The sequence below is a fragment of the Haloarcula sp. H-GB5 genome (assembly GCF_054850705.1).
The window spans coordinates 1,380,894-1,434,983 of record NZ_JBTWBG010000001.1 but is presented as its reverse complement, the minus strand read 5'-3'; the positions used below and the strand labels follow the sequence as shown (position 1 = coordinate 1,434,983).

The 54,090-nt window shown below is 64.7% G+C and carries 60 protein-coding genes (2 of these 60 running past the window's edge); 29 read left to right on the top strand and 31 right to left on the bottom strand.

Features of this window, described 5'->3' with window-relative positions; genetic code table 11:
- A protein-coding gene (locus ACYJ11_RS07595) for a S9 family peptidase (RefSeq protein WP_461647312.1) crosses the window boundary here: on the bottom strand, positions 1-235 show its start. It extends 1,892 nt beyond the left edge of the window; only the first 235 of its 2,127 coding nucleotides appear in the window; the start codon lies at positions 233-235; its stop codon lies beyond the left edge, outside the window.
- Positions 236-381: 146 nt separating this feature from the next.
- Positions 382-2,109, bottom strand: a complete 1,728-nt coding sequence (locus ACYJ11_RS07590; RefSeq protein ID WP_461647311.1) for a helicase C-terminal domain-containing protein — start codon at positions 2,107-2,109, stop codon at positions 382-384.
- Between the two features lie 160 nt (positions 2,110-2,269).
- On the opposite strand from ACYJ11_RS07590, the gene ACYJ11_RS07585 reads away from it, so the two are divergent.
- Positions 2,270-2,464, top strand: a complete 195-nt coding sequence (locus tag ACYJ11_RS07585) for a cold-shock protein (protein ID WP_004516469.1) — start codon at positions 2,270-2,272, stop codon at positions 2,462-2,464.
- A gap of 109 nt (positions 2,465-2,573) precedes the next feature.
- Here the strand turns inward: ACYJ11_RS07585 and ACYJ11_RS07580 are convergent, their stop codons facing one another.
- A complete protein-coding gene (locus ACYJ11_RS07580; protein ID WP_461647310.1) occupies positions 2,574-2,795 on the bottom strand; it encodes a DUF7561 family protein in 222 nt (73 codons plus the stop codon).
- Positions 2,796-2,905: 110 nt separating this feature from the next.
- On the opposite strand from ACYJ11_RS07580, the gene ACYJ11_RS07575 reads away from it, so the two are divergent.
- Genes ACYJ11_RS07575 through ACYJ11_RS07565 form a run of 3 tightly spaced genes read left to right on the top strand, consistent with a single transcriptional unit; the run spans position 2,906 to position 5,616 of the window.
- Positions 2,906-3,892: an NAD-dependent epimerase/dehydratase family protein gene (locus ACYJ11_RS07575; protein WP_461647309.1), complete on the top strand. Its 987-nt coding sequence runs from the start codon at positions 2,906-2,908 to the stop codon at positions 3,890-3,892.
- Positions 3,893-3,946: 54 nt separating this feature from the next.
- Entirely contained in the window at positions 3,947-4,885 is a 939-nt protein-coding gene (locus tag ACYJ11_RS07570; protein WP_461647308.1) for an NAD(P)H-binding protein, read from the top strand.
- Positions 4,882-5,616 carry a DUF7530 family protein gene (locus ACYJ11_RS07565; protein ID WP_461647307.1) on the top strand — a complete coding sequence of 245 codons (735 nt, stop codon included), beginning with the start codon at positions 4,882-4,884 and terminating at the stop codon, positions 5,614-5,616. The genes ACYJ11_RS07570 and ACYJ11_RS07565 overlap by 4 nt, the downstream gene beginning before the upstream one ends.
- Here ACYJ11_RS07565 and ACYJ11_RS07560 read toward each other — a convergent pair.
- Complete coding sequence (locus ACYJ11_RS07560) at positions 5,603-5,776, bottom strand: DUF5786 family protein (protein WP_004960301.1); 174 nt, start codon at positions 5,774-5,776, stop codon at positions 5,603-5,605. The genes ACYJ11_RS07565 and ACYJ11_RS07560 overlap by 14 nt on opposite strands.
- 154 nt (positions 5,777-5,930) lie before the next feature.
- Here ACYJ11_RS07560 and ACYJ11_RS07555 point away from each other — a divergent pair, with 154 nt between their 5' ends.
- The 4 genes from ACYJ11_RS07555 to ACYJ11_RS07540 all read left to right on the top strand — a co-directional run bounded on the left by ACYJ11_RS07555 (position 5,931) and on the right by ACYJ11_RS07540 (position 10,400).
- Positions 5,931-6,905: a DUF5784 family protein gene (locus ACYJ11_RS07555; protein WP_461647306.1), complete on the top strand. Its 975-nt coding sequence runs from the start codon at positions 5,931-5,933 to the stop codon at positions 6,903-6,905.
- 141 nt (positions 6,906-7,046) lie between these two features.
- Positions 7,047-8,042, top strand: a complete 996-nt coding sequence (locus ACYJ11_RS07550; RefSeq protein ID WP_461647382.1) for an AAA family ATPase — start codon at positions 7,047-7,049, stop codon at positions 8,040-8,042.
- Positions 8,043-8,188: 146 nt separating this feature from the next.
- On the top strand, positions 8,189-9,871 hold the full coding sequence (thsA, locus tag ACYJ11_RS07545; protein ID WP_005536589.1) for a thermosome subunit alpha: 1,683 nt from the start codon (positions 8,189-8,191) through the stop codon (positions 9,869-9,871).
- A 304-nt stretch (positions 9,872-10,175) separates the two neighbouring features.
- Positions 10,176-10,400: a hypothetical protein gene (locus ACYJ11_RS07540; protein ID WP_188975980.1), complete on the top strand. Its 225-nt coding sequence runs from the start codon at positions 10,176-10,178 to the stop codon at positions 10,398-10,400.
- 8 nt (positions 10,401-10,408) lie between these two features.
- On the opposite strand, the gene ACYJ11_RS07535 is transcribed toward ACYJ11_RS07540, so the two are convergent.
- Genes ACYJ11_RS07535 through ACYJ11_RS07515 form a run of 5 tightly spaced genes read right to left on the bottom strand, consistent with a single transcriptional unit; the run spans position 10,409 to position 13,798 of the window.
- The gene (locus tag ACYJ11_RS07535) at positions 10,409-10,870 is read right to left on the bottom strand and encodes a TIGR00725 family protein (protein ID WP_461647305.1); all 462 of its coding nucleotides are present in this window, start codon (positions 10,868-10,870) and stop codon (positions 10,409-10,411) included.
- Between the two features lie 39 nt (positions 10,871-10,909).
- The gene (gene phaC / locus ACYJ11_RS07530; protein WP_461647304.1) at positions 10,910-12,343 is read right to left on the bottom strand and encodes a poly(3-hydroxyalkanoate) polymerase subunit PhaC; all 1,434 of its coding nucleotides are present in this window, start codon (positions 12,341-12,343) and stop codon (positions 10,910-10,912) included.
- Between the two features lie 2 nt (positions 12,344-12,345).
- Positions 12,346-12,891 (bottom strand): poly(R)-hydroxyalkanoic acid synthase subunit PhaE, encoded by a 546-nt coding sequence (locus ACYJ11_RS07525; protein WP_005536593.1) that lies wholly within the window; start codon positions 12,889-12,891, stop codon positions 12,346-12,348.
- A gap of 45 nt (positions 12,892-12,936) precedes the next feature.
- On the bottom strand, positions 12,937-13,494 hold the full coding sequence (locus tag ACYJ11_RS07520; RefSeq protein ID WP_005536594.1) for a hypothetical protein: 558 nt from the start codon (positions 13,492-13,494) through the stop codon (positions 12,937-12,939).
- Positions 13,495-13,501: 7 nt separating this feature from the next.
- Complete coding sequence (locus ACYJ11_RS07515) at positions 13,502-13,798, bottom strand: AbrB/MazE/SpoVT family DNA-binding domain-containing protein (protein ID WP_188975973.1); 297 nt, start codon at positions 13,796-13,798, stop codon at positions 13,502-13,504.
- Between the two features lie 300 nt (positions 13,799-14,098).
- Between ACYJ11_RS07515 and ACYJ11_RS07510 the strand changes: the two genes are divergently transcribed.
- Positions 14,099-14,644, top strand: a complete 546-nt coding sequence (locus ACYJ11_RS07510; protein WP_170097393.1) for a MaoC family dehydratase — start codon at positions 14,099-14,101, stop codon at positions 14,642-14,644.
- Between the two features lies 1 nt (position 14,645).
- Here the strand turns inward: ACYJ11_RS07510 and ACYJ11_RS07505 are convergent, their stop codons facing one another.
- From ACYJ11_RS07505 to ACYJ11_RS07485, 5 genes are all read right to left on the bottom strand, one after another.
- Positions 14,646-15,488, bottom strand: a complete 843-nt coding sequence (locus ACYJ11_RS07505) for an alpha/beta fold hydrolase (protein ID WP_461647303.1) — start codon at positions 15,486-15,488, stop codon at positions 14,646-14,648.
- A gap of 76 nt (positions 15,489-15,564) precedes the next feature.
- Positions 15,565-16,869, bottom strand: coding sequence for an oxidoreductase (locus ACYJ11_RS07500; RefSeq protein ID WP_461647302.1), 1,305 nt, complete (start codon positions 16,867-16,869; stop codon positions 15,565-15,567).
- Positions 16,866-17,153 carry a hypothetical protein gene (locus ACYJ11_RS07495; RefSeq protein ID WP_461647301.1) on the bottom strand — a complete coding sequence of 96 codons (288 nt, stop codon included), beginning with the start codon at positions 17,151-17,153 and terminating at the stop codon, positions 16,866-16,868. Before ACYJ11_RS07495 ends, ACYJ11_RS07500 begins: the two co-directional genes overlap by 4 nt.
- A 38-nt stretch (positions 17,154-17,191) precedes the next feature.
- The gene (gene cgi121 / locus ACYJ11_RS07490) at positions 17,192-17,719 is read right to left on the bottom strand and encodes a KEOPS complex subunit Cgi121 (RefSeq protein ID WP_461647300.1); all 528 of its coding nucleotides are present in this window, start codon (positions 17,717-17,719) and stop codon (positions 17,192-17,194) included.
- A complete protein-coding gene (locus tag ACYJ11_RS07485) occupies positions 17,719-20,121 on the bottom strand; it encodes an ATP-dependent DNA helicase (protein ID WP_461647299.1) in 2,403 nt (800 codons plus the stop codon). Before ACYJ11_RS07485 ends, cgi121 begins: the two co-directional genes overlap by 1 nt.
- 115 nt (positions 20,122-20,236) lie before the next feature.
- Between ACYJ11_RS07485 and ACYJ11_RS07480 the strand changes: the two genes are divergently transcribed.
- Positions 20,237-20,482, top strand: coding sequence for a ferredoxin (locus ACYJ11_RS07480; RefSeq protein WP_005536607.1), 246 nt, complete (start codon positions 20,237-20,239; stop codon positions 20,480-20,482).
- Here the strand turns inward: ACYJ11_RS07480 and ACYJ11_RS07475 are convergent.
- Positions 20,472-20,918, bottom strand: a complete 447-nt coding sequence (locus tag ACYJ11_RS07475) for a hotdog family protein (RefSeq protein WP_461647298.1) — start codon at positions 20,916-20,918, stop codon at positions 20,472-20,474. The two genes, ACYJ11_RS07480 and ACYJ11_RS07475, sit on opposite strands and share 11 nt — an antisense overlap.
- 84 nt (positions 20,919-21,002) lie before the next feature.
- Here ACYJ11_RS07475 and ACYJ11_RS07470 point away from each other — a divergent pair, with 84 nt between their 5' ends.
- On the top strand, positions 21,003-22,472 hold the full coding sequence (locus tag ACYJ11_RS07470; protein WP_461647297.1) for an MATE family efflux transporter: 1,470 nt from the start codon (positions 21,003-21,005) through the stop codon (positions 22,470-22,472).
- A 41-nt stretch (positions 22,473-22,513) separates the two neighbouring features.
- Here ACYJ11_RS07470 and ACYJ11_RS07465 read toward each other — a convergent pair whose 3' ends face one another.
- The gene (locus ACYJ11_RS07465; protein ID WP_461647296.1) at positions 22,514-22,900 is read right to left on the bottom strand and encodes a RidA family protein; all 387 of its coding nucleotides are present in this window, start codon (positions 22,898-22,900) and stop codon (positions 22,514-22,516) included.
- Between the two features lie 71 nt (positions 22,901-22,971).
- Here ACYJ11_RS07465 and ACYJ11_RS07460 point away from each other — a divergent pair, with 71 nt between their 5' ends.
- Entirely contained in the window at positions 22,972-23,067 is a 96-nt protein-coding gene (locus tag ACYJ11_RS07460) for a hypothetical protein (protein WP_004960365.1), read from the top strand.
- Positions 23,068-23,853 carry a DUF7089 family protein gene (locus ACYJ11_RS07455; protein ID WP_461647295.1) on the top strand — a complete coding sequence of 262 codons (786 nt, stop codon included), beginning with the start codon at positions 23,068-23,070 and terminating at the stop codon, positions 23,851-23,853. It abuts the gene before it with no gap.
- Positions 23,854-23,900: 47 nt separating this feature from the next.
- On the opposite strand, the gene ACYJ11_RS07450 is transcribed toward ACYJ11_RS07455, so the two are convergent.
- Positions 23,901-25,028 carry an ORC1-type DNA replication protein gene (locus ACYJ11_RS07450; protein ID WP_058993328.1) on the bottom strand — a complete coding sequence of 376 codons (1,128 nt, stop codon included), beginning with the start codon at positions 25,026-25,028 and terminating at the stop codon, positions 23,901-23,903.
- An 83-nt stretch (positions 25,029-25,111) separates the two neighbouring features.
- Positions 25,112-27,190, bottom strand: coding sequence for a helix-hairpin-helix domain-containing protein (locus ACYJ11_RS07445; RefSeq protein ID WP_461647294.1), 2,079 nt, complete (start codon positions 27,188-27,190; stop codon positions 25,112-25,114).
- Between the two features lie 140 nt (positions 27,191-27,330).
- Between ACYJ11_RS07445 and larE the strand changes: the two genes are divergently transcribed.
- Positions 27,331-28,212 (top strand): ATP-dependent sacrificial sulfur transferase LarE, encoded by an 882-nt coding sequence (gene larE, locus ACYJ11_RS07440; RefSeq protein ID WP_461647293.1) that lies wholly within the window; start codon positions 27,331-27,333, stop codon positions 28,210-28,212.
- A 48-nt stretch (positions 28,213-28,260) separates the two neighbouring features.
- Here the strand turns inward: larE and ACYJ11_RS07435 are convergent, their stop codons facing one another.
- Together ACYJ11_RS07435 and tatC are read right to left on the bottom strand one after the other, a co-directional pair.
- Positions 28,261-28,890: a histidine phosphatase family protein gene (locus ACYJ11_RS07435; RefSeq protein WP_461647292.1), complete on the bottom strand. Its 630-nt coding sequence runs from the start codon at positions 28,888-28,890 to the stop codon at positions 28,261-28,263.
- A gap of 1 nt (position 28,891) precedes the next feature.
- On the bottom strand, positions 28,892-30,511 hold the full coding sequence (gene tatC, locus ACYJ11_RS07430) for a twin-arginine translocase subunit TatC (RefSeq protein WP_461647291.1): 1,620 nt from the start codon (positions 30,509-30,511) through the stop codon (positions 28,892-28,894).
- Positions 30,512-30,615: 104 nt separating this feature from the next.
- Between tatC and ACYJ11_RS07425 the strand changes: the two genes are divergently transcribed.
- From ACYJ11_RS07425 to ACYJ11_RS07415, 3 genes are all read left to right on the top strand, one after another.
- Positions 30,616-32,814 (top strand): twin-arginine translocase subunit TatC, encoded by a 2,199-nt coding sequence (locus ACYJ11_RS07425; RefSeq protein ID WP_461647290.1) that lies wholly within the window; start codon positions 30,616-30,618, stop codon positions 32,812-32,814.
- 271 nt (positions 32,815-33,085) lie between these two features.
- Positions 33,086-33,262, top strand: a complete 177-nt coding sequence (locus ACYJ11_RS07420) for a ribbon-helix-helix domain-containing protein (protein WP_004516031.1) — start codon at positions 33,086-33,088, stop codon at positions 33,260-33,262.
- A complete protein-coding gene (locus ACYJ11_RS07415) occupies positions 33,252-33,953 on the top strand; it encodes a queuosine precursor transporter (RefSeq protein ID WP_188975943.1) in 702 nt (233 codons plus the stop codon). The genes ACYJ11_RS07420 and ACYJ11_RS07415 overlap by 11 nt, the downstream gene beginning before the upstream one ends.
- A 17-nt stretch (positions 33,954-33,970) precedes the next feature.
- Here ACYJ11_RS07415 and ACYJ11_RS07410 read toward each other — a convergent pair whose 3' ends face one another.
- Positions 33,971-34,762 (bottom strand): 23S rRNA (uridine(2552)-2'-O)-methyltransferase, encoded by a 792-nt coding sequence (locus ACYJ11_RS07410; RefSeq protein ID WP_421640603.1) that lies wholly within the window; start codon positions 34,760-34,762, stop codon positions 33,971-33,973.
- Positions 34,763-35,060: 298 nt separating this feature from the next.
- Here ACYJ11_RS07410 and nirK point away from each other — a divergent pair, with 298 nt between their 5' ends.
- The 4 genes from nirK (at position 35,061) to ACYJ11_RS07390 (ending at position 38,600) form a co-directional block, all read left to right on the top strand.
- Complete coding sequence (gene nirK / locus ACYJ11_RS07405; RefSeq protein WP_461647289.1) at positions 35,061-36,146, top strand: copper-containing nitrite reductase; 1,086 nt, start codon at positions 35,061-35,063, stop codon at positions 36,144-36,146.
- 159 nt (positions 36,147-36,305) lie between these two features.
- Positions 36,306-37,049, top strand: coding sequence for a DNA polymerase sliding clamp (locus tag ACYJ11_RS07400; RefSeq protein WP_004516027.1), 744 nt, complete (start codon positions 36,306-36,308; stop codon positions 37,047-37,049).
- 6 nt (positions 37,050-37,055) lie between these two features.
- Positions 37,056-37,952, top strand: coding sequence for an alpha/beta fold hydrolase (locus tag ACYJ11_RS07395; protein WP_461647288.1), 897 nt, complete (start codon positions 37,056-37,058; stop codon positions 37,950-37,952).
- A gap of 36 nt (positions 37,953-37,988) precedes the next feature.
- A complete protein-coding gene (locus ACYJ11_RS07390; RefSeq protein ID WP_461647287.1) occupies positions 37,989-38,600 on the top strand; it encodes a DUF7139 domain-containing protein in 612 nt (203 codons plus the stop codon).
- Between the two features lie 3 nt (positions 38,601-38,603).
- On the opposite strand, the gene ACYJ11_RS07385 is transcribed toward ACYJ11_RS07390, so the two are convergent.
- The gene (locus ACYJ11_RS07385) at positions 38,604-39,542 is read right to left on the bottom strand and encodes a DUF4382 domain-containing protein (RefSeq protein ID WP_461647286.1); all 939 of its coding nucleotides are present in this window, start codon (positions 39,540-39,542) and stop codon (positions 38,604-38,606) included.
- 192 nt (positions 39,543-39,734) lie between these two features.
- Between ACYJ11_RS07385 and hjc the strand changes: the two genes are divergently transcribed.
- Entirely contained in the window at positions 39,735-40,253 is a 519-nt protein-coding gene (hjc, locus tag ACYJ11_RS07380) for a Holliday junction resolvase Hjc (RefSeq protein WP_151101239.1), read from the top strand.
- Between the two features lie 21 nt (positions 40,254-40,274).
- On the opposite strand, the gene ACYJ11_RS07375 is transcribed toward hjc, so the two are convergent.
- Positions 40,275-40,919 carry an SWIM zinc finger family protein gene (locus ACYJ11_RS07375; RefSeq protein WP_461647285.1) on the bottom strand — a complete coding sequence of 215 codons (645 nt, stop codon included), beginning with the start codon at positions 40,917-40,919 and terminating at the stop codon, positions 40,275-40,277.
- Between the two features lie 129 nt (positions 40,920-41,048).
- Between ACYJ11_RS07375 and ACYJ11_RS07370 the strand changes: the two genes are divergently transcribed.
- Positions 41,049-41,258 (top strand): DUF7472 family protein, encoded by a 210-nt coding sequence (locus ACYJ11_RS07370; protein ID WP_004590143.1) that lies wholly within the window; start codon positions 41,049-41,051, stop codon positions 41,256-41,258.
- Here the strand turns inward: ACYJ11_RS07370 and priL are convergent.
- Positions 41,255-42,331, bottom strand: coding sequence for a DNA primase regulatory subunit PriL (priL, locus tag ACYJ11_RS07365; RefSeq protein WP_461647284.1), 1,077 nt, complete (start codon positions 42,329-42,331; stop codon positions 41,255-41,257). The genes ACYJ11_RS07370 and priL overlap by 4 nt on opposite strands.
- Positions 42,332-42,612: 281 nt before the next feature.
- Between priL and ACYJ11_RS07360 the strand changes: the two genes are divergently transcribed.
- Positions 42,613-42,765: a hypothetical protein gene (locus ACYJ11_RS07360; RefSeq protein WP_461647283.1), complete on the top strand. Its 153-nt coding sequence runs from the start codon at positions 42,613-42,615 to the stop codon at positions 42,763-42,765.
- A 170-nt stretch (positions 42,766-42,935) separates the two neighbouring features.
- A complete protein-coding gene (locus ACYJ11_RS07355) occupies positions 42,936-44,462 on the top strand; it encodes an MATE family efflux transporter (RefSeq protein ID WP_461647282.1) in 1,527 nt (508 codons plus the stop codon).
- 71 nt (positions 44,463-44,533) lie between these two features.
- Here the strand turns inward: ACYJ11_RS07355 and ACYJ11_RS07350 are convergent, their stop codons facing one another.
- From ACYJ11_RS07350 to ACYJ11_RS07335, 4 genes are all read right to left on the bottom strand, one after another.
- Entirely contained in the window at positions 44,534-44,989 is a 456-nt protein-coding gene (locus ACYJ11_RS07350; protein WP_461647281.1) for an acyltransferase, read from the bottom strand.
- Between the two features lie 350 nt (positions 44,990-45,339).
- On the bottom strand, positions 45,340-46,617 hold the full coding sequence (locus ACYJ11_RS07345) for an adenosylhomocysteinase (protein ID WP_461647280.1): 1,278 nt from the start codon (positions 46,615-46,617) through the stop codon (positions 45,340-45,342).
- Between the two features lie 44 nt (positions 46,618-46,661).
- On the bottom strand, positions 46,662-47,669 hold the full coding sequence (locus ACYJ11_RS07340; protein ID WP_461647279.1) for a hypothetical protein: 1,008 nt from the start codon (positions 47,667-47,669) through the stop codon (positions 46,662-46,664).
- A 138-nt stretch (positions 47,670-47,807) separates the two neighbouring features.
- Positions 47,808-49,106: an amidohydrolase gene (locus tag ACYJ11_RS07335; protein ID WP_461647278.1), complete on the bottom strand. Its 1,299-nt coding sequence runs from the start codon at positions 49,104-49,106 to the stop codon at positions 47,808-47,810.
- Between the two features lie 213 nt (positions 49,107-49,319).
- Here ACYJ11_RS07335 and ACYJ11_RS07330 point away from each other — a divergent pair, with 213 nt between their 5' ends.
- The gene (locus ACYJ11_RS07330; protein WP_461647277.1) at positions 49,320-50,462 is read left to right on the top strand and encodes an MFS transporter; all 1,143 of its coding nucleotides are present in this window, start codon (positions 49,320-49,322) and stop codon (positions 50,460-50,462) included.
- 68 nt (positions 50,463-50,530) lie between these two features.
- Complete coding sequence (hisG, locus tag ACYJ11_RS07325) at positions 50,531-51,379, top strand: ATP phosphoribosyltransferase (protein ID WP_461647276.1); 849 nt, start codon at positions 50,531-50,533, stop codon at positions 51,377-51,379.
- A 209-nt stretch (positions 51,380-51,588) separates the two neighbouring features.
- On the opposite strand, the gene ACYJ11_RS07320 is transcribed toward hisG, so the two are convergent.
- The gene (locus ACYJ11_RS07320; protein WP_461647275.1) at positions 51,589-51,978 is read right to left on the bottom strand and encodes a DUF7473 family protein; all 390 of its coding nucleotides are present in this window, start codon (positions 51,976-51,978) and stop codon (positions 51,589-51,591) included.
- An 87-nt stretch (positions 51,979-52,065) separates the two neighbouring features.
- Here ACYJ11_RS07320 and ACYJ11_RS07315 point away from each other — a divergent pair, with 87 nt between their 5' ends.
- Together ACYJ11_RS07315 and ACYJ11_RS07310 are read left to right on the top strand one after the other, a co-directional pair.
- Entirely contained in the window at positions 52,066-53,097 is a 1,032-nt protein-coding gene (locus ACYJ11_RS07315; RefSeq protein ID WP_461647274.1) for a TIGR01177 family methyltransferase, read from the top strand.
- 89 nt (positions 53,098-53,186) lie between these two features.
- Entirely contained in the window at positions 53,187-53,342 is a 156-nt protein-coding gene (locus ACYJ11_RS07310; protein ID WP_004960444.1) for a rubrerythrin-like domain-containing protein, read from the top strand.
- 23 nt (positions 53,343-53,365) lie between these two features.
- On the opposite strand, the gene ACYJ11_RS07305 is transcribed toward ACYJ11_RS07310, so the two are convergent.
- Positions 53,366-53,905, bottom strand: a complete 540-nt coding sequence (locus ACYJ11_RS07305) for a GTP-dependent dephospho-CoA kinase family protein (protein WP_461647273.1) — start codon at positions 53,903-53,905, stop codon at positions 53,366-53,368.
- Between the two features lies 1 nt (position 53,906).
- Positions 53,907-54,090 carry the 3' portion of a transcription elongation factor subunit Spt4 gene (gene spt4, locus ACYJ11_RS07300; RefSeq protein ID WP_004516008.1) on the bottom strand. The gene runs 14 nt beyond the window's last position, so only the last 184 of its 198 coding nucleotides appear in the window; its start codon lies off the right edge, out of view — the gene reads right to left on this strand; its stop codon occupies positions 53,907-53,909.

The window sequence follows — 54,090 nt, the reverse complement described above, 5'->3', positions numbered from 1 at the left end:
TACCCAGTTGTGACCCGTCAGGCGACCATTCGACGTTCCAGGCACCTGAGGCACGGCTCAACCGATGTGGGTCGCGACTGCCGTCGGTAGGCACGACGAAGACAGACTGGAGGAATTCGTCTTCTGCAGGGGCGGCCTCGGAGACGACGATGGCAACGTACTCGCCGTCCGGAGAGACCGCGACGTCCGTGGGACGCCGAAAGTCATAGACCGCATCCGCGGGGAGTTCATCCATGCCGTTTGGTCTAGTGGATGTCATTAAAAAATTATGTTTAGTCGAAACATCCGGATTCGAGGGTCACACCGGCCACGATGAACAGTTCCGCCAGCGAACACGTGATAGACATCGGTCGTGTCTACTGGGCGTCGGCGGCGTGGCCGTTAGTCCCACACGTCCGAAAGTGGGTGGTTTCCGTCCCCGGACCGCGACCGTGATCGGTCGTGCCGGCGTTTGGTCCCCGAACTGAGCGCCGAAAGCGCCTGATCCGGCGCAAACCGCGGCAGGTCAGGCTGTGAGAGGCGGTCGACCTGGGCGCGGAACCAGTCTGGCATGTCGTGTTCGGCGCGGTCAAACAGGTCCAGCAGCGACGAGTCCGCGAGGTAGGTCGCGCCGTAGTCGTCGGGCGCACGGACGACACGGCCACAGGCCTGAATGACCGTTCGTAGTGCCGTCCGGTAGTACCAGCTCCACTGGTCGTCTTCGAGCCGTCGGGCGACGCGGGAGTCGCGGGTGTTGGGGTAGGGAGCCTTGCACAGCACCTGCCAGCGACAGAGGTCGCCTTCGAGGTCGAGGGCTTCCTCCATCTTCACCGAGAGGAAGACGTCAGGGTTGTCGCTGCGTTTCCATGCGGACAGCGCTCCGTCTCGGCCTTCTTTGTCGTGTGTCCGGACACGAGCGCCGACGCCGAAGTCGTCGAGGAGGGCTTTCAGTTGCTCCTGAATGGCGTAGGAGTGGCAGTGAATCAGTCCCTTCTCGTCCGTGTGCCGGGCCATGATACGCACGATAGTGCGAGCGATGTCCGGTAGCGTGTCGTCGCGGTGCTCGTAGGTCATTTTTCCCTGAGCTACGTCGTACAGCGGCCGGTTCTCCACGGGGAACGTGTGGCCGACTTCCACGAGTGCGACGTTGCTGGGGTCGAGGCCGACGTTGGCACAGAACGCCTCCTTGTTGAGGATAGTCGCCGAGAGCAGGGCAAAGCGGTTGCCACGGTCCCAGACGGTGTGTTTGAGGTAGCGCTCCGGATTCATCGGCTTGATCGTCACTGGTGCGTGCTCGCCGTCGGCCTGGTCGACGACCCACGTGGTCGCGCTCTCGGTGTCGGTGTAGTCCTCGCGGAACCACCCGAGGTCCTGCCGGAGCGTGTTCAGCGAGTCCCGCTCGGCGACTTCTTCGCCGGTGAGTTCCGCTTTGTTCCGCAGTTCCTTCACCCGGCGCTCGGCGAGGTGTTCGACGCGCTCGGTGAATGCGACAGCCTCGTCCAGCCCGTCGATGTCCGGCACGTCGATGTCGTGCCACATCGGGATTGACTGCGGGGAGAGGTCGATAGTGGCGTACATTTCCGCCCACTCGCCCAGGCCGTGGGCCTCGTCGATGACGACCACGTCGCGCTTGCCGAACACGTCGCTGCCGGCGGTCTGCATGAAATACGCCAGCGTCATCGCGGCGATGCGCCGGTTCGAGGCGATGGCGCGGTCCGAGAAGTACGGACAGCGGTGTTTGACCTGACAGTCGAATTTCCGTTCGCGCACGCACGGGGCCTGATTCACCGGCGTGTCCGTCTCACCGGGGAGGATGCAGTCGTAGTTGTTCTTTCCGCGGATGACACAGAGGTCCTCAAGTAGAGCGTCCTCGGCCACGTCGTCCAGTTGCGAGACCTGTGGCGTTGTGTAGTAGGCATCGATGACCTGCTCTGCGGCGGCCTCGCCGGCAGTTCGGGCACACCCGGCGATTGCCCGGGCGAGTAGCGACTTGCCGCTGCCGGTCGGCGCACGAACGAGGACCACGTCCTTACCACGCTCGAAGGCCGCACGGATGTCAGCCAGAGCCTGCTTCTGGTTGCCCCGGTAGGATGGGGCCGGAAACTCGTCGGTAATCCGTGCGGGGTACACGCGAGAAGGCAACGGACGAGGCGGCCTAAACCTTTCCTGTCGTCGGATGTGCGTCAGTAGTCAGTCGAGGTGTCGGAGTGAGTCGTGTTCACATGCACGCGGTCGTGGTACTTGCACCCTCGGAACGCTTATACATATACCCCCTGTACGTATATTTGCAATGGCAAACGGTAAGGTTGATTTCTTCAACGACACAGGCGGTTACGGTTTCATCTCGACTGAGGACGCGGACGATGACGTTTTCTTCCACATGGAAGACGTTGGCGGCCCTGACCTCGAAGAAGGCGAGGAGATCGAATTCGACATCGAACAGGCCGACAAAGGCCCCCGCGCGACGAACGTCGTCCGCAACTAAGGCAGATTTCCGGTCGTCTTCGGGCGACCACATCTGACACTTTGTTTTATCAGACTACTCGAATAGCGACAGCGTCCGGTTCGTAGTAACTCGGAGAAGAAAACAACGATCAGTCGTCAGACTGTCCGGAGAGTGCAGCCACGTCGGCCGCCGTCACGTCCCGGTCGTCGGGCAGCTGGTCGATGCAGTCATAACAGAGGAAATGCTCCGTGTCGTCGGCGAGTTCGAGGACAATACCTTCGGTCGGTCTGGACTCCTGCGACCAGATGTTAGCGATGCCGCCGGCTATCGAAACGTTCGTATCGCACCCGTCGCAGGCTCTGGAGGCCATTACCCGAGATTTATACGCTGTATACACTTCAAGGTAGCTGGCCCCTTCGAACAGGTCAGCGTGATTAACTCTCGACATACTTTTGTCGTCCGGTGGGCACCATCCAGATAATGCAAATACTGGTCACAGGGGGTGCCGGGTTCATCGGCGGTCACCTGGCACAGCGGTTCGCCGCCGACAGCCACGATGTCGTCGTGCTCGACAACCGCGACCCGTTCTACGATCTGGATATCAAGCATCATAACGTCGAAGCGGGGCGGGAGGCCGCCCGGAACAGCGACGGAAGCTACGAGTTCGTCGAGGGCGACGTGCGTGACGCAGAGCTGGTGACGGACCTCGTCGCCGACGCCGACTACGTCTATCATCAGGCCGCCCAGGCTGGCGTCCGACCGAGCGTCAAGAACCCGCGCAAGTATGACGAGGTCAACGTCGACGGCACGCTGAACCTCCTCGACGCCTGCCGCGACGAAGGTATCGAGCGGTTTGTGATGGCATCCTCTTCCTCTGTCTACGGGAAGCCACAGTACCTGCCCTACGACGAGCAACATCCCACGACGCCCGTTTCGCCCTACGGCGCGTCGAAGCTCGCCGCCGAGCGGTACGCCTGCGCTTACAGCGAGGTGTACGACCTCTCTACCGTAGCTCTTCGCTATTTCACCGTCTACGGCCCCCGGATGCGCCCGAACATGGCCATCTCGAACTTCGTCTCCCGGTGTCACAACGGCGAGCCGCCGGTCATCTACGGCGACGGGACGCAGACACGCGATTTCACCTACATCGAGGACGTCATCGACGCGAACATGACGCTGCTGCACGAGGACGCCGCCGACGGGCAGGCGATCAACATCGGGTCGACAGACAACATCGAGATCAAGACGCTCGCGACGGAGATCCGCGACCAGATCAACCCGGACCTCGATCTAGTCTACGAGGAACGCCACGACGCCGACGCCGAACACACCCACGCCGCGACCGACCGGGCCGAGGAACTGCTCGGCTACGACCCGGACCACACTATCCGGGAGGGTGTCTCGAAGTTCATCGACTGGTACCGCGACAACCGCGACTGGTACGAGCCGCTCGTTCGACAGTCCTGAGAGGCGACACGAACAGACCACGGTTTTAACCTCGTCCCGTCCTGCAGGAAGGGTATGCACGTGCTCGTGACCGGTGCGACAGGGTTTGTCGGGAGCCATCTCGTCCCGGCGCTCCTCGCGGCCGGTCACAGCGTTCGCGCCCTTGTTCGCGACCCGAGCGGGTACGACTCACCCGACGGCGTCGACGTGGTGACAGGTGACCTGCTCGATGCAGGCAGTTTCGACGCCGGTCTCGACGGCGTCGACGCCGCGTACTATCTGGTCCATTCGATGCGTGCCGGAAGCGACTACGCCGAGCGGGACCGGCGGGCGGCGCGGAACTTCCGTCGAGCCGCTGACGAGGCCGGCGTCGACCGGGTCGTCTACCTCGGCGGCCTCGGCGAGGACGACGAGACGCTGTCGGAACACCTCCGGTCGCGCCGTGAGGTCGAATTCATTCTCCGGGACGGCGAATACGACCTGACGACGTTCCGGGCGGCTATCATCATCGGCGCGGGTTCGGCGAGCTTCCGGATGATACGCGAGCTAACAACGCGATTGCCCGTGATGCTGACGCCGCGCTGGGTGCGGACAGACTGTCATCCGATCGCGATTGACGACGTCATCTCGTATCTGGTCGATGTGCTCGATAAGCCGGAAACGGCCGGCGAAACCTACGAGATCGGCGGGCCAGAGGTACTGACATACGCTGAGATCCTGAAACGGACGGGCCGACTCATGGGGACCGGTGAGCCGACAATCGTGCCGATACCGGTGTTGACACCGAAGCTGTCGGCGTACTGGGTCGCCCTCATGACCGACGTGCCCTCGAGCGTCGCCCGCCCGCTCATCCACGGCCTGAAGACGCCGGTGGTCGCAGACACCGAGGCGGCTCAGACAGAGTTCACCGTTGACCCGACATCGTTCGCAGATGCGGTCAGGCTGGCCCTCAGCGAACCGCGGAGTCGAGATGCGGCACAGGCGGCCGCGGCCACGGGTGGTGCCGGCAGATGAGCGGTGATAGCGCTCGACCCGAGTACGGCGAGACGTGGGTGTACGAGAGTATTATCGGCGCATTGCCGGGGATTCGGCTCCCGACGTGGGCCGCGATGGCGATTCAACTACTCGTCTTCGAGGTTGCCATCGTCGCCCTGTCGTGGTACTACGAGGTCTGGAGCGCCGCAATCGCCGGAACGGTCGTCGTGTTCGTCGCGACCATCGGAAGCGCGGAGATGCTCCGTATCAGCACGCTCATCCGCCGTATCGACGTGCCACCGACTTACCGTGCGCTGCTGTTCGCCTCGAACGTGGAAGTCGTGTTGTCCGTCCTCGCGTACATCGCCCTGCTCACACATCTGTTCGTGTTCGACCCGCAGGTCAGCTCGATGCCACTGCTCAACCGACTGTTCGGGTCGGAGCCGCCGGTACTGGTCGTATACCTGACGCTACTCATCCTCTGGGACGTGAGTTACCGCATCGGGACGGGCTGGTGGGCCAGCGTCACGGGCCTGTGGCGGTCGGCTCGCTACCGGTTCGATCCCGAGACAGCGCGGGTGTTCATGCGGGCCGATCTAGAGATATGGGGCTTTGGCGTCCTCCAGCTCGTGCTCGTGCCGTTCGTGCTCGACCAGCCGGTGCTGCTCGCGGCGCTGGTCGGCCATGTGATAGCCGTGACTGCCGTGACAGCCGTCTCTGTCGGACTATTGCGCTACCGGTCGAGAACGACCGCAGTCAGTCGGAGTTAATCTGCTTGAACTGGTCGAGCAACTCTTCTGTCGACTCGTCACCGTCGTAGTCGACGCTCCCGTGGTATGTACTCCGGTCGTCGTCTTCCGACAGTTCGACCTCGCTGTTCTTGCGTTCACGGCGTTCGTGTTCGTCGTCGTCGTACGCTCCCATCGACATAGGTTACCACGGTGAAAATTGGCTGGTAGTGACTATCAATGTAACGGTGGTCACAGAAACCGTACCACACGGGCAACAGAGCAGCCGAACGGTCCAAAAGAGGGTGTTTCGACAGGGCGGAACGCCCAAGACCACTGACCATCTACACAACGCTGTGGCTGGTCCCTTACGTCTGCGACAGTCGAACGAGCGATGGAGCGAAAAGCGGGTCCGGACGGACCTGCTGACACCGCTGCAGAACACATTCGGTGCGACGATGAACGGCCCGTGGTTCGCTCCGCCGGAGGGCTGGGCCGCCCGCCGACTGGAGATGGACAACGGCGATCTGGCGCTGTTTTGCTGGAACGGCCAGCGGGCGTACTGGGTCGGAAATACGGAGACACCGGAGACACTGTGGCGGACGGAGAAGTACACGTTCGACGAGGTGCCCGACGAGATTAGCGAGTGGGTCCAGCGCGAACTGTTCGCCCAGCTAGAGGTGGAAGACCCGTGGCTCACCGAGTACGAGGCGCTGGCGCACTTTTTCTTGCCCGTGTTTCTCTCCAAGGACGGCCGGGAGTCGACACGGAGGTTCTTCCGGGAGCACGCCGGCGGCTTTCCCGACGCCGATCGAGCGAACGGGCTGGCGTTCTACGACGACTTCCTGGCGACCGGCGCACTGGATGACTATCGCTACACGATGGCGAGCAAACTCGGGACCAGCGAGGGCTTTGACCTCTCGCGGATGCGGGCGACGATGGGCGAGTTCAACGTCGCCAAACTGCTCGTCGACGCGGGCAACGACATCACCCCCGAAGTCGAACTGGACTCGGGCCACTCCGTCGACTTCCGGGTCGAAGACACACTCGTCGAGGTCACGCGCCCCCGGCCGCCGTCCCGACGGCAGGTCGACACTGCCGTCGGCGCGGTGAAGGCGTCCGGCGACGCGAAGACACGCGACCAGCTAGCAGCCCACCCCGGTGCGGTCCTCGTGGTCGACTGCAGTTCTTTCCCGGACGACGACTGGCGGCGAGTCTACGGCGAACAGCCGGATGTGGGGTACTCGCCGACTATCGTGTTCCGTGCTCGCCCGGACGGCAGCATGGAAGGGTACGCCTACGGCTCGGTTCCGTTCCCGCTCCCGTTCTAACACAGTAAGTCGCGTTATCTTCCCCGAAATTCGGGGCGTAACATATAACGCGCCGGACCGGCAAGGCTGAGAGAGATAGCCGTGGTGGACGACACAGAGCAACCGAAGACCAGCGGTTCGGGGCAGTCGGTCTCGGAGGTGATGGACCGGCTCGAATCGCTCCGGTCCGAAGAGGAGGACCGTGCCGAGAGCGCCACTGCTGGCGTCCTGCTGGACCAGTTGGAAGAGGTCGAACAGCGGCTGCTGGCCTTCGGCGAGGCGCTGGGCGGCACTGCCGACACCGTGACAGACCTCCCGTTTACCGAGGAAGCCGGGCTGGACCACATGCCCGAGCCGCTGTACGTCCGCCACGACACCGAGATGCTGAATCAGGTCACGTCGTGGCTCCTCCAAGACCAGCACATCGGGTTAGTGAGTCCCTACGGCACGGGAAAGACGGCGTTCCGTGAAATCGTGCTGCGGGACCTCTCGAAGCACGAGGGCTTTGTCATCACGCACCTCGATAACCCCCGTGAGACGACGCCCCGAAAACTGTACCAGACGGTGCTGACAGCCGCCTACGCCGCGGGCTACTCCATCGACCAGCGCAACTACTCACAGGTCCGTGACGGAATTCCGTGGGCGACTGCAGAGGCGAAAGACGCCGTCCACGAGATCGTCCGTCGCGTGCGCGAGGACGAGAAAACGCTCCTGCTGGTCGTCGACGAGATCGAGGTGCTTGAGGCGGACCTGCTGTCGCCGCTGCAGGTGGCCGGCGACGCCGGCGTTCGGCTGTTCCTCACCGGGACACCGGAGGGGAAACGGCGCGTCGCCGAGATCCGCGGAACGCTCGACTCCCGACTGCGGTACTACGAGGGCATCGACCCGTTCTCGCCGGACGACGTGGCCGAGTACGCCGCCCGCTCGCTGGCGTACTTCCGAGACGAACCGTACGAGGGGCAGGCCCCGGATCTGTTCACCCGGGCCGCAATCGAAGATATCCACGAGCGGACGGAGGGCAATCCCCGGGAAGTCCGCATCGAGTGTCGCGAACTGTTCACAAGGGCGGCGTTCGTCTGGTACCGGACCGGACAGGACATCTCCCGCATCCAGATTACGCCGGAGTTGCGCCACCGGCGGTTCGGAATGGGCCGCTGAGCGTTCCTGAGTGGGTATATAAACCACCCACGTTAGGTAGTATCACACCGTCGAGTGTGGCATGCAGTAAGGCGATATGGCGGCTGTGACCACAGCATTTATATAGAATCACATTCAATCATCGTTTGACTATGGCTCAACAGCAGATGGGCAACCAGCCCATGATTGTACTTTCCGAGGAGTCCCAGCGGACATCCGGAAAGGACGCGCAGTCGATGAACATCACGGCCGGGACGGCCGTCGCCGAGGCCGTTCGGACGACACTGGGTCCGAAGGGCATGGACAAGATGCTCGTCGACAACTCGGGCTCGGTCGTCGTCACGAACGACGGCGTCACCATCCTCGACGAGATGGACATCGAGCACCCCGCCGCCAACATGATCGTCGAGGTCGCCCAGACCCAGGAAGACGAAGTGGGCGACGGCACGACCACGGCGGTCGTCATGGCCGGCGAGCTCCTCTCGAAGGCCGAGGAACTCCTCGACCAGGACATCCACGCTAGCATCCTGGCTCAGGGGTACCGCCAGGCCGCCGAGAAGGCCAAGGAAATCCTCGAAGACAACGCCATCGACGTCGACGCCGACGACACGGAGACCCTCGAAAAGGTCGCCGCGACCGCGATGACCGGCAAGGGCGCGGAGTCCTCCAAGGACGTCCTCGCCGAGCTCGTCGTCCGCGCCGCACAGTCCGTCGTCGACGACGACGGCAGCGTCGACACCGACAACATCCAGATCGAAACCGTCGTCGGCGGCGCAACCGACGAGTCCGAACTCGTCGAAGGCGTCATCGTCGACAAGGAACGCGTCCACGACAACATGCCGTTCGCCGTCGAGGACGCCGACGTTGCCCTGCTCGACACGGCCATCGAAGTTCCGGAAACGGAGCTCGACACCGAAGTCAACGTCACTGACCCCGACCAGCTCCAGCAGTTCCTCGACCAGGAAGAGGAACAGCTCAAGGAGATGGTCGACAAGCTCAAAGAAGCCGGTGCTGACGTCGTCTTCTGCCAGAAGGGCATCGACGACATGGCCCAGCACTACCTCGCCCAGGAAGGTATTCTCGCTGTTCGCCGCGCCAAGAAGTCCGACATCGAGGCCCTTTCGCGCTCGACCGGCGCGCGCATCATCTCGAACATCGACGACATCGAAGCCGACGACCTCGGCTTCGCCGGCTCCGTTGCCCAGAAGGACATCGCTGGCGACGAGCGCATCTTCGTCGAGGACGTCGAGGACGCCCGCGCTGTCACGATGATCCTCCGCGGCGGCACCGAACACGTCGTCGACGAAGTCGAGCGCGCCATCGAGGACTCGCTCGGCGTCGTCGCCGCCACGCTGGAGGACGGCAAGGTCCTGCCCGGCGGCGGTGCCCCCGAGACGCAGCTCGCACTCGGCCTGCGCGACCACGCCGACTCCGTCGGTGGCCGCGAACAGCTCGCCGTCGAAGCGTTCGCCGACGCCATCGACGTCATCCCGCGCACCCTCGCCGAGAACGCCGGTCTCGACCCGATCGACTCGCTGGTCGACCTCCGCAGCAAGCACGACGGTGGCGCAGTCACCTCCGGGCTTGATGCCTACACTGGCGAGGTCGTCGACATGGAAGAGGACGGCGTCGTCGAGCCTCTCCGTGTCAAGACCCAGGCCGTCGAAAGCGCAACCGAAGCAGCCGTCATGATCCTCCGCATCGATGACGTCATTGCTGCTGGCGACCTCAAGGGTGGCCAGGGCGACGACGACGAGGACGAAGGCGGACCTGGCGGCCCAGGCGGCGCGCCCGGCGGCATGGGCGGCGGCATGGGCGGTATGGGCGGCGGTATGGGCGGCATGATGTAAGCCACCTTTTTGTGCAGGGGCCTCGGGCGCTTCGCGCCCTCAACCCCCGCGCAAAAACGTGGGCGAAAAAGGCGGAATCGCCGCAAAGCGGCGATTCCGAGAACCGCGGCCTTCGGCCGCGGATGCCTGCCTCGCCCGTCGACCTCGTGAAGAATCGGTGCGATTCTCTATTTTTGTTTTCAGTATAGGTGGATAACGACACTATGCCGATAGCGTGGCCGCGGTGAACGCCGTCTCGCCCCCAAGAATCCTACTATCACGAAGTAGACGCCACGGTCAAACCGACGCACTCCCTTGAGTCGGTATGGACCTGACGCGGACCGAACGGCGGCTGCTATGGACTGGAACGGCGTTGGCTGGCGTGCTTCATCTGCTTGTTCCGGGGCTGTTACTGTCGCTGGCACGGCTGGGCTATCGCTGGGCACTGTCGGTGGAGTTCACGCCGCAGGACGGGGCCCGTCGCCGGGTCAGGCTGCTTGGCGTTGGGAACCTCGTTGTTGCAGCGGTGCTGAGACGGCTACTCGACTGAAACGGCGGCTACTGCACGGCTGACTCGACGTGTTCGACGGCCTCAGCAGGGGTGTCGACGTGTTCGATGGCGTCGCCGCCGGCCACGCTATCGAGGCGGTGGGTTCCGAGCCCGGCGACCGGTCGGTCTATGTCGAGGGCGTGGCCGAGTTCCGAGAGCGTCCCGGTGCCGCCGTCGATAGCGATGACGGCCGCGCCGTTCATCACGACGAGGACGTTGCGAGCGTTTCCGAGTCCCGTCGCAATAGCAGTCTCGACGTAGTCGTTTGCAGCGGCCCGGCGCTCACCAGGGAGGATACCGACAGTGTGACCGCCGGCCTCGCTCGCACCCCGACAGGCCGCCTCCATCACGCCAGTGAGGCCGCCACAGACGACATCGTGGCCATGCTCACCGAGTCGCCGCCCGACCTCCCGTGCCTGCTGGTACTGTTCGTCGGTAACTGTCGAGCCGCCGATGACGGAAACGCGCATAGCTACTCGTGCAGCGGGAAACAGAAAAACAGCGCCGGATTACAGCTGGTCGAGCCAGTCCTGCGCGCGGGATTCGGTGGTCTCGGCGATGTCAGCCAGTTCAGCCGCGTCGTAGTCAGCCAGGTCCGCAACGCTGTGGATGCCGGCGTCGTGCAGACGGTCGGCGTAGGTCGGGCCGATACCGGAGACGCTATCCACATCGGCAGGTCCGTCAGTCGCGTCGTCTTCGTTCTCAGTAGCGTCGGCATCGACATCGTCAGTCGCGTCGACGTCGATCTCGGTGGGTTCCGACTGGTCTACCGCGTCGTCTGCAGCCGCTTCGGGGGATTCGACCTCGATGTCGACTTCCTCGCCCCCTTTGCTGCGCTCCGAGTACCACTCGGCGACCTCGGGCCAGAGGTCGGCGTGAGTCGACGACGAGACGGAGAGTCCGATGTGGCCCGTCGAGAACTCGATGGTACGCGTGTCGTTGCTGGCGATGACGTCGTTGAACGGCTTGGAGGCCTCCGGCGGAATGAGGTGGTCGTATTCACCCATGAGCTGGAGGACAGGCATGTCGATGTTGTCCAGGTCGACGTGCTTGCCGTCGAGTTCCAGTTCGTTCCGATAGAGCTTGTTGTCCTGGTACACGTCTTCGAGGAACTGAACGTAAGCCTCGCCGGCTACGTCGATACCATCGCCGAGCCACTTCTCCATCCGGCCGAAGTTCTCGACGAAGCCTTCGTTCTCCATGTTCTCCGAGAACCGGATGTACTTCGTGACGTAGTTCTCGACAGGGTCCATCAGCGCGAAGCCGATGTCAAGCATATCGGAGGGGACGTTGCCGAACGTGTCGACGACGTCCTGCGGGGAGTAGTACTCCTCGGAGCCCCACTCTTCGAGGACGCCGCCGGTGTGGTCGAAGCACAGCCCAGCGGCCATCAGGCCCAGAGTATTGACCTTCTCTTTGTGGAGCGCGGTGTACATTACCGACATCGTCCCGCCCATACAGTAGCCGAGGATGTTGATCGCGTCCTGCCCGGAGCGCTCGCGGACCACGTCGACGCAGTTGTCCATATAGCGGTTGACGTAGTCGTCGAGGGTGAGATGCTGGTCAAGCCGCGAGGGCTCGTTCCAGTCGATGAGGTACACGTCGTGGCCCGCCTCAAGCAGGCGTCGGACGACCGACCGCTCCTCTTGCAGGTCAAGGATGTACGGCCGGTTGATGAGGGCGTAGACGATGAGGATCGGCACGTCCTCCTTCTCCTCTTCGGGTACCTCGATGCCGGCAGCCTCGGCGTCGTAATGGAGGAGTTCGAGCTTGTTCTCCTCGTACACGACGTTACTCGGCGTCTGGCCGACTTCGACGGACTCCAGCAGTTCCAGTCGCTCGTCGGCGATCTGACTGGTCTCGGCAGCGTCAGTCATGTTCTCCAGTGTCTTGCGCTGCCAGTTGAGCGCGGCCTCGAACGGATTGAAGGGATTGCTTGACATGATTACTCTTCTAAGTGTTCGAGGACGCGGTCGAGCTTCTGTTCGACCGCGTGCTGGCGGCGCTCAAGCTCGATGAGTCGCTCGCCGATCTCGTCGACATCGTCCCGCGTCGGGAAGCCGAGCTGTTCCAGCGTGTCCTGGCTCAGGTCGTCTGCTTCCTGTTGCATCTCCATCATCGACTCGACGAGCTGGCCGTTCGCGGCCGCGAAGGCCGAGGTGCCCATAACGTGTTTGAACGCCTCGTTGGCGGACTGCAGCCAGATGTCACGGAATTCGGCGGGGTCGACGTCTTCGCCCCGAGCGGCGTCGGTCGAGCGTTCGACCATCTGCTCGGCGGCGTCCATCCACTCCTCGTAGGCGCGGTTGTACCCGTCCATCCCGTCGGCAAGGTCCTCCTGCTCCGGGATCGTATCTTCGACGGCATCGGCCCACGACTCCACGAAGGCTGCCTGAGCCTTCATGTTCTGCTCCATCGAGTCAGCGACCGCGTTGTTCATCTCCTCAACCATCTCCGTCCATTCCTCCTGAATGTCGTTTGTGTTACTCATAATAGTACCTCGGCGGCGGGCGCACAAAAAAACCGACTGTCGTTCTTACGCTTCGACGTCGACAGCGTCGGCAGCTTCGGCCTGCACTTCCTCGACCTGCTCCTGGATTTCCTCGACCTGCTCCTGCACTTCTTCGAGCTGCTCGCCGAACTGCTCGGCGGCCTCGACGGACTGCGCTTCGAGTTCCTCGTGGGCCTCGACGAGCATGTCGACCTGGTCGTTGACGGCGGCGACGTACTCGTCAGTCATCTCGTCGTAGGTGTCGACGCCCTCTTCGAGCTCCGTTTCCATGTTGTCGAACAGTTCGGCGTGGTTCTCGAGCAGGAAGTCGAACTGCTCGTCGACGGTCTCGCGGATCTGCTCGACAGTTTCGGTCATGCCGGGCATCGTCGACGCCATCGCGTCGAGGTAGCTGTGGAACGCGGTCTGCTGGAGCTCGACACCGCGGCGCTGTGCCGACTCCTGTGTGTCGAGGCTGTCAATAACCGCGTTGTTGACGTTCTGCTGGAAGGAAACGCTCTGTTCGAGCGCCTTCTGGCTCTGCTCGATCGTCGCACGCTGCATCTCGAACGCTGTCGTGACGGGGGTTGTGTAGTCTACCATTGTTGGATTACTCGCTGTTGTTAGTGACCGGGAGGACGACGGCTTGAACGATATCGCCTTCGTCGATGCCCAGCGCCTCTCGCTCCGCATCGGGGATGCTGATCCGACCCCCGCTCTGCACGCGGGTCTTGAACGTCGCCATCTGACTCATGGCACCGAGCTGATTCATATCGAAACTCGGCATGCCACCGTTGGCGAACATCTGTTTCATCAGCTGCTGTTGCTGTTCCATCGCGTTCTCGCTCGCCTGTTGCATCCCCTTGAACATCGGAGGCCACATCAGGCCATCATCCTCGTCGGCCATCGGTCAACTACATGTACTCTCCTCAACAATATAAAGCTTCCGCCAAAAACCATTGAGTACCATTGAATGGTAGAGGATGGTATTAGCGGTTCAGGAGCGTCGAGGAACGTGCTACGCCCTGCAGCATCGGTAACCGGAACCCCAAATACGCGTCTGACGCCCGTTAGACGGCGTTTACCGACAGCTGAGGCGAAACCAACACCAAGGTTTAATACTCCGACCAATAAACTACCAGAACAGATGAGTTCTGAATCGCCACGGAACCCGCTGTTAGACACATGGACTGAAACATCGTCACATATGTTCAACAGCGTCGTCGCAGCTAACCGGGCAGCGTTCGCCGCGTTCGGCGTCCAGCAGGAGGACGAAGACGGCGTAACGCCCGCAGACCGTATCGAACCGGACGAAGACCTCCCCGAATGGCACGTCTCGATCTCCGAAGACCACCCGGGCCGCCTCGGCGTCGGCGACCACGTCGATTTCACGAAGACGATCTCGGAAAACGACGTGCGACAGTTCGCTGCCGCGAGCGGCGACACGAACCCGCTTCACTTGGACGACGAGTTCGCGGAGCAGACACGCTTCCGCGGCCGTATCGCCCATGGGACACTTGTCGGGAGCCTCATCAGCGCGGCGCTGGCACGGCTGCCGGGGCTGACTATCTATCTCTCGCAGGATCTAGAGTTCCACAACCCGGTCCGTATCGGCGACCGGCTCACTGCCGAATGTGAAATCGTCGAGGACCTCGGGGACGAACAGTACCGGCTGACCACACGCGTCCTCGTTGACGACGAAGTCGTCATCGACGGCGAAGCGGTCGTCCTCATCGACGAACTGCCGGAATAACTCAGCAGAACGCTCGCACCGCTCGGTTGAAACGGTCGGGGTGTTCCCGCGGCGGACAGTGCCCGCAGTTCTCGAAGATTTTCAGCGTGCTATCGGTAACCGTTCCAGCCGCCTGCTCGGACCACCGACGGGGGAGCAGTGGGTCGACGGCCCCGTGAATCAGCATCGTCGGCACGTCTATCTCAGCTAACCGGTCGGAGTAATCAGTTCGGAAGCCACACCACCGGAACTCGCTGCGCTGCCAGCGCCGCATCGCCCGGACGGTCTGTCGGTCGACGGCGCTGTCGACATCCTCGACCAGTTGCTGGGGCGGCTCTCCGGGACCCATGCTTCGGAGACTGTTTCTGATCGCCGACTGGGACGATCCGACGCCCTGCCAGAGCATATTGCCGAGTATCGGTGTCTGCAAGACGCTGCTGGCTGCCGTGCGCCAGTAGGCGTCGGCTCCCAGGCCATAACTGTCGACCAATACCAGCCGCTCGACGGGGCCGCCATCGAGCGCGTGGCCGAGTGCGATTGCACCACCCATCGAGAGGCCGGCCAGCGCGGGCTCCTCGATGCCGAGCGCATCGATGAACGCGGACAGCGTCTCAAGGTAGTAGTCGGTCGTGTACGCGCAATCCGGTTTGTCGCTGTCGCCGTGACCCGGCAGATCGAGCGCATACACCGTTCGCTCCGGTGCGAGTGCGGGCAGTGCGTGTCGCCACGAGACGGTCGCGGCGTCAAGCCCGATACCGTGGAGAAACACCATCGGCGGCCCCTCGCCGCCGGTCCGGTAGTGAATATCGACGTCCGCGCCGTCGACTGACAGCTCGACGCGTTCGGACGAAATCCCTGTAGTCATCGGCGTTCGTTCGGGACCGAGCGCGTATGAGCCTTTGTATCCGCTCAGTGACGACGACCGCGGTATCCAAGGGCGGTCACTCGGTTCGCTCGTAGGCACCATCCCGCCGGATTCGGGCCTGCTCGCGGACGACAGCCGGCGTCCGGCAGCGGCCCGGTTCACCGGTGACTTGCGGCACAGTACAGTTGTTACAGCTCTCACACAGCGCGTCCGCACCATCGAGCAGGCGCGCACCGAGCCGCGGCTCCGCGTAGAAGGGGCGGGCCATCCCGACCGCATCGGCGGCGGGCACGGCCCCGGTCGCGCCGAGATACCGGTCGCAATCGGCACGCGTTCGCAGCCCGCCTTCCAGCAGGACCGGTACATCCACGCGCTCACGGACTGCCCGACAGAAGTCGGCGTTCCAGCCCGGGTCGCGGCTGAACCGACGGGCCTGCAGTCGATTGAGCAACCGGACAGCACGCGCTCGTAGTCGGCTACCGAAGACCGCCGCGTAGTCGTCCTGCAGGTCGCTCGCGTCCCAGGCTCGTTCCGGGAACGCGCCGCGGACGATGCTCATGTCCCAGAACGGGGACACCTCGACCGGGACGAGGCCGTCGTAGCCGATGGCCGCCGCCCGCTCAGCGATGGCCAGACCGTCCGCTCGGGAAAGATGCCGTCGAACGAAACTCGGCGCAGCGGTCTCGGCTGGTACCTTCGTGACCAGCGGCACGTCGCCGGCGTGTTCTCGGACGGCGTCGTGGATTGCTTCGAGGAACCGGACGCCGTCGCCGAACTCGTCGTTCCGACGGTTGTAGAACGGCGAGAGGAACTGCTGGATCAGGCTCATGTTCGCCGCCGAGAGGTGGATGCCGTCGTAGCCCGCGTCGACGGCGTAGCCGGCACAGCGCCCGAACTGCTCGGCTATGTCCCACACTTCATCCGTCGAGAGCACATCCGGCTGGAGCGAAATCAGCCCAGCTCGGTCCAGCGCCCGGAGCTGCCACGGCGGACGGCTGACGGCAAGCTGGCGCTGGTCCGGATGGTTCTCGCGGTATCCGGCATGCCACGTCGCCATACTCCGGAGGCCACCGTGGGCCAGTTGGAGAAAGACCCGGCCGCCGTGGTCGTGAATCGCCCCAGTGAGCCGTTCGAGCCGCTCGACGAAGGCCGGGTCGTGAACCCGTGTCATGTTCGGCGCGGCACAGCCGCCGCGGTCAGTGACGATGCTCGCCCCCTGGAAGAGGAGACCGACACCGGAGGCTGCTGTCGGTTCGAGTTCGTCGATGAGTGTGTCGACAGCGGCCTCACCGTTGCCGGCACACTCCAGTACCGGTGCGCGATACAGCCGGTTGGGGACCTCGACACCGCCGATCTGCAGCGGCGTCTCCAGCGCGGTCACGACTGCTCGCGCTCGTCGAACGTTGCCTCAGTACTGGCGCTGTCCTGCGGTGTCACCTGCTGGATGGCCGCCCGGACCTCCGTCGGTGAGTCGAACTCCCCGTCGGTGCTGCGCTCGATTGCGGCGGAGAGGTCCTCGGCGGGCGGGTCAGCGCTGCCGTACTCGTCTGCCAGTTCCTCCACGCGGACCGGGTACGCGGCCCCACCGGTGGTGCGGTCGACCGTCGCCTCAACCCGGCGGGCACGCTCGCTGGCCCGCTGCCGTGCCGTCCGCTGTGGGTCCATGTGTGTTACTAACACAGCCGTCGTCAAAAATACTATCACTACTTTTCGACCGGGAGCAACGCGACGCGCTCCCGGACGGCGTCAGGAAGCCCGCCGGCCGTCGCGGTGAGTTCGGTGTCCGTCACGTCAAAGAACGACCGGACGCGGTCGGCGTCATACTCGCCAAGCGTCGGTTCGGAGTCGAGGTGGTCGCGAACGTCGTCTATGGCTGCCTCGACGCTGGCTTTCCGCTCCGTTCCTGCGTGAGAACCGTCCCCCTCAGTGTCGAGAACGACAGCGACGACAGGGCAGCTCCCTTCGCTGACACCCATCGTCAGCGCGCGGTTGATCTGCCGGCGGCCGGCCGCGTACAGCAGGATTTCGACGCCGAAGTCCTCGGCGATGGCGTCGCCCCGGTCGTGAGCCCGTGTTGCGAGTTCGACGGCCAGTTCGAGATGTGCGCGGTCTACGACGTAGCGGGCGTCGAACGCCTGTACCGTGACGCCGTGGCGGTCGCCGATTGTACTGAGCGTCTCCACGAACGTTCCCACGTCGTCAATTTCAGCAGTGCCTTCGACGACCTGCATTAGAAATCACCCAGACTGGACTGGTCATCGCTGGCTGTCGATTCAGCGGTCGTGTCCTCGTCTGCACCGTCGTCGAGGTCGATAGACACGTCGGGCGCGGGCTCGACACCCTCCATCGATGGGTCCCGGTGGCCGGCATTTTCCAGTACGTTCTCGGCCGTCTTCCGGCGACCCCTGAGCGCCGCCAGCACGACGGCTTTGTCGGCGTCCCGGAGCTGTGCACGGTCGGTGATACCGGCCTGGAACAGCCGCCGGGCGCGCTTGCGGCCGACACCGCGGACGCCGGCCAGGTCGACCAGTTCTTCCCGAACGCCATGTTCGACGCGGATGCGGGCCTCGCTGATGGCCCGGGCGGCATCCAGATCGACCTCGCTGGCCAGCGATTCGGCGGCCCCAAGCAGCCACTGGGCCGTCTCGACCTTTCCGCGGATGTCGCCCGGGCCGACGCCGTACCGCTCCGTGATGGTCGCCTCGTCGACCTCCGTGGCCCAGTCTTCGAGCAGGCGGGCGGTCTTCAGCGCCGAGAGCCAGTCCTCGAAGCGGCCCTCCTCGAACTCCGAGGGGGTGGGTCCGAGCAGTTCGTCTTCGCGCTCGAACAGCTCCATTTCGTACTCCTCGCGGTCGCCCGAGCGGAGATACAGCTGGTACATATCCGGCGTCCGCGAGACGAGATGGTACAGGCCCAGTGCGGAGATGTCGTCCGGGTCCCTGTCAGCGTCGTCGCTCTCGTCAGCGTCCTCAGCGAGTTCGCTGGCGGTTGTGAAGCCGCTGTCAGCCGGCGGTTCCGCGGGCGTCTCAGCCGGCGACCCGCTGGCCGAGGTGCTATCGCTGGCACCCCGTTCCCAGTCCCGCAGGCCGTCGACGATTTCGGCGGCGCTCATCGGGTCCAGATAGAGTCGCGAGACGGTGTGACCGAGCGAGGTAGCGTCGAGTTCACCAGCTTCGATTTCAAGGAAGTCATTGCGCTGGAGGTACGTGAGCACGTCGTCGACGACGCGTTCGAGCTGGCCGCTGTCGTCGGTCTGGCTGGCGTACAGCGTCTGTTCGAGGAACTCAAGCAGTCCCTCGCGCGAGCGGGCGAAGCCAGAAGCGACCGTCGCGAGGATATGGGTCCGCAGGGCCGGTTCAGCCGCGAGTTTCGACCGAACCGGCTCCGGGTCGGCCCAGACGTAGCGCTCAAACAGTTCGTCCACTTCGTCGTGGCTTGAGGCGATGAGGACCGCCTCGCCGTAGGGGTCGAGCCCCGGGCGGCCGGCCCGGCCCATCATCTGATGGACTTCGAGCACCGACAGCGGGGCCATCCCGCCAGCCGAGCCGTCGTAGCGCCGCCAGTCGCGGACAACGACACGCCGGGAGGGCGTGTTGACCCCGGCCGCGAGCGTCGGCGTCGCACAGACGACCTTCACCAGCCGATCCCGGAACGCGTCCTCGACAAGTTCGCGGTGGCCTCGCGAGAGGCCAGCGTGGTGAAACGCCGCGCCGTCGGCGACAGCGTCCGCGAGGTCGTCGCTCGTCTCCGTGTCGCTCACGTCTCGGATCTCCTCGGCGATGTCGGCCAGTTGGTCGCGCTCTTCGGTAGTGAGATGTGGCCGAACCGTGTTCGCCAGTCGGCCCGCCGCCGCCTCGGCGTTGCGCCGAGAGTTGACGAACACCAGCGTCGAGCCGTCGTCCTCCAGCGTGTCGCGGACGATAGCCGCCGTCTGCTTCTCGTTGTTCTGCACCGAGAGGCGTTGCTGGCTCCCGTCTTCGAGATGCAGCGCCTGCCCGTAGTGGACCCCCTTCTGGAGGTCGATGGGCCGCCAGTCGGAGTCGACGAGCCCCGCATCAAGCCACGTCGCCAGCGCTTCGGCGTTGCCGATAGTCGCCGACAGCGCGACAGTCTGCAAGTCAGGATTGAGCCGGCGGAGTTTCGCCAAGGTCACCTCCAGTGTCGGCCCCCGCTCGCCATCGTCGACGAGGTGGACCTCGTCAGTAACGACACAGGTGAGGTCCTCGATCCAGGGCGCGTCGTTCCGGACCAGCGAGTCCACCTTCTCGCTGGTGGCGACGACGATGTCCTTGTCCGCGAGCCATCCCCCCTCGGACTCGTAGTTCCCCGTCGAGACGCCGATGTCGAGGCCGTACTGCTCGAACTCCTCGAAGTCGGCCTGCTTCTCGCTGGCCAGCGCTCGCAGTGGAACGATGTACAGCGCTTTGCCGCCGCGGGCGACCGAGGAGAGCATCGCTAGCTCGGCGATGAGGGTCTTTCCGCTCGCTGTCGGAATCGATGCGACCAGATTCTCCCCCTCGGTGACGCCGGCCTCGACGGCTTCGGCCTGTGGCGGGTACAGCTCCTCGATGCCGTCGTCGCGCAGGTGGTCCGGGAGCCACTCGGGCACGCCCGGCAGGTCCGCAACGTCCATTACACCCCGCTTGGGTCCTGCCCCGATTTAAACTGTCGCACTGCAACCGCTTCCACCCGCAGGCGAATCGAGCACCGAGGGGAACGCCTTTGGACACGAGCGGCCAACACGAGGTATGCGAGTCGAGTACGACTACGACACCTGTATCGGGATGTTCCAGTGTGTCGCGGAGTGGGACGCCTTCGAGCGCGACGAGGACGCCGGCAAAGCAGTGCTGGCGGACAGCGAGGAACAGGAAGAAGACGTGTTTGTTCGGGAGGTTCCCGACGACGCCGAACTGGACGCAAAGTTCGCCGCCCGGTCCTGTCCGGTCGACGCTATCACACTTTACGACGACGACGGCGAACAGCTCATTCCCTGATTAGTCCCTCGACGGTCGCTTCAAGCACGACGGGTCCGGCGGTATCGCCGTCAGCCTGCTTCGCCGCGGCTGTGTCGGCCTGACCGGGGTCATCGCCGCAATTGACGCGCTGGACGGTCACATCACCGACGAGGGCGACGCCGCCATCGGTATCTGGGTCGGCGCTCACAATAGTTAGTTCACAGACCAGCGTCTCGCCGGTGTACACCGGACGCTGGAACTGCAGGTCCATCCGCGAGGCAAGCACTTCTAGATCACCGCCGATGCTGGTCAGCAGTGACGCGGTGAGCAACCCCTGGACCATCCGCCGGCCGTCTCCATCAGGCTCCGTGTGGCGGGGCTGGTCGTCTCCGGAAAGAGCAGCGAACTGGTCGACGTCTTCGGGCTGAAACATCCGGGTTTCGGTGAACGTCTCACCGACTTCGACGGGAGGCATATGCTGGGTTGTCGGCACTTTGGGGCAAAAATCCCCGGCCTCGTCCCGAAACCCACAGGGGGCTGGGCTCCTCAAATCAGAGCGATGTCGAATGGTGGCCCCCTCCGCCGCTTGCTGACTGCGTTCCCCGCATTGCTGGCCAGTGCAGGCCTCGTCGACCGCAAGAAGGCGACGGCCGCGACCGACCTCGCCGCGCCGGTGATGGTGACGGGCGGCCTCCGTATCCTCCTGCGCCTCGCCGACTTTCTAATGGTCGGTCTGGCGCTCGGTGACGCGGCCATCGCCGGCCTCGAACTCGGCTTCCAGTACTACTTCGTCGGATTCGGGCTCTCGCTGGCGGTCTCCTCCGGGACGATCAGCGTCGTCTCGCGGTTGCAGGGGGCCGATCAGCCTGAACGGGCGAACCTCGCGGTCAAGCAGTCGCTGTGGCTCGCGTTGCTCGTCTCCCTACCGCTGTCGGCGCTGTGTTGGCGCTATCCGGAGCTACTGGTAGGGATTCTCACCGACGACGCGGCGACGATCCGGTTCGGCGCGACGTATCTCGCCATCGTGATGCTGTCGCTGGCCCCGCGGTTCTGGAGCATGGTCGCCGCCCGGGCGCTGGCGGGCAGCGCCGATACCCGAACGCCGATGTACGTCCGCCTGCTTACGCTGCCGACGAACGTCGCACTCAACGCCGTCCTCATCTTCGGCGTCGGCCCGTTCCCCGAACTCGGCATCGCCGGTGCGGCGTGGGGGACAGCCATCGCGAACACGCTCGCGGCAGTGATTTTCCTCGGACTGTTGCTGTCCGGGCGCTACGTCGTCACGCTCCGACCCGGCGGGACGCAGTTCAGCGTCGACCTCATGCGCGAAATCGTCCGCGTCGCCCTACCATTGTCCGGAATGCGGCTACTGCAGACGTTCGCCCGCTTCCCGTTCCTGTTCATCCTAGGCGTGCTGGGGACGCCAACGCTCGCGGCCTACGCAATCGGCCGCCGAGTCATGCTACTCGCGCTGATGCCGGCGTGGGGGTACGCCACCGCCGCGTCAACCCTGGTCGGGCAGTCGCTGGGTGCTGGGGACGAAGGAGAGGCGACCGCCTACGGCTGGCAGACGCTTCGCGTCGCGCTCGCCGTCCAGCTCGTCGCGGCGGTCCTGCTCGTGGTGTTTGCCCGCCCCATCGTCGCCCTGTTCGGGACCGCCTACCCCGACCTGGCGGCGGCGTTCGTCCGGGTGTTCGGCCTGCTCGTCGCCGGCTTCTCCATCTCCCGGACGATGCGGGGCAGCCTTCGGGGTGCCGGCGACACCCGCTGGCCGCTGTACGGGACATTCCTGGGCGGTTACTGTTACCGGCTCCCCGTCGCCGCCCTCGCCCTGCCGTCGTCGTTTGTCGTGACGGTTCCGGTCCTCAATATCGCCGTCTCGCCGGGATTGGGACTCGGACTACCGGCGATCTTCGCCGCGCTCGTCGGCGACTTCTACCTGAAAGCCGCGGTCAACGCGGGCCGGTTCTGGTCCGGCGGGTGGCGCGACGTGGCCAGACGATCGGGCGTCGGTACGGCCGACGACTGACGCCGGAGGCTATCAGCCACACCGGCCCGCTGTCGACCGCTTCACTCGACCTGCGCAACGGCTTCGACCTCGACGACGGCCTCGGGTGTTGCCAGCCCGCTCACCTCGACCATCGTCGCAACGGGGCGGACATCCTCGAAGAACTCGCTGTGGGCCTCGCCGACCTGTTCCTGATCGTCGATGTCGGTGACGTACATCCGGGTCTGGACGACATCCTCGGTGGCGGCGTCGAGGGCTGTCAGTGCGTCCGAGACGATGTCGAACGCGTGTTTCGTCTGTTCGTAGGGGTCGCCCGGCGCGACAACCTCGCCATCGTCATCCGTGGCGATGGTGCCGGCGACACGGACGGTATCGCCAGTGCGTATCGCTCGCGAGTAGCCAACCTGCTGTTCCCAGGCAGTCCCCGTCGAAGTGCGTTCGCGACGCATACTCGATACTCGCTTCGGACCCCGAAAATCGTTTCTCAAGTTTTAATGTCCGGCCCGAGATACTCATTGGCATGAGCAAGGCCACAAAAATTGTCCTCGGAACAATCGGCGTGTCGGCACTACTGTCGGTCGGCATCATCATCAACCTCGTCCTGTTCTCGGCGTAGATGTTCACCGAGCGCTCACTGGCCGGCGAGCTGCCGGCCGTACGTGACGCCTACGCCCCAAAGGCGCTCGTATTGAACTGCGACCGTGACTTCGAGACGCTGGACCCCGCAGTCGCCGAGGAACTCCTGCTGGTGACCGACAGCCTCGATCAGATTTCTTACGACGGTGCGTGGCTCCCGACCACAGCGCCAGAAGTGCTACAGGAGTACATCGGGAACAGCCTCACCATCGGGATGCCCGGCGACGGCGGCGTCGCCTGGACGCGACAGACGGTCCCACCCTGCGTGTTCGTCAAGCCGCGACTGGAAACGTCGCCGGACGACTTCGTCTCGTTTCTCGTCGCCGAGGCGCTCGTCGAGGTCAGCCTCGACGAACCCGAGCATTTTCTGGGTTTCTTCGGCGAGCGCTATCCGGATTTCGTGGCCGCCACCGAAGACCACCTCGATTCGAACGCCCGGTACCAACTCGCAGCGGCGGTGTACACGGCGTATCTGGGCCTGCAGGCCCGCGCGGAGTTCACCGACTGGGCCGACGACTATCCGGATCTGTACGCGGCGTGGGACGACGCCGGCGAACGCCTGCAACCCCGCCTCGACGATCTCCCCAGCGAGATCGCACAGGGCCAGACGGAGTTCGCCGCGGCCGCCGAACTCGCCTGCAGCGGCGTCAAGCACGGACTCGACCTGCCCGCACCGTTTGCCGCGCTCGACACGGACGCCTATCTGGAATACGGCGCTGACTACGCCGTCCAGTGGGCCGAGACGACGTTCGAGAAGATGGAGTAACGGAGTGCCGTTTCGGTACACCAGCAAATACGGTTTAATACGACGTATTACAGTCGTTCCAGCACCGCGTCGGCGTCGTAGTTGAGCGTCAGTTCCCGCGAGCGGCCACGGCCCTCGACATTTGTGTAGTCGGCGTCGATGATGTCGAGCTGGTCGAGCTTGTTGATGATCTCGGAGTATCGCGTGTAGCCCAGATCCGTCTGCTCGGAGAAGGCGTCGTAGATGTCGCCGGCCTGCTGGCCGTCGTGGGCGGCGATAACCTCCACGAGCGCGGTTTCCGAGTCCGACAGCTCCCGCAGCCGGCGGGAGAGATGGACGTACTTGGACTTGTCGTAGGCCGCCTCGACATCCTCGGGTTCGACGGAGCGGGAGGCGCGCCGCTCGGCGTTCATTCCGGCCCGACGCAGGAGGTCGATGCCGACCCGGAGGTCACCCCCCTGCTCCTCAGTCAGTTCGGCGACGCGGTCAAGCACTGTGGGCCCGACGACACCTTCGTTGAACCCCCGGTCGGCGCGCTCGCCCAGAATATCTGCGATTTCGGCCTGTCCGTACGGGTTGAAATACACCTCCTCCGGGCGAAATACGGACTGGACGCGTGTATCGAGGGCGTCGATGACATCGAGTTCAAGATCCGAGGAGACGCAGATGACACCGATTTTCGCGCCGGAGTGGGCCTCGTGGGCACGCAGCAGCGAATACAGCGTGTCGCTGGCCTCGCTCTCGTAGAACAGGTAGTTCACGTCGTCGAGAGCGACGACGAGCACCTCGTCTTCCTCGACTAGTTTATCGGTAATCTGGGAAAACAGCTTCTTGAAAGAGATGCCCGAGGAGGGCGGTTCGTAGTCGAATATCTCGGCGAATAGCCGCGAGAAGACGGCATAGCGCGTCGAGTCCATCTGGCAGTTCACCCGGACGGTTTTGACATCCGTCTGGGCGGTGAGTTCATCGAACAGGATCTGGACGGCTGTCGTCTTCCCCGTGCCGGGCGGCCCGCGGGCGATGACGTTGAGCGGGCGCGACCCCCGGACGGCCGGCCGGAGCGCGTACTTCAGCGTCTCCATCTGGGTGTCCCGGTGTTTGAACGTCTCCGGGAGCCAGTCGATCTCGAAGACGTGTTCGTCCCGAAAGACGGACTCGTCCCAGCCGAGCATCCGGTCCTCGGGGTCGTCGCTCATCACTTTCACCGAGCTTCGCGGCCCACTTAACCATTTGCCACAGCTTCACCTACAGTGACAGGTCGGTGCGTCTCAGGCAGTCACTACTCGAACTTTCCGAGCAGGTCGCTGTAGAATCCATCGGCATCGTCGGTCCCATCGTCGGCGAGCTTCTCGACGATGAGTTCCGGCGTCGAGCGGGCGAGCTTTCCCTTGACCGGCGAGCGCTCGACGCGCAGTTCGCCGTTTTCCAGCCCCTTGGCCTCGATACCGTCGATGCTGATGTCGGTCTCGGCGGCCTCGCTGATGTCGCGTGCGAGGTGGGAGACGAAAATCGCCGTGGCCTGGCGCTCGCCCAGCGCTTCGAGGATGCCGGCCATGATCTTCGCGCTGGCCCCCGGCTCGGTTATCGATTCGAGTTCGTCGACGAGCACCATCACCGGGCGGTCGTCGGTCCCGGCCGCCGGCCCGTCGCCGTCCGCGGTTGCATCGTCGCCAGCCGCTGTCCCGTCCCCATCCGCTACCGTCGGCGACCGGTGGTCCACGTCCGCGACGAGATCGCCGAACTCCCGGAGCGTGGCCTCGAACGCGCCGGCGTCCAGCGTCCCCTGGGTTTTGGCGTGGTAGTGGAGTTCGGAGATCCGCCCGATGCGGGCCGACTCGGCCGGAACGGGCAGGCCCATATGTGCCAGCGTCGTCACCAGCGCCACGAGGTCCAGCGTCGAGGTCTTGCCACCGCTGTTGACCCCCGAGAGGACCGTCACGCCCTCGACGGCGTAGTCGACGGGCTCGACCTCGTCGAAGAGAACATCGAGCAGCGGGGAGCGCCCGCCCTCAATGGCGACCCCCTCAGACTCGGTAACGTCTGGCATCGTGCAGTCGAAATCATCGGCGAAGCGGGCGATCGCCAGTTCCACGTCGAGTTCCAGCGCAGCATCGACCAGCGCCGCGGCGTCGTCGCGCATCTCGGCAAGGTCGTCGGCCAGCTCCCGCTTCCGGCGGGTGGCACGCTGGTCGCGCGCCGCGGTGAGTTCCTCGCGGAGCCGGGCGACGACGTCCTCGCTGTGTTCGACGGGATAGGCGGGCTCGTCGGGGAAGGCCCGGCGCGCCGTCGCCTCCATATCCCGGAGCGCCAGCGCGTCGACGAGGTGGTCGCGGGCCTTCTCGACGGCCGCGGCGTACTCGTCGGCCAGTTCCCGCTGGAGCAACGAGTCGACGCCCGCCCCGCGTTCGACCAGCGACAGCAGGTCCGTCCCTTCGATGGTCACGTCCTGCTCCTCGATGGCCTCACGGAGGTGGTCGTTGGCGACGCTTTCTGCGGTTGAGACCGCCGCGTCGAGATCGTCGACAGCGGTGGCGAGCCGGTCGAGTTCCTCGTCGCCGCTGACGCCCCCGTCCTCGTCGAGCTGATCGAGCGCCGACAGGAGCGTCTCCAAATCACACGGCGCGTCGAGGTCGGCGACGCGGTGAACCTCAGCGGCGGCCCGTATCCGGTCGCGGTTGCGGGCGAAGAAAGTGAGTACGCGTTCCGGAACGACCGATTCGGGTTCTTCGAGCGCGTTCGGTTCTACCCGTACGTCGCCCTCGATGTCGACGCCGGCGAAGGCTTCGTCCAGCGCGACGACCGTCGAGTACGAGCGAGCGAGTTCGGCCAGCTGACGGGCGTCGTCGACGACTTCGACGCTGACTTCCGGGATCGCAGCCTGCGCGTCGGCGTAGCGCTCGGCGTCGCGGGTCGCCAGACAGCGGTCACGGACCCGCACGTCGCCGGGTTCGGCCAGGGGTTCGACGGCCGAGAGGGCGTCGAGTACTGCCGGGTCAGGCTCGCGGGTCATCGCCGACTCGGCGAACGAGCGGACCTCCTCGATGCGGCTACGGACGCCACTGGGGTAGATCGTCTCCAATCGCTTGGCGGCGTAGTCGGTTACCGTCCGGTCGGTCAGCAGCGCCAGTGCGTCCTCGTGGATCTCGCGGGCGCGTTTCGTCGCGGTGAATCCACCGGGGTCGTCGTGTTCGGCCCGGATCGCGCCGCGAGCGATGCGGGCGGCCCGACCCTCGCTGATACCCGGTGCGCGTGCGAGCGACGCCACGTCGCCGTCCCGGAGTGCCGCCTCCGGGTCGTCTAGTTCCCGGAGCGCCGCGGCTGTCTTCGGCCCGACGCCCGGAACCGATTCGAGCTCCATCTGCCCGCCCATTCGACGCCAGCGAGAAAAAACCCGTTGCCAGCGGTTCCGGCGCAGCGGAGCGGTCAATACCGCTCCGGTTCGGTCAGTCAAACACCGAACGCGAAGGCGTTTTTGCGCTCCACCGAGAAAGACGTTCCATGTCTGCTGTGTCGGAGAAGCTAGCGGCCGCCCGCGAAGACCTCAAGTCGCGAGACGGCGTGCTGATCGCCTTCTCCGGTGGGGTCGATTCGAGTGTTGTCGCCGCACTGGCGCACGACGCCCTCGGCGACGACGCCATCGCCTGTACTGCCAAGTCTGAGACGCTCCCCGCCGCCGAGCTTACTGACGCCACCCGTGTCGCCGAGGAGATCGGCATCCGCCACGAGATCGTGGAGTTCTCCGAACTCGACAGCGAGGAGTTCATCCAGAACGACGACATGCGGTGTTACCACTGCCGGTCGATGCGACTGGGCGCGATGTACGACCGCGCCCGTGAACTCGACATCGACGTGGTGTGTGACGGGACGAACGCCTCCGACGTGGGCGAGGGCCACCGCCCTGGCCTGCGTGCCGTCGAGGAACTGGACGCCTACTCGCCGTTGCTGGAACACGGCATCGAGAAAGAGGAGGTCCGGGAAATCGCTCGCGAGTACGACCTTTCGGTCGCCGACAAGCCCTCGATGGCGTGTCTCTCCTCGCGGATTCCGACCGGCCTCGAAGTGACCGAAGAACGACTCTCCCGCGTTGAGAAGGCCGAGCGCCTCCTCCGGACGTGGGGCTTCGAGCAGTTCCGCGTGCGCGACCACGACGGCCTCGCCCGGATTGAGGTCGGTGAGGAAGAACTCGAAACCGCGCTCGATCCCGACTTCGTTCGCACCGCCCGCGGCCACATTGAGGACTGCGGCTTCGACCACGTCACGCTCGACCTCCACGGGTACGAAACCGGCAGTGTGAGCCCAGAAACAGAAGAACCGGCTGAAGAAGAGGCAGAGGACGTGGTCAGCAACGTTTTCGACGCCGACTATCCGTCCGTCGACTAAGGAGTTCACGCTCGTCCGGCAGGGCTATTTCTCAGCGGCGACTATCGTTCAGTCCAGCAGCGTCCGCCAGCCGGTCATCTCCTCGCTGACCAGTGCAGGACCGTCCTCGTCCAGTCGGATTTCGTTGACCGCGCAGTTCGGCTGTGAACTCTTCGCCAGCGCCGCGTCCGGGTCGTTGTCAGTGAGTTTCGCCAGCAGGACCTTGATGACGCCGCCGTGGGTGACCACCAGCGTCGTCTCGTCGGCGTCGGTCGTCGCGATTGCCCGGTCCCACCCGGATTCGACGCGCCCGCGGAAGGCCGGGATGCTTTCGCCGCCCTCCGGGGCCGCATCGAGCGAGATGACGCTCGCGTCCCGGTCGTGGCCGGGGAACTCATCGAGCAGTTCCTCCGCATACAGGCCCTGCATGGTCCCGAAACCGCGCTCACGCCACTCGGTGTCGAACTCGGGGTCAGGTAACCCACCGTAGCCGTCGTCTGCTGCGGTGGCCGTCTCGCGGGTGCGCCGGAGATCCGAGGCGAAGACCCGGTCGACGCCGTGGCGCTCGTCGAGCCACGTTCCGAGTGCTGTGGCCTGCTTCTGTCCCTGCTCGGTTAGCCGACTCGGAGCCCACCCCTGAATGCGCCCGTCGCGGTTCCACGTCGTCTCGCCGTGTCGGGCGACAAGTAGGGTTCCCATCTTATTCACCCCGGTTTCGCCAGCGTGCGACGGCGATCGTCCCCTCGTAGAGGAGGACGAGGCCGGCAGCGACGGCGATTGCGGCATTTCTCGGGAGGCTGAACTGGTTGATGAGGCGGAACAGCGTCGGGTCGGGGCTGCCGAGGTATCCGACGACGATGGCGACGGCCCACACCGGCAGGCGGGCAGCCCGGAACCCGCGCCAGAGTTTGACCGAGCCGTAGTAGTTCTTGTTCACGTACGCCAGCGCCTCGAACAGGGCGATCATCCCGCCGCCGACGAGCATCGGCGTGGCGTTCCCGAGGCCGACGGCTGCCAGCGTCTCAGTGACTGTGGCTGGCAATTGCTCGTAATAGCCTGTCGGGACCGGTGCAGGGCTGAGGACGTAGCCAGCAATACCGGCGGTCAGCCACGCGACCGGACGGCGCGCGGCGAGGTCGTCCGCCGTCGGGACCGGCGACGTGCTGCCGGTCCAGCGAAGGAGCAGCAGGGTGCCCTCGAACAGGCCGATCATTGTCACGGCGACCATGAGCGGGGCCATCCCGGTCGGGTCCGGGCTGAACAGGAACGCCACGGCGGCGAAGCCACCCCAGAAGTACAGCCGCCGGTCCTGCAGCCACTGGCGGGTCGTCACGCCCATCATCACCGCGAGCATCACGAACAGCGGGATCTGGAAGATGAGCGCGAACAGCCCGAGCATCAGAATGATGAGGTTGAACGTCTCGCTCAGGCCGAACGCGAGGTCGGCTGCGCGGTCGGAGTAGGTAATGAAGTAATCGAACATCGCCCGCAGCACGGCGAAGTACGCGAAGCCGACGCCGACGGCTGCAAGCACGAGGCTCGTCGGAACCGCGGCCAGGTAGTAGCGTCGCTCGCGGGGGTACAGCCCCGGTCGCATGAACAGGTACGTCTCGTAGACGAACACCGGCAAGGCGGCGATAAAGCCGACCAGCGAGGACACTTTCAGCCGTGCCAGAATGAGTGCGAGCGGGTTGTACACGTTCGGACAGTCAGCGCCATCGACGACGCTGCCGTCGGCGTTCGTCGCGACCCGGCCGCAGGCCTCGGCCGGCCCGTCGAGGAACGAGTACCACAGGAAGTTGATGAGTTCGTCGGAGTACGGCAAGGCGATGACGGCAACCACGGCCATTACGCCGACGACGACGAACAGCCGCATCGCCATCTCCTCGACGTGGTCGGCCAGGGGCATCTCCTCGTCGTCGGGTGCGCCCTCGTCGACGATGTCGTCATCCGGGTCGTAGGTGGGTGCGTTCCCGCCGCCGGTCGTCGGTGCGGCACCGCCGGCACCGGCCGGTGACGGCGTCGACTTGCCCCAGTCGGTCGGAACGTCCGCCGGCACAGCGGCGGCAACGTCCGACGCGTCGCGGTCGAACAGCCCGTCGCTGGCTTCGCCTTCAGTCGGCGCGGCGTGTGAGCCGATAGTACTCTCGTCGCCGCCAGCGGGTGCGGGTCCGGGACCCGTCACGTCGTCCGTCTCCCGATTGGCATCGGCCGCAGCCACGGGGTCTGTCGGGAGTGACGAATCGTCGGACTCGTCGTCGGACGGTAGTGGCGGCTCATCGGGCCCGCGCCGCTCGTCGTCTGCGTCACCGTCCTCCATCTGTCCCGGGCTTAGACGGTGGGTGTTGTAAACTTTCTTTTCGAGCAGTGGCTGTCACCGGGATGAATAAATTGATAACGCCCACTGGGCTAGGCACAGAGAAGATGGCGAGTGCTATCGACGAGGACACCGTCCAGACGGTCCAGAGCGGGCGCGCGACGCTCGGCGCGATGCTTCGCTCAGCGCAGGTGCACCTCCAGAAGGTGTTCATCGTCTTCGTCATCGGGATGATCGGCACGATCATGGGACTGCAGTACGGCGTCTGGGACACGCTGCGTGCCGATCTCCTGTACTCGCAGATGGACCTCACCACGCAGGAGGCCACGAGCATCGTCGCGGTCACGCCGTTCGACGTCATCCTCCTGCAGGTGAAAATCGGAGCCGTCATCGGGATTCTCATGTCGCTGCCGCTGTTGATCTACTTCGGCCGCGACGGGCTCCGCCAGCGCGGCTGGTGGCCAGCCGAACACATCCCGACCTGGAAGGGCGCGCTGTTCGTCAGCATAAGCCTGGGCCTGTTTTTCGGCGGTGTCGCCTACGCCTACGAACTGTTCTTCCCGCTGATGTTCAACTTCCTCGCCGGGGACGCGTTCAAGGCTGGCTTCACGCCGCAGTACTCCATCGTCAAGTGGTTCCAGTTCGTCTTCCTGCTGGCCGTCTCCTTCGGACTCGCCGCCCAGTTGCCGCTGGTGATGACGGTGCTTTCCTACACCGAAATCGTTCCCTACGAGACGTTCCGGGACAAGTGGCGCTACGCGGTGATGGGGATTTTCGCCTTCGGTGCGCTGTTCTCGCCGCCGGACCCCTTTACGCAGATCATGTGGGCCGCGCCGCTGTGTGGCCTCTACGGGATCAGTCTCGCGCTGGCGAAACTCGCGATGCTGGTCAGGCGCTCCGGTGACCTCGTCAGTACCAGTACCGTCGCCCGTGGGCACTGGAACACGATTCTCGGCGGTGCAGTGCTGAGCGGCGGTGTGGTGTACTACATCCTGGCGACACCGGCGTTCCAGTACATCCAGCAGTTCGCCGAGATATTCCCGTCCGACCGGCTCACTGGCGACATTCAGCCGCCGGCGCTGTTCGGGCTCCCCGTCGAAAGTACGGCACTGCTCATTGCTGCCGGCTTCGGTGTCATCGGTGCTGTCGTCGTCCTGTACTACCACGTTCTGACCGCACTGTCAGAGAAAGCCGGTCCCGGTCAGGTCGGTGACCCGACGGCCATCGACATTGGCGAACTCAACGCCTCGGCCGTCGAGGTCGCGCCCCCCGAGGTGTTCGAGGAGATGACCGAGGACGAGGCACTTGCCCACGCCGACCGCGCTCTTGCGGACGACAACAAGGAGAAAGCACAGGCCGTCCTCGACCGCTGGGACATGGCCCACGAGGACGACCCGGAGGACGAGGGTGACGCCGCAGAGGGAGTGGACGGGACCGCCGAAGCGGACGAGGAAGACGCAGGCGTGTTCACCTCGACGACCGCCGGCATGGTCGACGCCTTCACCGAGGACGAGACCACTGAAGACGAGATCGGCGGCTACTACTACGACATCCAGTTCATCCTCAGTGCGCTGGCCTCCCGGGCGTTCGTGATTCTTGGCATCTTCGGCGCGGTGCTCTCCGCCGCGTTCCTGTTCCTCTATCAGGGCGGTATCGGGTCGATACAGCGGACGTTCGTCAGCCGGCTTCCGCCGGAGATGGCAGCCGACGTGAGCATCGTCACACTCCACCCCGTGGAGCACCTCGTGTTCATCGTCAAGTTCTCGACGATACTCGGAGCCGTCTCCATCATCCCCGTGGTGCTGTACTTCGCATGGCCGGCGATGCGCGAGCGCGGCCTCGTCATCGGGAACCGCAATATCCTCGGCGTCTGGGGCGGGACGCTGTTCGCCGCACTCATCGGCGGAAGCCTGCTCGGGTTCCTCTACGTGGCCCCGATGACCATCTCCTGGATCGCCTACGACCAGCTGAACTCGAACATGGTCATCGCCTACCGAGTAAGCAAGTTCGGCTGGCTCGTGTTCTTCCTTACCGTCGGGATCGGCCTGCTAGCGGAGATCCCGGTGACGATGTTCCTGTTCCACAAAGGCGGAATCGTCCCGTTCCGCCTGATGTACGAGCGCTGGCGGGAGGTCGTCATCGCCATCGTCGCCCTCTCGGCGATTCTCTCGCCCAGCGGCATCTTCACGATGTTCATCGTCGGCATTCCGACGGCACTGGCGTACATGCTCGGCCTCGGCATCCTCTGGGTGTACACGCTCGGCGGCCGGCGGACGGCGAACCGGCGCAGCGAACCGGCCGACTGATAGCTGTTCGCGGAGACGAGTCGGGGAGTGTTATTCGACGATGATCGCGCCACCGTCCAAGTCGTGGAACGCGCAATGATACTCGTAGCGGCCCGTAACCTCGATAACAACCCCGCGAGACGCTCCTCTACTGGCCGAAATCTGGGATTTTCCTCCATCCAGCCTGTCGTGAGTGCAGTAGCTCTTGTGATGCCCGGAGACCGCCTGCGAGCCGATACGTCCGGTCGGCAAACCGCAGTGGCTAAGCATATGCTCGATATATTCCCCAGATATGCCCAAGATAAGCGTCGAAGTCCCGGCCGAACTACTGAACGACATCGACAAGCACGTCGGCGAGGACGGGAAGTTCGTCAATCGAAGCGAAGCCATCCGCGCCTCAGTACGAAAGACCCTTGACATGCTCGACGACATCGATGAACGGCAGGGACGACTCGACGATGAGCAGTGAGCGGTCGGAGGCGGTGCGCGTCGGGCTCGTCGCGCTGTTCGTGACGGCGCTGGTCACCTCGCAAGTGACCGCTTCGAAGCTGCTCGCGTTCTCGCTGCCGTTTTCGCTTCCGCTTGCTGGGTCGACGCTCGTCCTGCCCGGGGCCGCGCTGGCCTACGCGCTGACGTTCTTCGCCTCCGACTGCTACGCAGAGCTGTACGGCCGTCGGGCCGCAACGGTCGTCGTCAACGTTGGCTTCGTTATGAACTTCATTCTGCTGGCGCTGATCTGGAGCACGATTCTCGCCCCCGGACTCCCGCAGGCGAATCAGCCGGTCGACCTTGCGGCTTTCCAGAACGTGCTCGGGGCCAGCACGGCCATCGTCGTCGCCAGCCTGTCGGCCTATGTCGTGAGTCAGAACTGGGACGTGTTCGTCTTCCACTGGCTCAGGGACCGAACGGACGGTGAGAAGCTCTGGCTCCGCAATATCGGCTCGACAGCCACCAGCCAGCTCATCGACACGATCATCTTCGTCGGCGTCGGCTTCGTCCTGTTTCAGGGCGTCCCGCCGGCCGAGGCGTTGGTTCTCATTGTGGGCCAGTACCTGCTGAAACTCGCTATCGCCGTCGTGGATACGCCCTTTGTTTACGCCGTCGTCGGCTTCGCCCGACGAAACGACATCGGCGGCCCGACCCCAGCGCGAGCCGACTGAGAAGGACCCTCAGCGACTTATTCGACCGGTTCGGCGAACGCGTACCGCGGTTTCACGTCGTCGATTCGGACCTCGACGGTCTGGCCGTCTTCGACGCCGCTGACGAACACGGTGAAGTTCTCGACCTTTGCGATACCGTCGCCCTCCTCGCCGATGTCCTCGATAGTGACTTCGACGATGTCACCCTCGCGGACCGGCCCAGTCAGGCGGTGTTTCGCAACCAAATATAGCTCCGAGGAGGAGTCACGGGAGGCGTCGGGGCGGACCTCGCGGACGTACTCGAACTCCGGTTCGATGTCGGCGATGAGGTCATCGAGGTCCTGTCCGTCGAACACCTTCGCACAGAAGTCCCCGCCGGCGTCGAGTAGGTCCGTCGCCACTTCGAAGGCCTGCCGGACAAGGTGGACCGACCGGGCGTGGTCGAGGTCGTACTGGCCGGTCATGTTCGGGGCCATATCGGAGATGACAACGTCGACCGGGCCGCCGCTGCCGTCGCTCTCACCGACGATCTCACGGATCTCGTCTTTCGTGCTGTCTTCGGTCATGTCGCCGCGGACGTACTCGACGGTCGGCTCGGGATCTTCTAGGTCATCGATTGTCTGGCGGTCGACACCGACGAGCGTGCCGCGTTCGCCGATGCGCTCGGCCGCGACCTGCATCCAGCCGCCGGGGGCGGCCCCGAGGTCGACGACAGTACGGCCCTCGCCGAGGAGGCCAGCCGTGTCATCCAGCTGCTGGAGCTTGTAGGCCGACCGCGCGCGATACCCCTCCTGCTTCGCTCTGTTGTAGTAGTCGTCTTTGCCCGACATAGTTACCTCACACCGCGTCTGTCTCGAACGCCCAAGGGCGGCGAAATCGCAGTCATAATGAGAGGAAGGCGGTCAGCGCTGAAATGGATGCCGACTCGGAGTTTCCGGTCACCACTGCATGACGGCCGCTGTCAGTTGTTCCGATGGATATCGACAGTTTCCAGGACTACATTACCACCGGCCCGAACACGTTCAGTGCCGTTCTTACCGCGCAAGAACGCGTCTCAGCGGCTGAGATTTGCCGGCCCCCTATATACAGGTCACGCGCTGAGTCCCATCTGTAGGAAGTGACCTCCCAATGTCAACCATTCCGACGGCGACGCGGAGGCGGGTGTTAGAAGCCCTGGGCGTCGGCACGGCCGCACTTGCGGGCTGTGCCAGCGCACCGGGCGCAAAAGAGCAAGCGACCGAAGCGGAGACGACCCCACAGGAGCCAGCTATGAACGGCGCACAACAGACTGACGTCGACCGTATCGCCGCGGACCCGACCGCGATCCCGGACCCCATCGACCGGTCGGAACCAAAGACCGTGTCGGTCGAGATGACCACCAAAGAGCAGGTCGCCGAGGTCGAGCCGGGCGTCACCTACACGTACATGACCTTTGGCGGCCAGATTCCCGGCCCGATGATCCGGGTTCGCCGGGGCGACACAGTCGAACTCACCATCACGAACGAGAAGGGGAACTCGATGCCCCACAACATCGACCTCCACGCCGTCCGCGGCCCCGGGGGCGGTGCCGAGGCGTCGATGGTCACGCCGGGCCAGACCAAGACGTTCCGCTTCAAGGCCACCTACCCCGGCGCGTTCATCTACCACTGTGCCGTCCCGAACCTCGATATGCACATCTCCTCGGGGATGTTCGGGATGATACTCGTCGAGCCGAAGGAAGGGTTTCCGGAAGTGGATCACGAGTTCTACTTCGGCCAGCACGAGCTGTACACCACCGGCGAGGCGGGCGAGAAGGGGCACCACGACTTCGATATGGAGGCGATGGCGGCCGAAGATCCGACCTACGTCCTGATGAACGGCGAGAAGTACGCCATCACGCCGGACCGATACGGCTCGCCGAGCATCTCGGTCGGCGATACCGCCCGCGTGTTCTTCGTGACCGGGGGACCGAACCTCGACTCCAGTTTCCACCCCATCGGGTCCGTCTGGGACGAGGTCTGGCAGCAGGGTGCTATCGCCGGACCGCCGAACAAGTACGTCCAGACCACGCCGGTCAAGCCGGGGTCCTGTGCCATCGCGACCCTCCACGCCGAGGTGCCCGGCCCGATCAAACTGGTCGACCACGCGCTCTCCCGGGTGGCCCGCAAGGGCATGATGGCCGTCATCAACCGCGAAGGGTCGGCAAACCCCGACGTGTTCGAACCGGGGGCCTGACCGCTTCGCCGGAGTAACGCTGTGCACTGCCGCTTCGTGTTCTGATCGGTCACTCGATAGCCGGTATCGCTCGTAACCGCTGCCCCGTCCGCGGTCGCTCGCGCGCACGCGGTTTCAATGAGGGACTTTTTAATGGATGGGGGCATAGTCCGGTTCAAGATGTTCAACGCCATCGTGAGCGCAGACACGCTCCAGGCGACTCTCGACTCTGTGAGCGTGCTGGTGGACGAGTGCAAGATCCACCTCGAAGAAGACGGGCTGGAAATCCGGGCAGTCGACCCGGCAAACGTTGGAATGGTCGACCTGCGACTCGACGCGGCGGCGTTCGAGTCCTACGAGACTGACGGTGGACTCATCGGCGTCAATCTCTCCCGCCTCGAAGACATCGCCGGCATGGCCGACGCTGGCCAGCTCGTCCACCTCGATCTCGACGAGGAGACGCGGAAACTCCACATCTCTATCGACGGCCTCGAATACACCCTCGCGCTGATCGACCCCGACTCCATCCGGCAGGAGCCCGACCTCCCGGATCTGGACCTCTCGGCGAATATCGTTATCGAGGGGAAAGACATCGACCGGTCGGTCACCGCCGCGGACATGGTCAGCGACCACATCGCGCTGGGTGTCGACGCCACAGAGGAACTGTTCTACGTCGACGCCGAGGGCGACACGGACGACGTCCACCTCGAACTCACTCGCGACGACCTCATCGACCTCACCCCCGGGGACGCCCACTCGCTGTTCTCGCTGGATTACCTGAAGAACATGAACAAGGCCATCCCGAAAGACGCCGAAGTCGAGATGGAACTCGGCGAGGAGTTCCCGGTCAAGATGCACTTCAGCTTCGCCGAGGGGCAGGGCAGAGTCACGTACATGCTCGCGCCGCGCATCCAGAGCGAATAACGACAGATGCCGTCCGCGCCGCCGGTTCCGGCCACCGACTGGCTGCCAGACGACTCCGAGACGGAGACGCTCTCGCTCCCAGACGGTCGGCGGCTGGCGTACGCCACCTACGGCGACGCCGACGGCTATCCAGTTCTCTTCTGTCACGGCACCCCCGGATCACACGTCATCGCACGGCTGCTCGCTGCACCGGCCCGTGAGCGCGGCGTGTCCCTCATCGCCCCGGACCGGCCGGGCATCGGAAACTCGGAAGACGCTTCCGTCACGCTCGACGACTGGCCGGACGACGCCGCGCATCTCCTGTCCCATCTCGACATCGACGCAGCCAGTGCCGTCGGTTTCTCCGGCGGCGGCCCGTTCGCGCTGGCCTGTCACCGACTGCCAGAGATAGAGCGAATCGCGCTGTTGGGTAGCAGCGGCCCGCCGTCAGTCGGCGCGACGGGGCGCGTCCAGCAGGTCGTTGGGGCACTCTCCCGACACGCTCCGTGGGCGCTCGGGCGACTTTTCCGACTGCAGCGATGGTTCGCCGTCCGCAGGGACCCGTCCTACGCTGTCGGGTTCGTTGCCGAGGAGACACCGGAGACAGACACCCTGGCAGCCGGCGAGGTGGCGCGAATCGTCCGCGCCGATATGCTCACGTCAATGGCACGCGGCCCGAGCGGGATCATCCGCGAACAGCGACTGCTCTCACAGCCGTGGCCGTTTGCCCTCGAAGACATTTCGGTGCCGGTTAGCGTGTTTCAGGGGCAAAACGACGCCAACGTCGCCCCGTCCACGGGGCGCGCTCTCGCACAGCGGCTTCCGGACGCTTCGTTTGAAACCGTCGACAGCGACCATCTCGGTACATTGACAGCTGCTGGCAGCGATGCGCTGGCCGCCGTACAGCGTCGCACGCGCGTCTGACGTAGCGTTTTGTGGGTCGGGTGCCAACGGGCCGGTATGGAGAACCTCGGGGACGCGTACAGCGACCGGCGGTGGGAGGGCCGTGACCCTCGCCGCGTCGTTGCCGGCGCGACCCTGGGTGGTGTCGGCGCGCTGACGGTGGTCGTCGCGATACTTCTGGTGACGACGCCGCTGTCGGCAGTCGTCGGCGCAACTGAACCCCACGCCGCCGAGAAACTCGGCGGGACGCTGGGCGGCCTTGGTATTCCCGCGATGTTCCTGAGCGTCGTCGCCGTGCTCCCTTCGAGCCGCCGGGAGCAGGGCGGTGTCGGCGTCGGCGCGTTCCTCTGTCTGGTCGGTGTAGGGCTGTTTCAAACGGCGTATCCCTACAACTGGACCGTCGGTGCGCAGACGCTGGCGTTCGAGACAACGATGGCGTACTTCATCGGGACGTGTGTGGCGTTCTGGTTCGTCTTCACTGCCATGGCGAGCTTCCGACGACGGAACAACCCCCATGGCACGGTGAAACTCGAGATTTCACACAAAGGAGAAACCAAGACCGTCGAAGTGTCTCCGAAGGAATACAGGCGCTACACGCAGGCGGTTCGCGGCGACGGCGGCACGACCGACGAGGTCATTCAGGAACTGGAGTCACGAATCGAAGACTGAACGCTACTCGGCAGCCGTTGTTTCGTTGCCGCGCTGGTCCGACTCCGTCAGCGAGTCGCGCTCGGTTGTCTCGGTTTTCGTCGTCCCGGTTTCGGTCTCCTCGTCGTCATTGTCACTGTCCGCGGCAGCATCTGCATCCGCATCGCTGCCGACTTCCTCGACCTCAACATCCCTACCGGCAACCCCGCTCTCAGAGATGACCGGCAGGAGGTTGTAGCCGCCGTTGCCCTTCTTGACGACGTTGATGTCGAAGACGAAGTCGACTGATTCACCAGCGACGACTTCGAACGGCTTGGTCAGCTGGAGCTTCTCGCTCGGGATCTTTACGTCGACCGACTCGCCGTCGACGACCCCGTCAACGGATTCGGCGTACAGTTCGATCTTGCTGTAGCGGCCCGCTTCGAGTTCGCCATCGAGGACGCCGATGGCCTTGTCACCGAGGACTTTGGTGAGGTCGACGGTTGCGCCGTCGAGGTCACGAACCTCGAAGCCGCTGTCGCCTCCGTCGGCTTTCTCATTCTCTTCCTCGTCCTCGTCTTCCTCCTCATCCGCAGTGCCGTCATCGTCCGCTGTCGCGGTCGGCTCGGCTGTGTCCGTCTCAGTTGCGTCGGCCGTGACCGTTTCCGTCGATCCGGTTTCGGTCGCGTCGTCGCTTTCGTCCGTCTCCTCGCTGTCTTTCGCGTGGAAGATGCGAGCCTTCGAGAACGATACGTCCAGCGAGTCGAAGTCACCGATAGCCGCGGGCTGGTCGCTGATCAGTAGCCGGAACGTCCCGACGGTTCCGCCGACGTCCGTCATTTCGTCCTCGTCGGTGGAGACGCCGTCACTGGTTCCGTCACCGCTGGTCCCGTCGGATCCGCCTGAATCGCTCGACCCGGAACAGCCGGCGAGGAGACCGACGCTGACGCCAGCGCCTGTCGCGATGAACCGTCGCCGTCTCATTGGCCCCACCCCGCGCCGTGGGTCGCCATCGCTACTGTCGCTGCTGGTGTGTACGTAGTCATTCCATGATGTGGGATGGTGGTAGCCCGTATATGCCCCGCGATAGGTCAAATCGATGTACGCCTGTTTGAACGGAATGAACGGTCTGGCTGTATCTGAACGGTTTTACCCCCGTCGCTCCACGTCCTGATAATGGCAAACTCGAACGCGAAGGGCGACCGCCGCGAGCGCGAACTGGTCAACGCACTCGACGAGGCGGGCTTTGCGGTGATGCGCGCGCCGGCAAGCGGCAGCGCGACCGAGCGGGAACTGCCGGACGTGCTCTCGGGCGACGGCGAGACCTTCTACGCTATCGAGGCGAAGTCCAGCGCCGGTGACCCCATCTATCTCACCGGTGAGGAGGTCGAGGCGCTGCTGTTTTTCGCCCGGAACTTCGGCGCGAAACCGCGTATCGGTGTCCGATTCGACCGCGAGGACTGGTACTTTTTCCACCCGGCGGACCTCCACACGACCGACGGCGGTAACTACCGCGTCAAGAAGGAGACGGCCCTCTCTGACGGGACTGACTTCGATGAGTTCGTGGGTAACTCCGAGAAGGTCACGCTGGACGAGGTGGGCGACGACGGCCCGGACCAGAGCGTGCTGGACGTGCTGTCGGCCTTCGAGCGTGGCGATCTTGACAAGGAGGAGGCCGCGGCAATGCTGGAGTAGCGGTTCGCAAGCGTTCGGTTACTAGGTCCCGCTGCCGACGAGTTCGGCGTCCTCGACGCGGCGGAGGCGCGACAGGGGAAAGGCGTATTCTCGCGGCTCGGTCGCGCTGACGGCATCCGAGAGATACGTCGCCAGCATCACGAGGTCATCGGGCGGGTAGCCGTCGTTGGTGTCGTAGTCGGCGACCGTTTCGTCGGTCGCCTCAATGGTCCAGTCATCGGCCGATGTGTCGGTGACAGCCGTAACGACGAGTCTGTCACCCGTCTCGCGATCACGCACGATGTCGCCGGTTTCCAGTCGGCAGTGCCCACAGAGGTGTGGCGTCCGTGCGTCCGCGGCGACGAAGGTGACGGTCCCACAGGCGTCACAGGTCGCCCGGTCCTTGCCTGGCGGTGCGACCCGACGAGCAGTGATTTCGAGGGCGACGCGCCGGAGGTGTTTGCAGTGCTCGCCGCGGATGCGGTTGTCGGGACAGGAGCAGGCGTGCTGTGCGATGTCGACGAGGTACGTGCTGTCGCTCTCCGTCGTCACGGCGTACGTGCTGCCCGCTCGCGGGCGAACGGCCATGCGCTCGGTCCAAGCGCGGGCGGCCCGGGCCGGGAGGGAACGGAGGTCCGGTGCAAGTGCGGTACTCTGCCGGTCGGCTGTTGGCTCGATGAGCGTCATAGGTGCGGACGCGGCTGTATTTTCCAATGCGTCCAGTTGAAACGTAGGTGCTACACGGTCCTAAATGGCTCGGCCAGCGGGCTCCAGCGCTTCGATACCCTTTTTGCCGGCCCTGTGAAATCGCAGAGCATGGATATCGAGCGGGAGACGCTCCTGCAAATCGTCATCTCGGCGGTCGCCGTCGTGCTGTTCGTCGGCGCAACTGTTACGGCCTCACAGATGTATCTGAGTGGGTCAACCGTAGAGGCAACGGGCGGCTATGCACTCATCGGCGCAATCGGGCTGTTCGTCGTCTTCATGACCGCTGCCGGCCTCTGGCTCGAACGCCAGCAGTTCTAGGCGTCGGCCTCTTCGTCGCCCTCGTCCTCACGCCAGTCGACCAGTTCCTCCTCGTCGGTGTCGTCTAACTTCTGCTCGTAGTAGCCCATCGGGTGAGAAATCGTCTCACAGAGATCGTCCATGTTGACACAGTCGCCGTAGGACTGCATGGTCGAACACGCCGGCGTCGAGTACTCTGTCGGGCTAGTATCCCCGCGGATGTGGTCGACCTGATAGCGGGTCGCCTCCTCGCCGAAGCCAGGATTGACCTGAAACAGGTCGACAATCTCGTCCGTCGTCATCCCGATGCCGACGAGGAAGGTCGCAATAGCAAACCGGGAGTGGTGTTCGAGGTGTTCGCCCTTCTGCACCTGGTCGAGAAGCGACTTCATGCAGGGCGGGAACAGTTCCGGAACGACAGTGTCGATCTCGCGGGTGAGTTCCAGTTCCGAGAGGACTTCTTCCAAGCGGTCGACCTCCTCCGTCAGTTCGTCGGCGATGGCGTCGGGAACGGTGAACGGCAGGCCGTCAGTGACCCGATGGCGAATCGCCTGTTTCAACAGGACATTCAGTTCCTCGGCGGTGACCCTGACCTCGCCGTCGGTCAGTGGCCGATTGACCAGCCGCCAGGAATCGCCCCGTTGATCGGCCGCCAGGTCGAGATACGCGCCGACCTCGACGTGGTACCCGTCGCCGGCGTCGCTGACAGCGCTCGCGAGGTCGAACTCCGCAAGCAGTTCCGTGCGATCCAGCGTCTCGCGCTGGGTCGATTTCAGCTCCGTCGTCGTTTCGAACTCCTCGGTGAACCGGTCGTACGCTGCCTCGGCCTCCGCCTGCGCGTACTTCCGGGTGCAGATGTGCACGTCGACGAGCGACACCAGCACGCGGGCGACCGGGTACGAAAGCAGTTCGACGCGGGTCCGTCGGTGTGGCTCTCCGACAGTCCCGTCCGTGATTGCCGATTCGACCCGCTCCAGCGCGCGCGCCGTGACCGTCTCGTCCGTGGCGACGATCTCGCCCAAGTCCACCGCCGCGGCTTCGACAGCCTCCCGCGACCGCGCCAGAAAGGGGTAGCGTGCGTGGAGCGGTTCCATTGCCACCACCTTTCGGATGGGAGCGAATAAAATTGCCGTCACCGGGACGATCGGTGTCGGATTCCCGACAACGAGGGCGGCCAGACTGTGGGGCTATACATATAGAGGTGGCCCGGCGACGGGTGAATACAGCTAGTAGACAGACGGATGCCCGCCACTCGCTATTGGTGAAGTGTGGTAAGGACGCGCGGGTCGGCGACGGCACCCGGTCCGGTCGGGCAACTGGACCAGTGCGGTCATTCGCGACGAGGGAACTGCCAAACGACACACGGAACACACCGATGACGCACGAGCACGACACCGATTCACAAGAGGGCATCAGAGCGACGTTCGAAGAGTACGATGTTGGCGTGGATACGGTCGCCCACATCGGCGACCCGGCGAACCCATCTGCGTGGATTCAGTCGACAGTTTTCGTCGACGTAAACGAGTAGGGCTAATCAACGGTCGGTCGGCGACACCAACGAAGTAAGCAGTTCTGCGTCTGTGTGAAGCGGTTACCCTGCCCGCTACGGGTATGTGATTTTCTGTCAAAGCTACGACAACATTTACACCACGGAGAGCGACCGTGTCGGTATGGTCCCCCTGTGGAGGTGTTTGTGCGATGAGTGACGCCGCCGCCCAATCCGAACGGTTCACCGAGGGCGCGCTGCTGTGGCCACTCCTGACGCTTGCCGCGCCGCTCGTCACAACCCAGCTCCTGCAGACGGTGTACAACCTCACGGACACGTTCTGGGTCCTCCGGCTTGGTAACGACGCGATGGCCGCGCTGTCGTACTCTTGGCCCGTCGTCTTTCTGCTCATCAGTGTCGGCGGCGGCATGACCGCAGCGGGGACCATCCTCGTCTCGCAGAACACCGGCGCAGAGAACGAGGGGCGCGTGAACTTCGTCGCCGGCCAGACGCTTGGCTTCGTGACCCTGCTGTCGGTCGTCCTCTCGATAGTTGGCTTCCTGCTGACACCGACGCTCCTCTCACTGCTGGGCAGCCAGCCCGGGACCGGGGTACACGCAATGGCGGTGTCGTACACCCGCATCGTCTTCCTCGGTCTGTGGTTCATGTTCGGCTTCTTCGTCTTTCAGGCACTGCTCCGGGGCTGGGGCGACACCAAGACGCCGATGTACCTGATGACCGGGAGCGTCGCCCTCAATGTCGTCATCGACCCGGTGTTCATCCTCGGGTTCACCGACAACCCCCTGTTCGGCTGGCTCGGCCTGGAATCACTGGCTGCGTGGCTCTACGCTCACACCGGTTTCGAGGGGATGGGCGTCGCCGGGGCGGCAGTCGCGACGGTTGGTTCCCGCGGTCTCGCCGCACTGGCGGGCTTCTGGCTCCTGTTCAGCGGCCAGGTCGGAATCACGCCCTCGATATCGGCGCTGCGACCGCGGCTGGCACCCGTGCGGAAAATCGTCCGTATCGGCGCGCCGGTCAGCGTCGAGCGGAGCACACAGGCCCTGTCGGTGACGCTGATGACCGTACTGATCGCACTCGTCGGCGACAACGCCGTCGCCGCATACGGTGTCGGGAGCCGGTTTACCACCATCGTCTGGCTTCCGATGGTCGGCATGGCAATGGCCGTCGAAACCGTCGTCGGACAGAACCTCGGCGCGGGATGCCGTGACCGTGCCACGCGGGTCGTCTATCACGCAAGCGCGATCCTCGTCGGGGCGTTCCTAGTCGTCAGCGTCGTCGCGACGCTGTATGCCCGCCCCATCGTCGGCCTGTTTGTCGGCACGAGCAGCGGTCCTGTCGCCGACCACGTGGTGACGTTCATTCACATCGTCGCACCCACCTACGCCGTGATGGGCGTCTTCCACATGATGAACGGTGCGTTCCACGGCGCTGGCGCGACCCGGCTCTCCATGGTTCTGGGGCTGACAGCGCTATGGGGCTTCCGCGCCGCGCTGGCAGGCGTCCTCATCGCTGTCGCCGGCCTCGGTGCGGTCGGTGCGTGGTACGGTATCGCCGCCTCGAACGTCGTTTCGACGCTAGCTGCGACCGTTTGCTTCCTGCACGGCGGCTGGCTGGGCGACTCACTGGCGACCGATGAGGAAGAACCGGCCACCACAGCCGAGGCCGACACAGCATCGGACGCCGAATCACCGGCCGAGGACGAGGGGACAGCGGTGTAACGCCCGCTCGTTCAATCGGTCGGGGTGGGCAACCCGTCGCCGGGAAGTGGAAACCGACGTGTTGTGCCAACTCAGAGAGAGCGCTGTACCGTTTCCGTGGTGCTCCGGATCACAGTCTCGGGCGGGACGTCTTCGGTCACAGTGGTCCCGGCCCCGACGACGGCGTTTTCGCCGACCGTGACACCCGGGAGGACCACCGCGCCAGCGCCGACGAAAGCCCCGTTCTCGATGACTATCTCGTCGAACGTGTCGTTCTGGAACTCCATGCCGGCGTCGGTGAGGTCGTGGGTTACGCCGACAATAGAGGCGTTAGGCCCAATCTGGACGGAATCGCCGACCGTTGCATTCTCGACGTAGACGTTTGCGTTGATATCAGTCGGGCCGTGGATGGTCGCCTTCTTGATCGAGGCCCCCTCGTAAATCTGGACGCCGTCGTCTATCTCGGCGTCGTGGATGGTCACGTATTCTCGAATCTCGACGGTTCCTAGCGTCGCATTCTCAAGCTGCGCGGTCTCGTGAACAGCCATACTCGGACATCAGCGCCGACCGTAATCATCGTGGTGTCGAAAGCCGAGTGTTTGCGCCTCGACTCACGAAAGCCACCCGCTCGGTTGTTCCGTGTCAATTCCGTGGGTCGCCGCTCGCAGTTTGGCGACCTCTCGCTCCGCTCGGGGGTCACCCTACGTCTCAAGGCTTCACCGTTCGACCTGTTAGTGGTTCTCGCTCCGCTCGAACCACTCTATGTCCTCCACGGGTCGCTTCGCTTCCCGTTCCGGTGCGAGATTCTTCGCACCGCTCAGAATCTCGCTACTGCTCGCGGTTCCCTTCGGTCACCGCTGCGCGTCTGGCGGGCCGCTTCCTGCGGTCGCGCCCCGCCCTACGTCCCGTGCTGCCAGGAATCCATGTACTCGGCCTGCGTATCGGTCAGCGAATCGAATTCGACGCCCTCGGCGTCGAGTTTGATCTCCGCGACCTCCTTGTCGAGTCGGTCCGGGACAGCGTGGACGCCAGCCTCGTAGTCATCGCCGTTCTCGACCAGTTCGCGGACGCAGACGGCCTGCACGCCGAAGCTCTGGTCCATCACCTCGACGGGGTGGCCCAGTGCGATGGGCGTCGCGAGGTTGACCAGACGACCCTCGGCCAGCACGTTCAGGCGGCGGCCGTCGGCCATCTCGTAGGCCTGAACGCCGTCGCGGGCCTCGTACGTGTCGACGGCGAGGTCCGACAGGGCGTCGAGGTCGACCTCCACGTCGAAGTGACCGGCGTTGGCGAGCAGGACGCCGTCCTGCATCGCCTCAAAGTGCTCCTCGACGATGACGTCACGGTTGCCGGTCGTCGTGATGAACACGTCGCCCTCGGCAGCGGCTTCGGCCATCGGTTTGACTTCATAGCCCTCCATGTGCGCTTCGAGCGCGCGGCGGGGTTCGACTTCGGTGACGATCACGTCGGCGTTCTGGCCGCTGGCTTTCTTCGCGACACCTTTGCCGCAGTCACCGTACCCGGAGACGACGACAGTCTTGCCGGCCCACGAGAGGTTCGTCGTCATCGCAATCGAGGCCAGTGAGGATTCGCCGGTGCCGTGGACGTTGTCGAACAGGCGCTTCATCGGCGTGTCGTTGACCGCGAACACAGGGTAGTCGAGTTCGCCGTCCTCGTCCATCGCGCGCAGTCGGTGGACGCCGGTTGTTGTCTCCTCTGCCCCGCCGATGATGGTGTCGATGAGTTCCGGATAGTCCTCGTGGATGGCCGCGACGAGGTCCATCCCGTCGTCGACGGTGATGGTCGGCTTGTGGCCGATGACAGCCTCGATAGCCTCGTAGTACTCCTCGTCGTCGACGCCGCGCTCGGCGTAGGAGGTGATGCCGTCGACGGCGTCGAGTGCAGCACTCACATCGTCGTGGGTCGAGAGCGGATTACAGCCGGTGATGGCGACTTCCGCGCCACCGACCGCGAGGATTTCCGCGAGGACGGCGGTCTTGGCTTCGACGTGCATCGCCATGCCGATGCGTTCACCGGCGAAAGGCTGCTCGGTCTCGAACTCCTCGCGGAGCGCGCCGCAGATGGGCATGTGCTGGATGGCCCAGTCCATCTTCCGGCGGCCGGAGTCGCGAGCCTCGTCGAGGTCGTCAAGTCGCTCGGAAATAGGCGTCGTCATGCCACGATAGAGGAAGAGAGTTCCTAAAACGCTACCGAAGCCGCTCAGTTACCGCGGTCGTCCGGCGGGCCGGCGTCGTCCGGACGGCCGCGGTCGCCGTCGTCATCGTCGTCGCTATCGTTGTCGTCGTCAGCATCGTCGTCCTCATCTTGCTCTTCGGTCTCGTCTTCTACCGCGTCTTCCGTCTCGTCTTCCGGTTCCTCGGTTTCGTTTTCGTCGTCTTCAGTCTCGTTCTCCACGTCGTCGTCATCGCGGTCCTCGGGCGGCCCAGCGTCTTCGGGCGGACCACGACGGTCGTCGTCCGTCTCGTTTTCGTCATCAGTTTCGTTCTCCGCGTCATCGCTGTCCGGACCGCGGTCTTCGGGCGGTCCGGCGTCCTCGGGCGGGCCGCGGCGGTCGTCTGTCTCGTTTTCAGTCTCGTTCTCGTCGTCACCGAAGATGTCCGCCGGCGGACCCTGTCGTTCGCTGGGGTGGGTCTCGTTGTCCTCGGACTCGTTCTCACCAGTGACGTGTGCGGGCGGGCCGGCGTGGTCCGGCGCGTTGCCGGGGTTGTTCGCCGTCACGAAGCTGGCGACGGCCGGGCCGATACCGCCAGTCCGGTTCTCGTCGCTCAACAGGTCGTTCACGTAGGCCGATACTTCGAGTCCGAAGGTGTCGAACTCGGTCACGTTGGTGACGTTCGTCGGCGCGACGGTCAGGTCCGCCGTCGTCGTTGCGGTGTGATTGTCGGCCGTCGCCGTCACGTCGACCGTCACGTTCTGCTCGGGGGCGGGCAGTCCAACCGTCCCATTGCTGTCGGTGGTGTAGTTGCCGGTTCCGGCGTAGGAGGTGTTGTCAGCCGTCGCCACGGCAACTGAGGCGTTCTCGACGCCCGTCTCGTTCTGTGTGACTGATACCGTCGCGCTGCCGTCGTCAGCCTGTGCGACACCGACCGCGAGGGTGTTCCCCGCGCCAGTGTTGCCGGCCGAGTCCGCAGCGGCCGCCAGACCCGGACCGACGGCCAGCAAGGTCAGTCCGACAGCGGCGTACAGTGCGAAGAGTTTGGTGCGCATCGTAGCCAATTGGTTCGCCGAGAGAGCGATAAACACCCCCTCTCGTTCATCCCGTTCAGGCAGTTTGCGCGTTCAAAAATACCGGCTGAGACGAATTTATACCGTTTAAAACCCCCTATCAGCGTTTATTTCGCCTGTTCAGTCGCCGGCTCGTTCGACCAGTGCGGCCGCGTGCTCGCTCGCTCGTTCGCGGACGGCTCCCTCGTCGAACACCTCGACAGTGCGGTCCCGCATGAGGACCTCGCCGTCACAGACCGTGTGGCGCACGTCGCTCCCGTGGACGGCGTAGGCCAGGTGCGAGACGAGGTCGTGGGCCGGCGTCAGGTGCGGGGCGTCGAGGTCGATGACCGCTAGGTCGGCGTTCGCGCCGGCTTCGATGCGGCCGCTGTCGAAGCCAAGCAGGGCCGCGCCGTTCGCCGTCGCCATCTCGACGACGGTGCCAGCGTCGACCGCGCTGGCGTCGTCGGCCGCGAGCTTGCCGATCATCGCCGCGTCGCGCATCTCGTCGAACATGTCGAGGTCGTTGTTCGAGGCCGCGCCGTCGGTTCCGATGCCCACGGTGACGCCAGCGTCCAGCAGGTCCTGCACCGGGGCCATCCCGCTGGCGAGTTTCATGTTCGAGGCCGGACAGTGAGCAACGCCGGTGCCAGTCTCGGCCAGCAGGTCGATTTCGCTGTCGTCGACGTGGACGCCGTGGGCCACGTACGTGTCGCCGTCGAGCAGGCCGATATCGTCGGCGTAGGCAAGCGGGCGCTGTCCGTGTTCGTCGACGATAGGCGTCACCTCGTCGCGCGTCTCGTTGGCGTGCAAGTGGATCGACAGGTCGTCGTCGAGGGCCTGCGGGACGAACTCACTGAGGTACTCCTCGCCGACGGTCGTGAGCGAGTGCGGCTGGAACGTCGTCCGAACCCGTCCATCAGCCGCACCGTCGAGTTTCCGCGCCACGTCGAGGCTCTCTTGGAGGTCAGACCGCGCGGCCTCGTCGTCCTTGCCGACGGTGACTGCGGTGAAACCCAGCACTGCTCGCATCCCAGCTTGGTCGACTGCGTCTGCGATCTCCTCGACCTCGAAGTACATGTCCGACAGTGCTGTCGTCCCCGACCGGATCATTTCGACCAGCCCGAGTTCCGCCCCGGCGCGGATGTCGTCGGCGGTCAGTTCCGCTTCGACGGGCCAGACATCCTCCTGTAGCCAGGCGTCGAGGGGCTTGTCGTCCGCAAGACCGCGAAGCAGTGTCATCGCGACGTGGGTGTGGGCGTTGACCAGACCGGGGATGACTAAGCCGTCGTTGGCGTCGAGTTCGTCGTCGCCGTCCAGTGTCCCCGGCTCGTCGACCGCCACGATATCGCCGCTGTCCTGTGAAACCAGTACGTCCGCACGCTCGACGGTCATGTCCGGCCGAAGGACCTGCCCGCCGGTGACGAGGAGTTCGCTCATGCCGGTGGCTTCGCAACCGCGGGCCTTAGTTCGCCGGGTCCACAGCGCTGCTGTGTGGCGTGTTGGCACGTCTTTCTGCGGTGTAGCGGTGACAGCAGTGCCTGTTCCGCAGGGGTCTTTCGGCTCCGGCGCGTTCAGGTCGGCTAGAGAATGGCGGCGGCAGAGCAACTCCGACAACGGGTCAACGCTATGCGGCACGGAAGCCCAGGCCGAATGCTGCTTGCCGTCGCTGCCGGCTGGTTCCTCGTCCTCGGGATGCGGTTTGTGGTTCCTGCGGTGCTGCCGACGATACGCGAGGAGTTCGTCATCTCGAACGCACAGGCAGGGCTCGCGGTCACGGTGCTCTGGCTCACGTACGCGGCAGTGCAGTTCCCGGCCGGGGTGTTGATCGACCGGATCGGCGAGCGGACGCTGCTGGTGGCGGCAGCGTTGCTGTCGGGCGTCGGGCTGCTGGGCTACTTCTTCGCGCCGGTGTTCTCGCTGTTCCTCATTGCAACGGGTGCGTTCGGGTTCGGGACGGGGCTATACGGCCCGACCCGCGGGACCGCTCTCTCACGGACATTCGACGCCCGCGAGGGGACCGCCTTCGGTGTCGTAATGGCGGCCGGCTCCCTCGGGGCGGCCGTACTGCCCGCCGTCGCCGCGTTCGTCACAACCCGGTACGGCTGGCGGCTGGCGCTTGCCAGCGCCGCTCCCCTGTTCATGCTCGTCGCCGGCGCGCTCTGGCTCTCGGTCTCGGACCGTCCGACCGGCGAGTCCGAGCGGAGCCTCCAGCGGGACCTCCGAACAGCCCTCACCGGCTTTCGGAACCGCCGGCTCGTGCTGTCGGTTTCGGGCAAAACACTGATGCTGTTCGCCTTCCAAGCCGTGACAGCGTTTCTCACTACGTATCTGGTCACGGTTCGGGGCCTCTCACAGGGGACCGCCGGGGCACTCCTCTCGGTGCTGTTCGTCGGTGGCGCGCTCTCACAGACGATCACCGGCCGGCTCGCCGACCGATACGGAACGCCTAGGGTTCTGACCGCTGTCGCCCTCGTCAGTACCGTTCCGCTCGCGCTCATTCCGTCCGTCCGCGGCCTAGTGCCGCTGGCCATCGTCTCCGCCGTCATCGGGGTTCGGATGAGCGTCGGTCCGCTGGCCAACGCCTACATCGTCGACACGCTGCCTGATGCCGCCGAAGGAACCGGCTGGGGCCTGCTCCGGACAGGCTTCTTCGCGATCAGTTCGCTGGGCTCGACAGCCGTCGGCCTGCTCGCCGACCGCGGCCTGTTTGCCGTCGCGTTCTACGGTCTCGCTGGCCTGACGCTGCTGGCTGCGGCTACATTCGTTGTCCTCCCCCGCCGGGACCGCCTGTGACAGTTCCGCCCACAGGCCCGGCCAGCCTGAGGGGAAAGACAGTTGCCCCGCGGCCTGCCAGTAGGCGTATGCGAATCGCCGTCCCCAACAAGGGCCGCCTGCACGAACCAAGCGAGGAACTGCTCGAACGGGCCGGCCTCCATCTGGTCGACGGGGCCGACCGCCAGCTGCACGCCGACACAGTCGACCCGGACGTGACCGTCCTGTACGCCCGCGCCGCCGACATCCCCGAGTACGTCGCGGATGGTGCTGCCGACGTAGGTATCACCGGCCTCGACCAGGTTCGAGAGTCCGACGCCGACGACCTCGTCGAACTCCGTGACCTCGATTTCGGCCGCTGTCGCCTCGTCCTCGCCGCGCCGGAAGAGAGCGACATCGAGACCGTCTACGACTTTGAGGGCGGCCGCATCGCCACGGAGTTCCCCAAGATCACTCGCCGGTACTTCGACCGAGTCGACGTCGACGTCGACGTGACCGAAGTGTCCGGCGCGACGGAACTGACCCCCCACGTCGACATCGCCGACGGCATCGTCGACATCACCTCGACCGGGACCACGCTCCGGATGAACCGGCTGGCCGTCGTCGACGAGGTACTCGAAAGCTCCGTCCGCCTGTTCGCCCGCGAGGACACCGCCGACGACGAGAAGGTCCAGCAGGTCGACACCGCGCTTGGCTCAGTCCTCGCCGCCGACGACAAACGCTATCTGATGATGAACGCCCCCGAGGACGCCCTCAATGATGTGGAGGAAGTGCTTCCGGGGATGGGCGGTCCGACTGTGATGGACATCGCCGGCTCCGACCAGTTGGCCGTTCACGCCGTCGTCGAGGAGCGCGCCGTCTTCGAGACGATCAGCTCGCTCAAAGATGTGGGCGCGAGTGATATCCTCGTGACGGAGATAGAACGACTGGTTGAATAGTACCTTTTTACGTCACCCCCTCTCCTCGCGCGCTCGTAGAGCGCGCTGTGGGGAGCGGGTTCGCAAAAATCTACGCTAAAAACGACCTCCGAGTCGCGGCCTGCGGCCGCGCTCGGAGTGAAACCGCGCCTTCGGCGCGGTATGCAAGCCGCACTCCGCTCCGCGCCCGCATTCCACAGACACTCCTACCTCATTCCCAACTCAGAGAGTCAGAAGAACATGAAGATATTGTTCAGCGCGAACCCGAGCACCGCCGCGAACGCCAGATGCAGCGCCACGAGCGGGGCCGTCGAGCTGGTCGACAGCCGGTAGGAGAGGCTGATTGCGATCCCGTCGGCGACGAGAGTGAGCAACAGGACGACCGCGACGCCGAGGTCAGCCGAGACGACGCCGGACTCGACGCCCCAGCGCTGGAGGATGAGCGAGACGATTGCCGGCGCAAGAGCAGCCTTTGCGGCGAGTTGACTCGGCACGTCGCCGATAAAAAACGTCGCAGCCAGGTGGAGCGTCAGAGCGTAGAAGAGCCAGGTGACGAGGACGGTCACGAGAACCGCGAGGATACCACCGCCGGTGAGGCTGGAGAACCCGGACTGGAGCATACTCGGGATTCGGCGGCCGCTCGCTTGTGCGTTTTGTTCCCGGGCGCGACCGGCACGCTCATAGCCGCTCGCCCACACCGCTCGGGCGTGTACGTCCTCGAACTCGGCGGGCAGGACGACGCGTTCGCGCAGCGGGAAGCCGCAAGCGCCGCGAGCGCCGTCGACGCCCTCGCCCCTGGACTGGCGACGGCACGGGGCATCAGCGACCGCATTCGCCACCTCGCGTTCACCCACCGGGCCTGTGACATGATCGGAACCTCGGACCCGGACATCGAAAGCGCCGCCGCGTTGCTGTCGGCCGCGACCATCGACCGCGAGGGAAGCGTCGCCGTGCGTGCGGTCGACGTGCGAGCGAGCACCGGTATTGACACCCAGCAGGCCGAGCGGACGCTGGGCGGCGTGCTCACCGACCGCGGCTTCGCCGTCGACCTCGACGATCCGGACCAGGTCCTCTACGCCTACTTTTCGGACCCGGCTGGCGACGAGGAGGGCGGGACCGGCGAGGCCTGCTGTGCGCTGGGCTGGCTTGCCATCGAGAGCGTCCGTGATTTCGGCCAACGGCAGCCGACGGACCGCCCGTTCTTCCAGCCCGGCAGCATGGACCCGCTCGAAGCCCGGGCGCTGGTCAACATCGCCGGGGCCGGCCCGGACGCAACGATACTGGACCCGATGTGTGGCACCGGCGGCCTCCTGCTGGAGGCGGGACTGGTCGGGGCTGACGTGGTCGGCGGCGACGCACAGGAAAAGATGGTCTCGGGGACGCGCGAGAACCTCCGATATGCGCTCGACGGCGACGGCCATCCCAGCAGGGACGCCTATCCCGAACCGGGCGACTGGGGGGTGTTCCGGTCTGACGCGTCCGCACTGCCGGTCGCCGACGACGCTGTCGACGCCGCCGTCTTCGACGCCCCCTACGGCCGGCAATCCCGCATCGAGGGCGAACTGGCACCCCTCGTGTCCGATGCGCTCGGCGAAGCCGCCCGCGTCGCAGGGCGGTGCGTCCTCGTCGCCGACCGCGACTGGCGCGAGGCCGCGACCGGCGCGGGCTGGGCTGTCACTGATTACTTCAAGCGGCGCGTCCACCGCTCGCTGGTCAGGCACGTCCACGTTCTTGAGTGACCATACGTCCACTTTCTCTGGACGAGTGTTGTCTTTTATTTCGGTATGAGCAAAGTTTATCCCGTGACAAATGCTAATTAGTCTCAAGTATGCCAACGTGGTCAGACCCCGCCCCATGCGACGACGACGAACAGTTGTTTGAATGCCCAGACTGCGGGAAGCGCCTCTGTAGCGAGCGCTCAACCGTCTCCTGTGGCCGCTGTGAGACAGAAATGCAGAACCTCAGCGTCCCACGGCCGGAATAAAACCCGTCCGCATTTTTTGCTGGTTAGCTCGACACGAGTGCAATCGCTCGCTCGGCGTCACCGTCCATCCGCTTCAGCAGCGACCGAACCCGGTCTCGGGCTGTGTCGTCGCAGTCGGCCAGCACCATCCCCTCGTCCGGTTGGCCGTACACGACGCTGGCTCCGGCGGGCGCGGCGAGTACTGCAGGGAGCGTAGCGAGGTCCTCCTCGCCGTCGACATCCAGAAGAGTCGTCCCGTCACTGTCGAGACCATCCCTGAGCGCAGTAAGCAGTTCAGCAGTGAGCGTCGCGGGTGGGTTGTCGACCGGGAGCGTCCGGTCAAAGCCATCAATTGCCGCTGCCACGTCCGCGTCGACGGCCGAGCGTTTGGTCCGTTCGTCGACCAGCGCGAGGTCGGGCGTCCGCCCGGCCTCGATGAGATGGTACGTGACCATGTCGCCGACGGCGATGATTGGGTTGCCGGCGTCGGCCAGCAGCGCCGCTGTATCAGTATAAATCCGTCCGAGCGGCTCTTTCAGCTCGTGCCGCAAGTCACTCGGAAGTTCGAGAACGACGTCGGACACGTTAGCGGACTTTCAGCGCGTACTTGCCCGGTTCGGTCACTTCCATCTCCTCGGCGATGTCGGACCGCTCCGGGTGCGCGATGACGACGTAGCCGGCCCAGTCCTCGGTCAGTGCGGTGCCGCCGCAGGCCTCACACTGGCTTTCGATCTCCGCGCCCTGGACGCGGTGACAGTCGCGACAGACG

Excerpts from the sequence above, each read along its gene's own strand:
- ACYJ11_RS07585 (WP_004516469.1), top strand. The coding sequence starts at position 2,270 with ATGGCAAACGGTAAGGTTGATTTCTTCAACGACACAGGCGGTTACGGT.
- ACYJ11_RS07580 (WP_461647310.1), bottom strand. The coding sequence starts at position 2,795 with ATGGCCTCCAGAGCCTGCGACGGGTGCGATACGAACGTTTCGATAGCC.
- ACYJ11_RS07575 (WP_461647309.1), top strand. The coding sequence starts at position 2,906 with ATGCAAATACTGGTCACAGGGGGTGCCGGGTTCATCGGCGGTCACCTG.
- ACYJ11_RS07570 (WP_461647308.1), top strand. The coding sequence starts at position 3,947 with ATGCACGTGCTCGTGACCGGTGCGACAGGGTTTGTCGGGAGCCATCTC.
- ACYJ11_RS07565 (WP_461647307.1), top strand. The coding sequence starts at position 4,882 with ATGAGCGGTGATAGCGCTCGACCCGAGTACGGCGAGACGTGGGTGTAC.
- ACYJ11_RS07560 (WP_004960301.1), bottom strand. The coding sequence starts at position 5,776 with ATGTCGATGGGAGCGTACGACGACGACGAACACGAACGCCGTGAACGC.
- ACYJ11_RS07550 (WP_461647382.1), top strand. The coding sequence starts at position 7,047 with ATGGACCGGCTCGAATCGCTCCGGTCCGAAGAGGAGGACCGTGCCGAG.
- thsA (WP_005536589.1), top strand. The coding sequence starts at position 8,189 with ATGGGCAACCAGCCCATGATTGTACTTTCCGAGGAGTCCCAGCGGACA.
- ACYJ11_RS07540 (WP_188975980.1), top strand. The coding sequence starts at position 10,176 with ATGGACCTGACGCGGACCGAACGGCGGCTGCTATGGACTGGAACGGCG.
- ACYJ11_RS07535 (WP_461647305.1), bottom strand. The coding sequence starts at position 10,870 with ATGCGCGTTTCCGTCATCGGCGGCTCGACAGTTACCGACGAACAGTAC.
- phaC (WP_461647304.1), bottom strand. The coding sequence starts at position 12,343 with ATGTCAAGCAATCCCTTCAATCCGTTCGAGGCCGCGCTCAACTGGCAG.
- ACYJ11_RS07525 (WP_005536593.1), bottom strand. The coding sequence starts at position 12,891 with ATGAGTAACACAAACGACATTCAGGAGGAATGGACGGAGATGGTTGAG.
- ACYJ11_RS07520 (WP_005536594.1), bottom strand. The coding sequence starts at position 13,494 with ATGGTAGACTACACAACCCCCGTCACGACAGCGTTCGAGATGCAGCGT.
- ACYJ11_RS07515 (WP_188975973.1), bottom strand. The coding sequence starts at position 13,798 with ATGGCCGACGAGGATGATGGCCTGATGTGGCCTCCGATGTTCAAGGGG.
- ACYJ11_RS07510 (WP_170097393.1), top strand. The coding sequence starts at position 14,099 with ATGTTCAACAGCGTCGTCGCAGCTAACCGGGCAGCGTTCGCCGCGTTC.
- ACYJ11_RS07505 (WP_461647303.1), bottom strand. The coding sequence starts at position 15,488 with ATGACTACAGGGATTTCGTCCGAACGCGTCGAGCTGTCAGTCGACGGC.
- ACYJ11_RS07495 (WP_461647301.1), bottom strand. The coding sequence starts at position 17,153 with ATGGACCCACAGCGGACGGCACGGCAGCGGGCCAGCGAGCGTGCCCGC.
- cgi121 (WP_461647300.1), bottom strand. The coding sequence starts at position 17,719 with ATGCAGGTCGTCGAAGGCACTGCTGAAATTGACGACGTGGGAACGTTC.
- ACYJ11_RS07485 (WP_461647299.1), bottom strand. The coding sequence starts at position 20,121 with ATGGACGTTGCGGACCTGCCGGGCGTGCCCGAGTGGCTCCCGGACCAC.
- ACYJ11_RS07480 (WP_005536607.1), top strand. The coding sequence starts at position 20,237 with ATGCGAGTCGAGTACGACTACGACACCTGTATCGGGATGTTCCAGTGT.
- ACYJ11_RS07475 (WP_461647298.1), bottom strand. The coding sequence starts at position 20,918 with ATGCCTCCCGTCGAAGTCGGTGAGACGTTCACCGAAACCCGGATGTTT.
- ACYJ11_RS07470 (WP_461647297.1), top strand. The coding sequence starts at position 21,003 with ATGTCGAATGGTGGCCCCCTCCGCCGCTTGCTGACTGCGTTCCCCGCA.
- ACYJ11_RS07465 (WP_461647296.1), bottom strand. The coding sequence starts at position 22,900 with ATGCGTCGCGAACGCACTTCGACGGGGACTGCCTGGGAACAGCAGGTT.
- ACYJ11_RS07460 (WP_004960365.1), top strand. The coding sequence starts at position 22,972 with ATGAGCAAGGCCACAAAAATTGTCCTCGGAACAATCGGCGTGTCGGCA.
- ACYJ11_RS07455 (WP_461647295.1), top strand. The coding sequence starts at position 23,068 with ATGTTCACCGAGCGCTCACTGGCCGGCGAGCTGCCGGCCGTACGTGAC.
- ACYJ11_RS07450 (WP_058993328.1), bottom strand. The coding sequence starts at position 25,028 with ATGAGCGACGACCCCGAGGACCGGATGCTCGGCTGGGACGAGTCCGTC.
- ACYJ11_RS07445 (WP_461647294.1), bottom strand. The coding sequence starts at position 27,190 with ATGGAGCTCGAATCGGTTCCGGGCGTCGGGCCGAAGACAGCCGCGGCG.
- larE (WP_461647293.1), top strand. The coding sequence starts at position 27,331 with ATGTCTGCTGTGTCGGAGAAGCTAGCGGCCGCCCGCGAAGACCTCAAG.
- ACYJ11_RS07435 (WP_461647292.1), bottom strand. The coding sequence starts at position 28,890 with ATGGGAACCCTACTTGTCGCCCGACACGGCGAGACGACGTGGAACCGC.
- tatC (WP_461647291.1), bottom strand. The coding sequence starts at position 30,511 with ATGGAGGACGGTGACGCAGACGACGAGCGGCGCGGGCCCGATGAGCCG.
- ACYJ11_RS07425 (WP_461647290.1), top strand. The coding sequence starts at position 30,616 with ATGGCGAGTGCTATCGACGAGGACACCGTCCAGACGGTCCAGAGCGGG.
- ACYJ11_RS07420 (WP_004516031.1), top strand. The coding sequence starts at position 33,086 with ATGCCCAAGATAAGCGTCGAAGTCCCGGCCGAACTACTGAACGACATC.
- ACYJ11_RS07415 (WP_188975943.1), top strand. The coding sequence starts at position 33,252 with ATGAGCAGTGAGCGGTCGGAGGCGGTGCGCGTCGGGCTCGTCGCGCTG.
- ACYJ11_RS07410 (WP_421640603.1), bottom strand. The coding sequence starts at position 34,762 with ATGTCGGGCAAAGACGACTACTACAACAGAGCGAAGCAGGAGGGGTAT.
- nirK (WP_461647289.1), top strand. The coding sequence starts at position 35,061 with ATGTCAACCATTCCGACGGCGACGCGGAGGCGGGTGTTAGAAGCCCTG.
- ACYJ11_RS07400 (WP_004516027.1), top strand. The coding sequence starts at position 36,306 with ATGTTCAACGCCATCGTGAGCGCAGACACGCTCCAGGCGACTCTCGAC.
- ACYJ11_RS07395 (WP_461647288.1), top strand. The coding sequence starts at position 37,056 with ATGCCGTCCGCGCCGCCGGTTCCGGCCACCGACTGGCTGCCAGACGAC.
- ACYJ11_RS07390 (WP_461647287.1), top strand. The coding sequence starts at position 37,989 with ATGGAGAACCTCGGGGACGCGTACAGCGACCGGCGGTGGGAGGGCCGT.
- ACYJ11_RS07385 (WP_461647286.1), bottom strand. The coding sequence starts at position 39,542 with ATGAGACGGCGACGGTTCATCGCGACAGGCGCTGGCGTCAGCGTCGGT.
- hjc (WP_151101239.1), top strand. The coding sequence starts at position 39,735 with ATGGCAAACTCGAACGCGAAGGGCGACCGCCGCGAGCGCGAACTGGTC.
- ACYJ11_RS07375 (WP_461647285.1), bottom strand. The coding sequence starts at position 40,919 with ATGACGCTCATCGAGCCAACAGCCGACCGGCAGAGTACCGCACTTGCA.
- ACYJ11_RS07370 (WP_004590143.1), top strand. The coding sequence starts at position 41,049 with ATGGATATCGAGCGGGAGACGCTCCTGCAAATCGTCATCTCGGCGGTC.
- priL (WP_461647284.1), bottom strand. The coding sequence starts at position 42,331 with ATGGAACCGCTCCACGCACGCTACCCCTTTCTGGCGCGGTCGCGGGAG.
- ACYJ11_RS07360 (WP_461647283.1), top strand. The coding sequence starts at position 42,613 with ATGACGCACGAGCACGACACCGATTCACAAGAGGGCATCAGAGCGACG.
- ACYJ11_RS07355 (WP_461647282.1), top strand. The coding sequence starts at position 42,936 with ATGAGTGACGCCGCCGCCCAATCCGAACGGTTCACCGAGGGCGCGCTG.
- ACYJ11_RS07350 (WP_461647281.1), bottom strand. The coding sequence starts at position 44,989 with ATGGCTGTTCACGAGACCGCGCAGCTTGAGAATGCGACGCTAGGAACC.
- ACYJ11_RS07345 (WP_461647280.1), bottom strand. The coding sequence starts at position 46,617 with ATGACGACGCCTATTTCCGAGCGACTTGACGACCTCGACGAGGCTCGC.
- ACYJ11_RS07340 (WP_461647279.1), bottom strand. The coding sequence starts at position 47,669 with ATGCGCACCAAACTCTTCGCACTGTACGCCGCTGTCGGACTGACCTTG.
- ACYJ11_RS07335 (WP_461647278.1), bottom strand. The coding sequence starts at position 49,106 with ATGAGCGAACTCCTCGTCACCGGCGGGCAGGTCCTTCGGCCGGACATG.
- ACYJ11_RS07330 (WP_461647277.1), top strand. The coding sequence starts at position 49,320 with ATGCTGCTTGCCGTCGCTGCCGGCTGGTTCCTCGTCCTCGGGATGCGG.
- hisG (WP_461647276.1), top strand. The coding sequence starts at position 50,531 with ATGCGAATCGCCGTCCCCAACAAGGGCCGCCTGCACGAACCAAGCGAG.
- ACYJ11_RS07320 (WP_461647275.1), bottom strand. The coding sequence starts at position 51,978 with ATGCTCCAGTCCGGGTTCTCCAGCCTCACCGGCGGTGGTATCCTCGCG.
- ACYJ11_RS07310 (WP_004960444.1), top strand. The coding sequence starts at position 53,187 with ATGCCAACGTGGTCAGACCCCGCCCCATGCGACGACGACGAACAGTTG.